Below are 42,292 nucleotides of genomic sequence, written 5' to 3' on the forward strand. Positions count from 1 at the left end.
CTCTCGGCGCCAGTCACAAGAAAGAGGTGCCCGTCGTCGACCAGATGCAGCGCCGCGTTGGGAATCACCGCGGCCAGGATCCTGGCATTGACTGGCGGCACGATAGGGTCGTCGGTCCCGTGCATCACCAGCGTGGGCTGCTTCAGCGCGCCCAGCCAGGGCAGGCTGCTCCAGCCCCAGGCCGCCAGCAGCTGGTAGAGGTAGCCGCGTCCGCGCGGCGGCTGCATGTGCCGGCCGTGCTGGTCGAGCCATGCGGGGTCATGACGCAAGGCACCGCCATACAGGTCGGCGCCAACGCGGCGCAGATACTGCGGATCGGTATAGCGGCGCAGGCCGATCATCTTGGTCAGCACTGACAGCCTGCCAGGCACCATGATGACGCCGGGCGAGGTGGCCGCCAGGACCAGGCGTCTGCAACGGTCGGCATGAAGCCGGGCAAATTCCTGCGCCAGCGCTCCGCCCCACGACACGCCAAGCGCATCGACCTGGCCATCGTAGCCAAGGCGCGACAGCAGCCGGTCGGCCAGCACGCAGAGACCGGAGAAGCGGTAAGGCATCAGCGGCGCGGGAGAGCCGCCGACCCCGGGAACGTCGAAGAGAATCACTTCGATGTCAGGCAGTGCGTCGACAAAGGGCTTGAGCAGTTCGAAGTTGGCGCCGATACCGTTGAAGACCAGCAGCGGCGGGCCGGCGTCGCGGCCCGGCCGGATGCCGGTCCTGAGTACCTGGCCGTCCAGATCCACGGTCCGGACCTCGAGCTTGTGGCCGGCTTGCGTGCCGGCATCGATGATTGTCATCAGTTTGTCCTGGAGACGTTGGCGCGCAGGCCTGGACGGCACGCCGGCCAGGCCCGCCGGCGTTTATGCCTTAGGGCGCAGGATGCCCTTGACCTCCTCAACGTTCTCCGCGATGCGCCGGCCGACCGTGGCGATGCTGTCCGCCTGGGCCTTGTAGAGCGTATCGCTCAGGCCGCGCAGGCCGGCCACGGCCTTGTGCAGCGAGCGCGGCAGCGCTTGCGCTACCCTGGCAGAAGGCTTGTCCTCGGCGGACTCGCCGCCGCGTGCCAGCGCCTGCAGGTCGGCGGCGGTGTCGCACAGGTACTCGGCCTGCAGGCGCACCACCGATTGCAGGCCGCTCAGCAGCGTGATGTTGATGCTGGCCAGCGCCTCGATATCCTTGCGGCGCGACTCGAGGATCGCGGCCGGGTCCAGGCGATTGTGCCGGACGAAGTCAAGCAGCTTGCGGTGCGGGGCCTGAGACGCCTGCCGGGCGGCGGCGTCCGCGGTGTTGGTCGATTCCATCTGGGTATCTCCTCACGGTTGGGTTGCAAAAATCGAAACTGCGGTTGGCCGCCGCGCATGGGCCGGCGCCCATGGATCTGGGCATCACGCTTCGGTCACATAGCGTCCGGGCGCCTCGCCACAGGGTGCGAATTGCGCGCTGCCTGGAACGTCTGGCGCGCGGCGCTTTGGGCCTGAGCGCGCCTGCAGCCACTGGCTCCAGTGTTCCCACCATGAGTCCTGCACGGCGGTCGCGCCGTCAAGCCAGGCCTGCGGATCGGCGGCCGGCGCGCCGCCGCGGAAAAACTTCGCCTTCGGGTTGCCGGGGGGATTGACCAGGCTCTGCACGTGACCGCTGGAACTCAGCACGAACTCGGTGCGCCCGCCAAAGGCGCGCATCGACCGGTAAACCGCCTTCCATGGCGTGATGTGGTCGGTCATGCCGGCCAGCACATACTTGTCGCAGGTCACGTCGGACAGCGTGATGGCGTGGCCGAGCACGTGCAGCGTGCGCGGCGTGGCGAGCTGGTTCATCGTAAGCATGTCGAGGAACTGGCCGTGCAAGCCGGCGGGCAGCCGCGTGGTGTCGTTGTTCCAGTAGAGGACATCGAAGGCCGGCGGCGCATTGCCGAGCAGGTAGTTGTTGACCCAGTAATTCCACACCAGGTCGTTCGGCCGCAGCCAGGCAAAAATCCGTCCCAGCGCCGCGCCGTCGAGCACGCCGAGCGCCTGGCTGCCCTGCCGCGCTGCCGTGACGGCCTCAGGCGTGCTGAACAGCCCGAGCTGCGACTCCGCATCGAGTCCGAACACCGATACCATCAGCGTCGCGGCATGCACCAGCTTTTCGCCGCTGGCGGCGCAATAACCCATCAGCGCCGCCATGGTCATCGCGCCGGAGCAGGCGCCATGCAGGTTGACGTCGGCACTGCCGGTGATAGCGCGGATCGCCCCGATCGCCTCGATCAGCGCGCTGACATAGGTGTCCAGGTTCCAGTCGCGCTGCGCCGCGGTGGGATTGCGCCAGCTGACGATGAATACCTGCAGCTCCTGCGCCAGCAGGTACTCCACCATGCTCTTGCCGCTGGCCAGGTCGAACACATAGAACTTGTTGACCTGCGGCGGCACGATCAGCTGCGGGCGCGCATGCACGCGGGCCGTGGACGGCGCGTACTGGATCAGTTCCAGCACTTCGTTGCGGAACACCACCGCGCCCGGCGTCGTCGCCAGGTTCTGGCCAACCCTGAAGGCTTCCTTGTCCACCTGGGCCGGCATGCCGCCGTTGCTCAGGGTATCGGCGACCAGGTTGGCCAGCCCGCTGACCAGGTTCATCCCGCACGACTCCACCGTCCTTCTCAGCGCGGCGGGGTTGCCCAGCAGGGTATTGGTCGGGGCCAGCGCATCGATCACCAGCTCGGTGAAGTACTGCGCGCGGTGCTTGCTGCGAGCGTCCATCACCGAGCGCCGCACAAAGCCGCCCAGTGCGTCGCGCCAGGCCTGGTAGCCCTGCAGCGACATGCGGTACAGCGGATTGTCACGCCAGGCGGCATCGCCAAAGCGCCGGTCCCGCGCCGACGGCAACGGCGCCGAGCCATCCAGGACGCTGACGAGATCGTGCGCCAGTTGCGCCTGCTGCTCGAGCACGAGCACCGGCTCCTGTACGCACTGCGCGCCGATCTGCTGCGCGGTGCTGACGAAGTCCTCCGGCCTCAGGCCGACGAATGGATTGGGACCGGCCAGCGTCGGGTTCGCGTCGATGGCTTCGATTGTTTCGATGGCCCCCGCCGCGGTGGCGGCCATCACCGTCGCGGCCTGCCTGTTCCTGCCGGCCTTGCTGGCCGGTCTGCGCGCCCTGGATGCGGTTGTCATGTTGCTGCTCCTGCCTCTGCCTTGCTGCTTTCTGCCTGTACCCGTGTCGTGTCCCGCTTCATGCCATGACAAGTGCGAGGGCTTCCGCCACCATGGCGGGCCTGGCTTCACCCTCGACTTCCATCGTGTTTTCCATGCGCAACAGCACGCGGCCGTCGCCCTTGTCATCGACGGACAACAGCCTGACGCGATTGCGCACGCGCCCGCCCGCCCTGACCGGCGCCAGGAAGCGGGTCTTCTCCAGGCCGTAGTTCACCGCGGCGCGCGCGTCGCCCGGCACCACGCCCATGCCGGTCAGCTTTCCCGCCAGCAGCGACAGCGTCAGGTAGCCATGGGCGATGGTGCCGCCGAACGGGCTTTCCTTGCGGGCGCGCTCGACATCGACATGGATCCACTGGCGGTCCCCGGTGCATTCCGCGAATGCGTCGATGCGCGCCTGGTCCACTTCCATCCACTCGGACACACCGAGTTCCTTGCCGACGAACGCGCAGAGCGTTGCCATGCTGTAGCCTTCGATTGCCATAGGTCTCCTCGCTTGATTCGGTGCCGCGCGTTGGCCCGCGCGGATCTGATGCCGGCATCGTAGTGGCGACGCGCACCAGGGCGGCTACCAAAACCGGCCCAATCGCTGACAAAACCTGCCGCTTTGCGCGCATGTGCCGCGGCAGCCGCGCAATGCGCACGCGAAGCCGCCCATGGTGGCGGAAACGGCCAGTCGCCGGCCGTCATTGCCGGGCACATTGCCGGGCTGCGATACGCGGCTACGGCGCGCGGCGGTAGGCGTTCGGCGTGCTGCCGGTCCAGTGGCGAAAGGCACGATGGAACGCGGTGGGATTGTCGAAGCCCACGTCGAAGGCAATGGCCGCGATCGGATCCTCCGAACGCGTCAGGCGCTGGATGGCGAGATCGCGCCGGACATCGTCCTTGATGGCCTGGAATGTGGTGCCTTCCGCGGCAAGGCGGCGGCACAGCGTGCGCACCGAACAATGCAGCGCCAGCGCCGCGGCCTCGATCCTGGGAGGATCCGGCAGGCGGTCGGCCACGTACTGCCGCACGCGATGACAGGTCATCTGCTCGGCGAACGAGACAAAGATCCAGTCCGCGGGCGCGCGCGCCAGGAACTTCTCCAGGTCTGGCTTGCGCTGGCGCACCGGCATGTCGAGGTAAGCCGCGTCAAAGATCATGCGGATCCGCTGGCAGCCGAAATGCACCGGACCGGGAAACAGGTAGAGATGGTCGCTGGCCAGCGGCGGCCGGCCGGATGGCAGTTCCACCGCCTGCAGCGGAATCTCCTTGCGAACCAGCCACGACGTGACGCCATGCACCAGCTTCAGCATCAGTTCGCGGCCCAGCATGCTTACGGCGGGCGATGCCGGATACTCCACCAGCTCCACATAGCCCGAAGCCCCATCGCGCCGCGACTCGATGCGGAAATCGTCGAGGATCAGGTGGAAGAACTGCCCGAACCGGTGCAGCGCCACTTCCAGCCTTGGCGCATCCAGCAAGCTCAGGCACAGGTATTTGAGCGTGCCATTGCGCAGAGGGCGGCTGAAGATGCCCGGCATTTCATCGTCGTGTTCGTGCGCGAGCAGCCGGTACAACGTGGCGAACTGCTCTTGCGTCACGCGCGCCGCCGGCTCCGCAAGCAGTTCGGCCGCAATGCCGGAGCACTCCGCCAGCCGCGCGATCGCCGTCGGGTCGGCTCCACAAAGAAAGCCGTTGACGAAGGAGATGGGGACGGTAGGAGACAGGGCGTTCACGCTAGCGCGCTGGCAGTGCATGCCGCAGGAAAGAGGTCGGCGCATTCTGCGTCTGGCTTCCGCCAACGCGCAAGCTGCAAGCGGCCCGTCGGACATCGTGTTTTCCCTGCCTGTCACGAAATGTCAATTGATCGTCCCGTATCGTCAAAATTTCCTGGCTCCACTGGACCAAACTCCGTGCTCACCGCAGACGGCAACCAAAGCCGCCGGACCGCGCCGCCGGATACCCGGCAGGCGCGCGCACCGATGCCATGATCAGGAGCCAACGCATGCAATGCCCCGACAATTCCCCACACCCCGACAACGGCTCCAGGCGCCAGTCGTTTGCCCTGGATCAACCGGCGACGCTTTCGGTCGAGGCCTATTTCGACCTGATCTGCCCCTGGTGCCTGATCGGCAAAAGGCACCTGGAAACCGCCATCGCCTGGCTTGGCCGCGAGCGCCCGGACGTTGCCGTGCAGGTGACGTGGCGTTCTTACCCGCTGATCCCCACGACCCCGCCTGCCGGCCTTCCGTACCGCGAGTTCTATCTGGCGCGGCTGGGCAGCCCGGAGGCCGTGGCGATGCGCCAGGCGCAGGTGCGTGCCGCGGCAAGGGATGCCGGCCTCACGCTGGCGCTGGAGCGCATCGAAACCTTCCCGAGCACGCTGCTGGCCCACCGGCTGGTGCGCCATGCGCGCCAGCAGGCCGGCGCCGGCGTGGCTGGCTTGCTGATCGAAGAACTGTTCCAGCGCTACTTCATTCGCGCCGAGAACATCGGTGACCCGCGCTTGCTGCGGCAGGCCGCGGCGTCGTGCGGCATCGCCTTGCCCGAGCATGCCGACAGCACCGGCGGGGATGACCTGGACTGGCTGCCATCGGTGCACGGCCCGCTCGACCCGCCGGCGCGCGCCGGTCTCGGCGTTCCCTGTTTTGTGTTCAACGGCACGCATAGGGTGTCGGGTGCGCGGCCGCCTGAGGTACTGCTCCAAACCATGCACCAGGCGCTGGCACGTGCCAAACGGCGCGCCACGTTGGCGGCTGGCTGAGGACTTGAGCGCTGGCCGCAAGGCCAGGGCCCGACACACCCTCCCGTCCCCAATACGCGAAGGCACCCAGAAAAAAAGCTGCCGCGCCGTGCGCTGCGCTCGCCATGCGGGCTAAGCGGTTCGGTTGCATGGGGGCTGTCCTGGGTGAAGGCGCGCTACCGCTTGCGTGGACTACAGGCACTACAGGCGCCGGATGCGTATCAGGGCTGTGCTGGACCAGGTGACGCTGCAGGTTGCGGCGCGTGCGCCGCCAACAAGGTACTGGCAATCCACGCCTTGGCACATATCATGGTTGTCGGGCCGGACGATCGGGCAATGGTGCCCGCGGCTCGCGGCACCGCCATGCGGCATTGCCGATCGCAACCGGGGGCTTTCATGCTGATCTCCAGACAATGCATGGCCGTGGCGCTGCTGGCGCTGGGCTGCACCGCCGCAAGCGCACAGCATGCCTCGGCGCCGGATGCCGCCGGCGCCATCGCCGAGGCGGTGCAGGGCGGCGCCAGCCCCTACCGTCCGCCGGCTGCCGCCAGCGAAGATCCGGACGACGCCAGGCGGGCCAAATGCGAATCGCTGAAGGCGCAGTACAACGCCACCTCGAAACAGCGCTCCTACCAGTCTTCCGGGCCGGCCACGCAGACCGCCCAGGGACGCACGATCCCCAAGATCGAGCGCGATAAGTCGCGCAAGTCGCTGCAGCAAGCCTACCGGGCCAACTGCACGTAGCTACGCCAGCGCTGGCGTGGCAAGGGAGGCCGGCTCAGCGCCCCATGCGCGCGTCATAGCTGCGCGAGATGCGCTGCATCAGGCCCGGGTCATCGGGGTCGCCGCCGTCAAACTGGACCCGCACCGTGCCGTCGGCCTGGCGCCGCACGCTTGCCGACACCGGCCGGTTGTTGCGGCTGCCGGCGATGGTGCCCGCCGTTGCGTCCTGCACCCGGATCGTGACCCCCTGGTCGCGCAGGGCGCCGGCCGCGGCGTCAAAGGCGCGGTCGTAGCGCGTGGGTTGCGAGCCGGGGTAGGTGGTCGGCACCATCGTCACCGGCTCGACGGGATAAGGGTATGCGCACGCCGACAGCCACAGCACCACGCCAGCCGCGGTCAAGCGCTTCACCAGAAAGGCCATATTCCCTCCTCGCAACCGGGTGCGGCGCTGTGCGGCATGGGCGTGCACACATGCCGTTTTCGAATGCGATGGGTGCGGGCTGCCGATGCGCGCTGATTTGACGCGCGCGTTCAGGCTGAATACGCGATATGAAGGTAGTACGACATTTATGGGATTTCAACCGATTTACGGCGCGCACCGCCATTACCGGAAATTTGTACACAAAATTGATTCGCGTTAGATTCCGTTGACGCCTGGCTGCCATTGCGAAATCGATCCGCCATTCCGCGCCGGATGACCACGCGCGCGGCGGCATGGCGGCAACAGAAAGTGGCATTGCAGGGCGGAGGAAAAAACATGGCCAAAGGCAAGGGCTTCGTACAGCCGCCGGTACAACCACTCTTCGCGCCCAACGCCATGTTCGCCGCCACCGATACCAACTACGCGCCGTGGCACGTGGCCGATTCCAATTACAAGCGGCCTGTCCGGCTGAACCCCATCACACACTTGCTGCGCAGATACCGTGCGAGCAGATCCCGCGCAAGGCGGTCAAGCTGCCTGCCAGGCAGAAAGCCGGCGGCTGGCGCGAGCCGGACTACCCATACCGCTACGTCGAGGAACGGTATTAATCACGCGCACCCGGGGCGGACGCGGGCCAGCGTTAGTCCGGCAGCTTGCGCGACTTCCAGCCGCCCTGCTCCTTGCAATACCACCCGGTCCACGATTCCGACTGCCCGGCGCGGCGGAACTCGCTGCGAACCTGGCGACAGGCATCGCCGCGATCCGTTCGCGTCTGCAACGGCGTGAACGATCCTTCCACCGCGCGGTGCCGCTTCTCGGCCGGCAAGCTGAACGCAACGCTTGCGCCATCGGCGGACTGGTCCATGGTCTTGCCAAAGACGCCCCACGCGGAATTCAATTGGGCCTGGCCCAGCGTGCCGACGATGGTGCCGGACAGGTAGTGGTCAAAGTAGCCCCAAGCCGGCCACGCCGACACGGCCGCGGCAAGCCCGGTGGCAGCGGCTACGCGCAGGCAGCGAATGGCCATGGCGCCTCCTTACTCGAAGCGCCCGGCCAGCGCCATGGCGTCGACCTTGCGCTGCATCCAGGAAATATGGTTGATACGCGGCACCAGTCCGCGCAACGTGCCCGCATCGACTTTGTTGAAAGGCAGCGTCACGGCCGGCCGCGAGCCATCGCCCTCCACGCGGTTGATGTCGTCGCATGCCGGCAATCGGTATCGCACCGGAAAGTCGCGGATTTCGCCATCGGTGGTCCCCGCGTCGGTATCCACCAGCATCATGGACCCCATGATCTTCTCCCTGGCGTTGCGCGACCGCTGACGCGCAGGCCTGCCCGACGATATGCCAGGACGGAGCGGCCGATGCACTTCGATGCGCGAAAGACCAGAGCCGTGCGTGCGCATCGTCATCAAAGTCCTGGCGCACTCTTCAATGAAGCATAGATTGAGCAGGCAAGCAAGCCACGGCCTCGCAGCATAAGCCCCTGCCAACCGGGGTTACCTGCGGGTGCCACAACGGGGCTGCCAACCGGCGGCACAAGTCCGCGCGGACGGCATGGGCAGGACAATGCAGGAATGATGATGGGCTTCCTGGGGCGGATGCGCAGCGCAAACACAGGCCCCTGAACGCGAATCGATCGAGATTGTCGATCTGACAGATGTGCGGAAACAAGCCCTCTTGGTTGCCGGCCCCTTCCCCCTTACAGGTACTTAAACAGATTCATCCCCTGAATCTGCATGAACGACTGCTGCGCCCCCTGCAACGCCACCTGCCGCTGGTAATACTCGGTAATCGCCTTGGCGTAATCCAGGTCCTGCAACCCCGACAGCGTCTGCGAATACGTCAGGTTCCGATTGGTGCCCACGTCGTCCAGCGCATCCAGCTCGTTCATGCGCGAGCCCACCGACGCGCGCACGGTCAGCACGTTGTCGAGCGAGTTGGAGAACTGGCGCACGGCGGTAGACAGCACGTTGCCCAGGTTGGCGCGGTCGTTCTCGGAGGCGGCCGGCTGGCGTAGCCTGTCGATCACGGTCTGCAGGTTGGCGAACATGTCGGTGCCGGCCTCGCTGGCCGGCTGCATGGTCAGGGTGTCGCCGGCCTTGGGGGCGCCGGAGACATTGAAGGTGAAGCCCGCGACGTCGATCTGTGCCGGCGAGTTGTAGATCACCGGGCCGGTGACCACCGGCGCGGGGGTGGCGCCGGTCGAGGTGTCGGTGATGGTGTATTCCATCTGGCCGGCGGCGTTGGCCGTGAACGACAGCTGCAGCGCGTGGCCGAACAGCGGATTGCTCGGATCGGTGGTGGACACCGTGCCAAAGGTGGCGGTGCCGGTATTGGCGGGGTTGCCCTTGACCACATAGCCGGCGCCGCCGGTCACGCTCATGAAGACTTCGCGGCCGGTGTTGCCGGCGGGCATCTGGCGCGCCACGTCGACCTGCAGCAGTTGCTGGCTGTTGTCGCCGATGTAGTTGCCTGCGCCGGCGCTCTGCGTGAACGGCGCGCTGCCCGAGCGGGTGCCGCCGAACAGGAACTGGCCGTTGCCGTCGTCGGAGTTGGCCAGGCTCAGCAGCTGGTTGTACAGCCCTTCCAGCGCGGTCGCCAGCGAGCCGCGGTCGGCATCGCTCATGGTGCCGTTGCCGGCCTGCACCAGCATGGTCTGTATGTTCTGCGTGATGGTGGTGACGGACTGCAGCGCGTTTTCTTCCGCCGCCAGCGCGATATTGGCCTGGTTGCGGGAGGTGGCGTACTGGCCGTTGACGGCCTGCGCCTGGCTGACGCCCAGCGCGCGCGTGGCGCCGACGGGATCGTCCGACGGGGTCAGGATGGAGCGGCCGGTGCCGAGCTGCTGCTGGATATGCATCAGCGCGCCCTGCTGGTAGTTCATCGACGCCAGGCCTTGCTGGTACAGGGTGGAGCTTGCAACGCGCATATTGGGTTACCTCTTCTGACGCGGGTTGGCTGCGGCGCTTAGCGGCCGATGCCGATGATGGTGTCGAACAGCGTGCCGGCAGTCTGGATCACGCGCGCATTGGCCTGGTACAGCTGCTGGAAGCGCAGCATCGACACGGTCTCCTCGTCCATGTTGACGCCGGACACCGATTGCTGCGCGGTCTTGATCTGCGTGGTGATGCTGTCCTGCGACGCCGACGCGATCTTGACCGACTTGGCGCGCGTGCCGACATCGTTGACCAGCTGCGCGTAGGCTTCGCTGAAGCTGGACACGCCGCCGATGGTCTTGGCGTTCTGCAGCTTGGCCAGCACCAGCATGTTGCCGTTGTCCTTGACCGCGCCGGCATTGCTGCCCAGCGTAAAGCTGTCGCCGGCGGCAGGCGTGCCGCCGAAGCTGAAGGTCAGGCCGTTGAGGGTGAAATCGGTATTGCTGCCGTTGGGCACGCCCACCGGCTGCGGCGCCATGGCCACGCCGCCGACCTTGAAGATGTAGTTGGTGCCGTCGAACTCGGCGGTGATCTTGCCGGCCGGCGGCGTGAATCCGGGCGCGACCTTGCTCAGCGACGCGGTGGCGTTGCCCTTGTTGCCCGCGGTCGCCTCGATGTAGGCAGGCGATGCCGCGGCAATCTTCGCCGGGTCATTGACCGCCATGTCGAAACCGGTGGCGGCGTTGCGGGTGGGCTGCACCGTGAACGAATCGTTGGTGCCCATCGCCGCATTGATCTCGACGGTAAAGCCGTCGGCGCTGAATTGCAGCGGGTAGGTGGCGCCGCCGGCCGGTACGGGCGTGACCACCTGCTGGTTGTCGGACAGGCGCGTCAGCGTGTAGTTGGTGCCGTCGAAATGGAGCTTGTAGTCGCTGGTGGTCAGCGCCGATGCATTGCTGATGGTGGCGGTGGCGACCGTGGTCTTGACGGCGTTGTTGGCGTTGGGGATGGTGGTGGCGCCGCCCAGCTTGAACATGTCGGTGCCGGCGGCGCCGTTCAGGTCGATGCCGAGCTGGTGCTGCGCATTGAAGCTCGCGCCGATCGCCAGCGACAGGCGCCCGATCGCGCTTTGCGCCGGATCCAGGGTTTCGGTGCGGAACTGCAGCAGGCCGCCCAGCGAGCCGCCGGTGAGCGCGCCCGGCTCGCTCTCGATCACGGCACCGGTGGGCAGCGTGTAGGCCACCACGGTGCGGTTCGGGTCGGCGGCCGAGGCCACGGCCTTCAGTTCATAGGCGTCATTGCCCATCACCAGCGGCTGGCCGTTGCCGACGAAGACGTTGTAGGTGCCGCTGTCCTGCACCACCACCTTGGCGCCGACCAGCTTGGTCAGCTCGGCCACGGCCTGGTCGCGCTGGTCGAGCAGGTCGTTGGGCGCCTGGCCGCCGGAGGCCGCCTTCAGGCGAGTGATTTCCTGGTTCAGGTTGGCGATCTGCTTGGTATACGCGTTGACCTGGGTGACGGCGGTGCCGACCTGTTCGTTGACGCCGGACTGCAGCTGCTTGAAGTAGTTGCTGGCCGAGCGCACCTGGCCCACCAGCGCCTGGCCCGCCGACAGCATGCCCTGGCGCGCGGCCGGATCGGCCGGGGTATCGGCCACCGCCTGCACCGCGGCGAAGAACTTCTGCATCAGCGGCGCCAGGCCGCCCTTCTGGTCGGCCAGCAGGTTGTCGATCTGGCTGATCTGGTCCGAGTACATCGCCAGCGACGCGCTGGCCGAGGTGGCGCCGCGCAGCTGGCCGGTCAGGAACTCGTCATAGACGCGGATCACCGTGGTGGTGTTCGAGCCGAAGCCGTAGAAGCCCTGGCTGGTGTACTGGCCGCCGGCGGACGCGACGATGGTGTTCTGGCGCGAATAGCCTTCGGTTGCCGAGTTGGCAAAGTTGTGGCCCGTCGTCGTCAGCGCGTTCTGCGCGGTGTTCAGGCCGGAGAGGCCAATACTGAAGAGAGACATGGTGCTCTGGTCCGGGATTGGTGGGACTGCCGCGGTTGGGGGCGGCGGGGTGGTATTGGGAAGTTATCGGCTCGGTGGGGGCGGGACTTTAGGCTGCGGCATGAATTGGAACGCACTGGCGCTTGCGGTGCGGCAGTTTGCTCTCCTCTCCCGCTTGCGGGAGAGGGGCGGGGGTGAGGGCCGGCGGTGGCAATAGCGATGGCCTTCACTTCGTTGATGCTCCCGCCCTCACCCCAACCCTCTCCCGCAAGCGGGAGAGGGAGTACGCAAGCGGGAGAGGGAGTACGCAAGCGGGAGAGGGAGTACACAAGGGGGAATTTGAAACGCCGAGGCAATGATGCGGCCGGCGGCTTCAAGCAAAGCTTTGACCCTAAGCCGCCACCTTCTTCATGATCTTCACCAGCTTGTGCCCGTACGCCGGATCCGTGGCATACCCCGCCCTCTGCAAGCCATGCGCCGCATCTTCGGCGTTCGCCGCGCTGACCACGCCCGCGTAGCGCGGATTGCTCGTCAGCAGGCGCGCGTAGTCGGCGCAAGCCTCGTCGTACGAGCCGTAGGCGCGGAACTTCGCACGCACCTTCTGCGGCTGGCCGTCGATGTATTCCGTGGTGGTGATTTCCGCGACGCGGCCCTTCCAGCTGGGGCCGGCCTTGATGCCGAAGACGTTGAAGGTGGTCGAGCCGTCGGCGTGCGTGATTTCGCGCTGGCCCCAGCCGGATTCCAGCGCGGCCTGGCCGACGATCAGCCGTGCCGGCACGCCGCTGGCGCGGGACGCGGCTTCGGCGGGGCCGGCCATGCGGGCGACGAAGGCGCTGACGTGGGCGGGCGCATCGTCGGGCAGCCGGCCCAGCCGGTCTTCGCCCTGGCCGCGGTCCGCGTAGGACTGCGGCTGGTACTGGCGCAGGCCCGCGGTGGGATTCCATTGCTGTCCGGCGACGATGGTGCCGATGGCGGGCAGGTCGGCCTGCTCGCCCGCGTCGGCGGGCATAGCTCCGGCACCGCGGCTGTCGAGCAGCCTGGCCATCTCGGCATCGGCGGCCTTGCCGGCCTCGGCCGGTGTCAGCGTGTTCATGCCGGCGGGCATCGCGGTGCCGGTGGCGCGCGCCAGCTGGCGCACCATCACGTCGGCCAGGCCGATGCCGCGCGACGACATCTGCTGCGCCAGCTGCTGGTCCATCATCGACAGGTAGAGCTTGCTCTGCTCGTTGTCGAACAGGCCGTCCTGCGGCGTGGCATCGCGCATGCTCTTGAGCACCATCTGCGTGAACACCGCCTCGAATTGCTTCGCCACGGCGTGCAGCGTACTGGCGTCGGCGCCGCCGCGCGCGCTGTGCTTGAGCGCTTCGAAGCCCTGCGTGTCCAGCGCGAAGCGCTGGGTCAGGTCGGCGCCCGCCGCGGGCAGCGCGCCACCGTTGATGCCGCTGTTCATGCTCAGATCACTTCCAGCTCGGCGCGCAGCGCACCCGCGGCGCGCATCGCTTCGAGGATGGTCTGCAGGTCGGCCGGGGTCGCGCCCAGCGCATTCAGCCCCTTGACCACGGCGGCCAGCGAGGCGCCCGCCTTGACGATCTGCAGCGAGCCGCCCTGCTGTCTCATGTCGATCTGCGACACCGGCGCCACCACGGTCTGCCCCTCGCTGAACGGCGCCGGCTGGCTGATCACCGGCTGGGTGTTGATGACCACCGACAGGTTGCCGTGCGCTACCGCGCAGTCTTCCACCGTCACCGCCTGGTTCATCACGATGGAGCCGGTGCGGGCGTTCAGGATCACCTTGGCCGCGGCCTTCGCCGGGGTCACGTCGAGATTCTCGATGCGGGCCAGGAAGCCCACGCGCGCCGCCGGCGACGCCGGCGCGCGCACCTGCACCACGCGCCCGTCCAGCGCCGCGGCCACGCCGCCGCCCATGTTGCGGTTGATGGCTTCGACCACGCGCTCGGCGGTGCCGAAATCCGTGTCCTTCAGTTCGAGGTTGAGCACGCCGCCATCGGGCTGGAACGGCGCCACCGCGCGCTCGACGATGGCGCCGTTGGCAATGCGCCCCACCGCCAGCTGGTTGATCTGCACCTTGCTGCCGTTGGCCGACGCGCCCGCGCCGCCCACCAGCATGTTGCCCTGCGCGATCGCGTAGACCTGGCCGTCGGCGCCCTTGAGCGGCGTCATCAGCAGCGTGCCGCCGCGCAGGCTCTTGGCATTGCCCATCGACGACACCACCACGTCGAGCTGGCTGCCGGGCTGCGCGAACGCGGGCAGCGTGGCCGTGACCATCACCGCCGCCACGTTCTTGAGCTGCATGTTCTTGCCGGCCGGCAGCGTGATCCCCAGCTGCGACAGCATGTTGGTCAGGCTCTGCGTGGTGAACGGCGTCTGCATGGTCTGGTCGCCGGTGTTGTCCAGCCCCACCACCAGGCCGTAGCCGACCAGCGGGTTGTCGCGCACGCCCTGGAAGGTGGCCAGGTTTTTCAGGCGCTCGGCCTTGGCACTGGAGGCGAAGGCGCCGAAGGCCACGCCCAGCGCCAGGCTGACCATGGTCAGCCGCAGCAGGCGGGACAGGAAACGAGCGAGCATCTGGGCAGACATGGCGCGGTCAGAACGGAGAAACATTGAGGAAAAAGCGCTGCAGCCAGCCCATGTTCTGCGCTTCGTCGATCACGCCCTTGGCGGTGTATTCGATGCGCGCATCGGCGACCTGCGTCGACAGCACGGCGTTGTCGCCGGTGATGGTGCGGGGGTTGACCACGCCCGAGAAACGGATGAACTCGGCGCCCTGGTTGATGGCCATCTGCTTTTCGCCGGAGACCACCAGGTTGCCGTTGGCCAGCACCTCCAGCACGGTCACGGTGATGGTGCCGTTGAAGGTATTGGCCGCGCTGGCGCCGCCGCTGGCCTTCATGGTGTTGGCGCCGTTGATGTTGGCGTTCTGGCTGGTGCCGAACAGGCCGCCCAGCGCGCGCGGCACGGCGTCGAACGCCAGCGCGGCGTTGCCGGTACGGCTGGTGTTGGTGCCGGAGTTCTTGCTGGCGTTGACGTTCTCGGTGATCAGGATGGTCAGGATGTCGCCCACGTTGCGCGGGCGGCGGTCCTCGAACAGCGGATTGCCGGCGTACGACGACTGGTAGATCGAGCCCGACGCCGGGCCGATCGGGCGCGGCTCGGCGCGTGCCGTGGTCGGCATCTGCACCAGCGGCTCGCGCGGCATCAGCGCGCAGCCGCTGGTGGCCAGCATTGCCACGCCGGCCAGGCAAACCAGCACGCGCGCGCCCAGGCGGGAAAGCAAGGTGGCCATGTTCACACCGATCAACCCAGTTGCGCCAGGCGCTGCAGCATCTGGTCGGAGGCCTGCACCGCCTTGCTGTTGATCTCGTACGCGCGCTGGGTCTGGATCATGCTGACCAGTTCCTCGACCACGTTCACGTTGGAGGCCTCGACATAGTTCTGCTGCACCACGCCCGCGCCGTTCAGGCCCGGCACGGTGGTATTGGGCGCGCCCGAGGCGTCGGTCTGCACGTACAGGTTCTCGCCCATGCTTTCCAGGCCGGCCGGGTTCATGAAGGTGGCCAGCTGTAGCTGCCCCACCTGCACGTTGGCGCTGGAGCCCGGCTGCGTCACCGACACCGTGCCGTCGCGGCCGATGGTCATCGACAGCGTGTTGGCCGGAATGGTGATGGCGGGCTGGATCACGAAGCCGCTGGACGTTACCAGCTGGCCGTTCTGGTCCACCTGGAACGAGCCGTCGCGGGTATAGGCGGTGGTGCCGTCGGGCAGCGCCACCTGGAAGAAGCCCTGGCCCAGGATGGCCACGTCCTTGGCATTGCCGGTCTGCTGCGGATTGCCCTGGGTGTGGATGCGCTCGGTCGCCACCGGGCGCACGCCGGTGCCCAGCTGCATGCCCGACGGCAGCGTGGTCTGGTCCGACGACAGCGCGCCGGGCTGGCGGATGGTCTGGTACATCAGTTCCTCGAACACCGCGCGGCCGCGCTTGAAGCCGTTGGTCGACACGTTGGCCAGGTTGTTCGAGATCACGTCCATCTGCGTCTGCTGCGCATCGAGGCCGGTCTTGGCAATCCAGAGAGAGCGGATCATGTGGGTCCTTGGTGGGTGCTGGGGGCCGGCACGACAACGCCGTGCCGGCCGGTCATTCGGTTCAGTTGGTCGAGAGCAGCTGGTTGGCGCGCTGCTCGTTGCCGTCGGCGCCCTGGATCATCTTCATCTGCATCTCGAAGCGGCGCGCATTGGCGATCATCTCGACCATGGCTTCGGTCGGGTTGACGTTGCTGCCTTCGAGCGCGCCCGAAATCACGCGCACGGTGGGATCGGCCTCGAGCGGCTGCGCGCCGGGGCGCAGGCGGAACAGGCCGTCATCGCCGCGGGCGATGGCGTCGTTGGGCGGGTTGACCACGCGCAGCCTTCCCACCTGCGCCAGGCCGGCTGAGGCTTCGCCTGGCCCGCGCGCGGTGATGGTGCCGTCGGTGCCGATGGTCACCTGCGAGCCCGGCGGCACCGCCAGCGGACCGCCATCGCCCATCACCGGCAGCCCGGAAATGGTCTGCACCTGGCCGTCCTGCGCCACCTGCAGCGCGCCGGCGCGGGTGTAGGCCTCGCTGCCGTCGGGCGCCTGCACCACCAGCCAGCCATTGCCCTGCAGCGCCACGTCGAGCGCGCGGCCGGTGTAGGTGAGCGGGCCGGCGCGCATGTCGGCACCGGGCGTGGAGGCCAGCGTGAAGGCGCGCGTGCCGGCCTCCGCCCCGACCACCGGCACCGCGCGGTACAGGTTGACCTGCGCGCGGAACGCCGGCGTCGAGACGTTGGCGAGGTTGTTCGATACCGCCGCTTGCTGGTCGAGTATCTGCTTGGCGCCCGACAGGGCGGTGTAGATCATGCGGTCCATGGCGGCGGCTCAGCTCAGCGTGGCGGTCACAGGTTGACCAGGGTCTGCATGACCGTGTCCTGCGCCTTGATGGTCTGCGCGTTGGCCTGGTAGTTGCGCTGGGCCACGATCAGGTTCACCAGCTGGCCGGACAGGTCCACGTTGGAGGCTTCCACCGCGTTCGAGCGCAGCGTGCCCAGGCTGCCGCCGGCCACGCCGAGCAGCGGCTGGCCGGATGCGCCGGTGGCGGACCAGACGTTGTCGCCCTCCGGCTTCAGGCCTTCGACGTTGCCGAACGCGGCCATCACGATCTGGCCCAGCGGCTTGGTCTGCTCGTTGGAATAGCTGCCGGTGATGGTGCCGTCGCCGTTGACCGAGAAGCCCAGCAGGCTGCCCGAGGTGTAGCCGTTCTGGCTGAGCTGCTTGACGTCGTTGTCGGCGCCGAACTGGGTGGTGCCGGTCAGGTCCAGGCGCATGGCCATGGCCTGGGCGCCGTTGGCCGCCGGCTGGGTCAGCGTGACCGCGCCCGCGCCGGGTGCCTGCAGCGCGCCGGCGTTGTCGAACGACAGCGTGACCGGCGCACCGCCGACGGCGTTGCCGTTGACGTCGGTCACGTACATCTGCCAGTCGGTGCCGCCCGGCACGGTCGGCGCCGCGCCCGACTTGGCGAAGTACGCCGTCAGCTGCTGCTTGTTGCCCAGCGAGTCATAGACGTTGATCGCCGTGCTGTAGTTGAACATGTTGGTGGTCGGCGGCACGCCGGGCGCGCTGGCAAACGCCTGCGTCGGCACGGTGGCGCGCGAATCGAGCTGGAACTTGGCGGTGATGCTGCTGGTGGCGCGCGGCTCCATCTGCGCGTTGCTGATCACCAGCGGCTGCGGCTGCACGCCCGCGCCGCCGGCCACGCCGGCCGGATAGCCGGTTACCTGCAGGCCCTGCATATTGGTGATGCGGCCGTCTTCCTGGCGCTGGAACTGGCCGTTGCGCGAGTAGTAGACCGCGCCTTCCGGGCTGGTCATGCGGAAGAAGCCGTTGCCGTTGGTGATGGCCACGTCCAGGGACCGGCCCGAGGCCTCGATATTGCCCTGGTTGAACGACTGCACCACCGAGTTCACGCGCACGCCCAGGCCGATCTTGGTGCCCGCGTAGACGTCGGCGAACTGCGCGGCCGATTGCTTGTAGCCAACCGTGTTGGCGTTGGCGATGTTGTTGCCGATCACGTCCAGGTTGGACGCGGCGGCGTTCAGGCCGCTTACCCCTTGACCGAAACCCATGATTGCTTCCTTTTGACTAGGCTATCGTTGAAGCCGGTTGGCGCCCCCGCGCTGCCGGCACCTGCGTATTAAAGAATGCGGCGCACGTCATCGACGTTGGCGGTCTGGCCGTCGCCCAGGTCCACCAGCACGCCACTGGCGTCGCCGCTGATGCTCTGGACCTTGCCGTACACCAGCGCCACCGGCTGCACCGAGGTGCCGTTGGCGGTGGCGTTCACCTTGAAGGTGTAGTCGCCGTCGGCCACGGCGACGCCGGCGTTGTTCTTGCCGTCCCACGCGATGTTGTGCACGCCCGCGGTCTGGCCCTTCATGTCGATGGTGCGCACCACGTTGCCGTCCTTGTCGAGCACGTCGACGGTGACCGCGTCCGCGGTCGACGGCAGGTCCACGCCGATCTTGCCCGGCACGCCGCCTTCCACCGATACCTGCTTGCCCGGCACCATCACGGTACGGCCGATCAGCGCGGCCGAATCCATCGCGCGGCTGGCGCTGACCTGCGACAGCAGCTGCGACAGCGTCGCGTTCATGGTCTGCATGCCGCTGACCGTGCTGATCTGCGCCAGCTGCGAGGTCAGCTGCGCGTTGTCCATCGGGTTGAGGGGATCCTGGTTGTTCATCTGCGTGACGAGCATGGTCAGGAAGTTGTTCTGCAGCTCGGACGCGCTGGCGCTGCCGCTCTTGAGCGCGTCGTTGATGCCTTGCGTGTTGCTGCCTTGCGTGTTGCTGCCTACCGGCGAGGTGGTGGTCATGTCAGTTGCTTGTGTGCGAGGTGCGGATGGAGCCGTTGCCGTGACGGGCCGGGTCGTTTTACTGGCCGATCGTCAGCGTCTTCAGCATCATGTTCTTGGCGGTGTTGAGCACTTCCACGTTGGCCTGGTAGGAACGCGAGGCCGAGATCATGTTGACCATCTCCTCCACCGGGTTGACGTTGGGCATCACCACATAGCCCTGGGCATTGGCCATCGGGTGCGTGGGGTTGTGCACCATGCGCGGGGGCGACGGGTCCTCGCTCACGCCTTGCACCTGCACGCCGCCAATATCGGTCTGGCCCGGCGTGGGCGCCATGCCGAACACCACCTGCTTGGCGCGGTAGGCCTGGCCGTCGGGGCTGACCACGCTGTCGGCGTTGGCCAGGTTGGACGCGGTCACGTTCATGCGCTGCGACTGCGCGGCCATGGCCGAGCCTGCGACGTCGAAGATGTTCATTGCCGGCATGGGTTCGCTCCCCGGTTACTGCTGGATCGCGGCCAGCATGGTCTTGATCTTGGAATTCATCACCGTCAGGCCGGACTCGAAGTGCACGGCGTTGTCGGCGAAGGCCACGCGTTCGGTGTCCATTTCGACGGTGTTGCCGTCGACGCTGGACTGCAGCGGAATGCGGTAGGCCAGGTCGAATTCCTCGCGCCCCGGCGCCTGCGCGGGCAGGTGGCGCACCGAGGTGGTCGACAGCGACATGCCCTCGTTGCGGTGGCCGCGCTCCACGGTCTGCGCCAGCGTGCTGGAGAAATCAAAGTCGCGCGCCTTGTAGCCGGGCGTGTCCGCGTGCGCGATGTTCGAGGCAATCACCGACTGCCGCTGGTTACGCAGGCTCAGCGCTTCCTGCTGGAAACGTAGCGCCGCATCAAGTCTGTCAATCATCTGGCCTCTCCGTGCTGGACAAGCGCTCCTGTCAACGGAGCGCACGTAGCTTCTTCAGGGTTGGCATCTTAGGCGGGGTACTGTCACGCCAATCGGATGAATAAGGACGGGAAATCCGCGCATTTCGGCCCGCCCGCGCGCGGGGCGCTGCCTACAATGGGCCCCGATGACAGATGTATACGGCGCGCGCAGCCAGTCACGGGGCCGCGCGCCGTCCTTGCCGGAAAGTCCAGATGACACAGCATTGCCGCAACGCGCGCCGCCTGGCGCAAGCCACGCTTGGCGCCTGCCTGCTTGGCGCTGCCGCCGCCGCGCTGGCACAGGTCACGCCGGTGGCCATGCAGGCACCGGCCGCGCACGGTGGCGGCAGCCACGCCCACGCCGCCGCCAGCCCCTTCACCGAAGACCCCGCGCGGGTGGCCATCGAGCGCTTCCTGCAGCAGCAGGCCGCCGGGCTGCCGGGCAAGGTCAGCGTGCAGGTGGCACCGCCGTCAGGCGGGCGCGCGCCCGAATGCATCGCGCCCGATCCCTTCCTGCCCGCCGGCGCTTCGCCATGGGGCCGCGTTTCGGTGGGCGTGCGCTGCGGCGGTGAGCGGCCCTGGGTGCGCTACATGCAGGCGCGTGTATCCGTGCTGACCGACTATTACGTGGCCGCGCGCGCGCTGGGCGCGGGCGAGCCGGTCGGCCAGGCCGATGTCGAAGTCCGCCAGGGCGACCTGGGCGCACTGCCGCGCGCGGTGATCACCGACCCGGCGCAGCTTGCCGGCGCCGTCACCGCCAACCGCATCGCCGCCGGCTCGCCGCTGCGCGCAGACCTGCTGCGCAAGGCCATCGCCGTGCGCCAGGGCCAGACCGTCACCGTGGCGGTCCAGGGCGAGGCCTTCCAGATCACCAGCGAAGGCAAGGTGCTGGCCGACGCCGCCACCGGCAACACCGTGCAGGTGCGGCTGCGCAACGGCCAGGTGGTCAATGGCCTGGTGCGCAGCGGCGACACCGTGGTGCTTCAATGACATTGCGCCGGGTGCTGTAACCGTGGCTGGAATGACTGGAATTCCGGGGCCGGCGGCATGCGAAAATGCCGCCGCAGCCGCCGCGCAGCGAATCCGGGCCAGGCGCCCTAAAGAATTCGCCGGCGCGTCCGTAATGCCATAGGAAACCAGCAAGGATCGCCCCGTGAAGATCAACCACTCCACCTCGTCCCGGCCCGCCGACGCCGCCGCCGGCGACGCCGCCCGGCCCCAGGCCGCCCCGGCCGCCGCCGCAGCGGCCGCGCCGTCGGCCGGCCTGAGCGTCAGCCCGCTGGCCGCCCAGGTGCGCGACATCAGCGCCCGCCTGGCCCAGCCCACTGACGACGATATCGATACCGCCAAGGTCGAAGAGATCCGCCAGGCCATCGCCGAAGGCCGGATCCGCATCGACCCGGGCAAGATTGCCGATGGCCTGCTCGCCACCCTGCGCGAGCTCGGCCAGGCCGACGCCAAATAGCCACCATGAGCCAGAGCCTGATCCAGTCCCTGCAGCGCGAAACCGAAGGCATCCACGCCTTCGGCCAACTCCTCGCCGAAGAGCGCGACGCCCTCAAGCGGGGCGACTTCCAGTCCCTGAGCGGACTGCTGACGCGCAAGGTAGAACTGGGCCAGGCTTTGTCCCGCCAGCTCAAGGCCCGCGAAGCCCAGATGGGCGCGCTGGGCCTGCGCGCCGGCCCTGAAGGCCAGCTGCTGGGTCGCCAAATCGAACCGGCGGTGGCCGATGCCTGGCGCGGGCTGATCTTCGCGGCCCGCACCGCGCGCGACGCCAATGCGCTCAACGGGGCGGTGGTAGACGCCCATCTCGACTTCACCCGTGAAGCCATCCAGGCGCTGCGCCAGCATAGCGGCTGGGATGCGGGGTTGTATGGGAAGGATGGGAAGGCGGCGGCGGGTGTGGGTGGGGTTAGTTTGGCGGCCGGGTAAGGGTTCGGTTGCCGTGCGCTTTCTGCCATGGCAATAGCGTGCGCGTTCACTTCGTTGATGCGCTCGCCCTCACCCCAACCCTCTCCCGCAAGCGGGAGAGGGAGTACACAAATCGTGCGCGGGACCACGCCACCGTCATGGTGGCAGATATGATTCGCAGCTCAAAGCGGTGGCTCAAACAGGTGGAAGTCCCAAATCCAACCCTCAACCGCCGGCTCTTCGCAGCGCACGCGCATAGTGTTGTGCTTGCTCCCGACCTTGGTTAGATAGCACTTGGTATTGATTGGCAACATCTGGAAGTTCTCGCTCTGCGCACTGGCATCCTCTTCGGTAGCGTAGAGCTTAACGGCAGTAATGGTCACGCTTGGCGTAAAACTGATGCGCAGACCAGTGACAAATACGTACGCTCCGGCCATAAGCGTAAGCAATCCCAAGGTAATGAATATCTTCCTCATGGTCTACCAGTTGGTGGACGCGCCATGCTTCCAACCTTTTGGATACAGCCTTCTTTCCACGACACGGTTGGACTTGCTAACCACGGATAATAGCTCGGCGGGCGTAACGGGCGTCTGTATGTTGCGTGGGTCATGTGCCAGGATGCCGATGTTCTCCAGTGCTTGAGCGGTGTTGGTCGAGCATGAATTCCTGAGAAGATCATATTTTTTGCCTGCATTCACACGGCTTTCTAGATCGGCCTGTAGCGCGTCAGCTTCCATCGGGGTCACCCAGAGACGGAGGCCGATGATATCTCGTTGCGCCGTCTCTCGGTAAATGTAGGCGGTTGGCGCTTGGCGACGATAACCGTCCGCCTGGCGATTGTACGTAATTCCGCGCACTTCAATGGCTGCATGACCCATTATCGACGATGGATTTGGCATGCTATCGAAGACCAGTACTTCGATAAATTCGCGCTCAATGTAGATAGGTTTTGGTGCATCCGCCGGCAGCGGCGTCGTTCGCCGCTGCGCAACCAGGGTAAGGATCTTACCGTTAGGATGTTTGACGGTTGCCATTAGCGCATGCCCTCAGCGTAGACGTCGATCCCCTCAGCTTGCGCAACCGTACTAAGCATGTGCGTATGGCCCTGGGCGTTCGTTCGGCCATACTCGAATTCACCGGATGCACGCAGGATTGCATAGTCCGTATTCGCAAGGGGGGCGCCTGTGGATAGATCGCGTAACACAAACAAATCCGTATGCAAGTCGCTCGTGGGTGCCACGGCGAATGCGGACGACTTTGTCATGTAGGCAGTTCCCGCTGAGCCAGGTAACGGGTGCTCTGCAACCGTGACACTTGACGAGGCTAGCAGTACCGCGCCGCAGGCAGTACGCATGCCATGCATGGCAACAGCAATTCCATCCACCGTGATTTGCGCATGACCCTCAATGATCGGGAACGTCCCCTTGCATCGAGGGCAAACAACCATGTGCCCCACGCCGGCCCAGGCTCTTCCATTTGATTCCGTATTCATGAAGCCTTGAATAACGGTGCCGCCGTGGTCCGTTCGATCGCCGCGGCAAATGATGCCTTTCATCATGATGACTAAGCGAAGTGGCCAAGATTTCCGCTTATATCGATGAAGCTTAATGCCGTATATAGGAAATATCTGATTTATCGTTTCCCGGAGCCATGTAGTGGTTTTGAGTCTGGCAGCTGTTTGACCGGATCGCCTGATGTTCCATTTTTTCGTCGATTGTTGATAAGTGACGAAAAAACGGAACATTCGTCGCTACCTGAACCCCACCACCACCTCATTGCTCCGCCCGTGCAACACCGGCACCAGGCTCCCCTGCCCGGGCACCCGGAACGCAAACACAAACCCCTTGGTGGCATCGTCGCCGAAGAAGGCCTCGGTCTTGCCCTCGGCCTGCGGCAACAGCACGCAGCGTTGCGCATTGCACAGGTAGGCCTGCAGTTCCGCCGGCGGCGTCTTGGCGAAGCTGTAGCGCCAGCGCACCGAAGTAATCACCCCTTCCGATTGCGGCAATACGCCGGTGGGCAGGATCGGTGGCGATACCGCGCGCTGGCCGCGGCCGTGCAGGGCCGGGCCGTTGACGGAGCCCATCCATGCATGGCGGGTGCCGGCGTCGAACGCGGCCCACGCGCACGCAGATACCGCCGCCAGCAGCCAGCATGCGCCACGCGCGGTGCGCGCCTTGCCGGGCATCACAGCAGGCCGCGCAACTGGCTGCGCAGCCGGTTGATGGCCTGGCCGCGGATCTGGCATACGCGCGACTCGGTCACGTCGAGCACCGCGCCGATTTCGCGCAGGTTCAGTTCCTGGTCGTAGCACAGCGACAGCACCAGCTTCTCGCGCTCGGGCAGGCGTTCGATGGCTCGGACCAGTGCCTCGCGCATGCCGCTTTCCATCAGCACGGTCAGCGGGTTGCCGTCGTCGCTGCCGCCGAGGTGGCGGTCGAGGAAGTCTTCTTCGCCGGAGCGCTCGAAGTCTTCATAGTGCAGCAGCTGGCAGCCATAGACCTCGTTGAGCAGCAGCTGATATTCGTCCAGCGGCATCTCCATGGCCTCGGCCACTTCGGAATCGATCGGCGTGCGGCCGAGCTTCTGTTCCAGGTTGCGCTGGGTGCGTTCGATGCGGCGGGTGAACTGGCGCAGGCTGCGCGATTGCCAGTCGTTGGCGCGCACCTCGTCGAGCATGGCGCCGCGGATGCGCTGGCTGGCGTAGGTCTCGAAGCGCGCGCCGTGGGTGTCTTCATAGCGCTTGGCGGCGTCGAGCAGGCCGATCATGCCGGCCTGGATCAGGTCGTCGATCTGCACGCTGGCGGGCAGCCGGGCGGCGAGCTGCAGCGCGATGCGGCGCACCAGCTGGGCGTGCGCCTTGACCACATCGGCCTGTTCGAGCTTTCCCTGGATCGTGTACATAGTGCAATTCTCGTGAATGCTGGATTGCTGGATTGCTGGACCGGCGCGCCTTGGCGTGCCGGCTGGCTCAGGGTGTGGTGGTTTCGGGTGGCATGGCTGGCAGGCTCAGGCCATCGCGGGAGCGGCGGCGGGCATCGCAGCATCCGCGCGCAGCGGCCAGGCGCCGATGCCGCCTGCGCTGCGGCGCAGTGCCGCGGTGGCCGGCGCGGCCGGGAAGGCATCGACCACGCAGCGGCCCAGCTGCGCGGCGCGCGCCACCAGCGGGTCCGCCGGCAGCCAGCCCGCGCACAGCACTTCGACGCCGAGGTATTGGCTGGCGGTGCGCGCCAGGTTGCGCAGGATGGCCTGCACCGTGGCTTCGCTGGCCGCCAGGTTGACGATCAGGTGGAACTGGCGCCACGCGTACAGGTGGTGCAGCCGCTTGATGCAGGCGTAAGCGGCGGTGATCGACGCCAGCTCCGGGCGCATCACCACCAGCACGTTGTGCGCATCGCCCGCAAGCGGCGACAGGGCGCCGTCGGCGTCGAGGCCGGCGTCGACCAGCACGCTACGGAAATCGTTCGTCGCCGCCGTCGGCAAGGCAGCGCCCGGCACCGGCCGGCCCGCCGGCAGTACCGACAGCACGCCTTGCGGGCTCACGCCCGCCGCGGCCTCCAGCGACAACCGGCCCGCGTAAACGTCGGCCAGCGTGCCCGCCGGCCTGGCGCCGGACCAGCGCGTGGCACGGGCGTTGGCGTCTTCGTCGACCAGCAGCACGCGCTCGCCCTGCATCGCCAGCGCATGCGACAAGCCCAGCGCCACGGTCGTAGCGCCGGCGCCGCGTTCGCTGGCGAGCACGGCGATGCGGCGCGTGGTGCGCGGCGCCAGCATCCTGCGCAGGCTCGCGGCCTGGTCCATGGCGAGGGTGCTCACTGCAGGGCCTCCGCGGCGGCAGCAGGCGCGGCGTTGCCGCGGCCCGGATAGTTTTCCAGCACGTCGAGCAGCGCCAGCATGCGGCCCATGCCTTCATTGAGCACGGTGCCCGGCACCGGCGCGCCGGGGCGCACCGTACGGCCGGCCAGGCGCGCCAGGAACGCGGGCGCGGCCGCGGTCGGCGCATGTTCCAGGCGCAGCACCGACAAGCCCAGCTGCAGCGCGGCCACCGCGCCGGCATCGTGCGCATCCCGCGCGTCCTGCGCGAAATGGTCGATGGCATGGCGCAGCGTGCGCAGGCCGGTCTCGGCCGCGTCGGTCCACAAGGCCCAGCGCGCCACCTGCACGGCATCCTGCGCCAGGGCCGGGTCGCACAGCAGGTAGCGCGTATCGAGCAGCTCGCCGGTGGCGCGATCGGCCAGGCGGGCCACCACCAGGCAGGCGTCGATGCCGCCTTCGGGCGTGCCCTTGCCGCGCACCGGGCTGTCCGGCACGCGCACCTCGGCGGTTGCCAGCCAGCGCACGGCATCGCGCTCGCGCACGGTGTCTTCGCCGACGGCATGGAAGGTCAGCGTATCCGCCAGTGCATCCAGCTTCCACGCGGTGCCGGCGCTGACCACGCGCGCGGTCTTGCGCGCGCTGGCCACCCAGCGCTCGCCGGCCTGCTGCCAGCGCGCCAGCGCGGAGGCGGACGGCAGCGCGTCGACCAGGTTGACGACCTTGCGCGCGGCGCTCATCGCGGCACGCAGGTTGGCGGCATCGGCTTCGGCTTCGCCCAGCGGCTGGCCGGCACGGCCAGTGGGCGTGACGGCGGCGGCCAGCGGCATGCCGTTGCGGTCGGCCAGCCACAGCGTGTGCTGGATCGGCTGGGGCGAGCGGCGCCCCGGCACGGCCACCTGCAGCGTGGCGGCGACCGCCAGCACGTACTGGTCGCACTGGCGCGTCACGTCACGGCACACCGCTTCGCGCACCTGCTGCGACATCGCGCGCAGGGCCGGCGCGCCGGCGCCGCGCTGCTGCCACAGCGAGCGGGCCAGGTCGAAGCCCAGGCCCGCGCCGTTGAGTTCGGCCACGCACTGGCCGAGCGCGTCGGCGCTATCGGTCAGCGAGCGCAGCACGTCGGTGGCGCCACCGCGCGCGGTGGTCTCTTCACCCGCACCGGCGGCGGCACGGCGCGCCGCTTCGGCATCGGCAAACACCGAGCCGCGTCGCGGCGTCAGGAAGGCGCGCTCGACCAGCGCTGCGCTGTTGGCCAGTTCCAGGTGCTCGGGCACGCGCTGCCCGGTGGAGGCATAGAACACCGGCAGCCGGTGGCGGATCACCACGTCCAGCACCGATCCCAGATGCGTGGCTTCATCCAGCTTGCTGATGATGCAGCCGTCGATGCCGCCGCCATCCGGCGCGGCGTCATGGCGGTAGGCGTGCACCACCTCATTGAGCGTATCGCCATGGCTGGCGCCGTTGAGCAGCAGCACGCGCTGCACCGGTGCGGGCACGCCGGCCAGCATCGCGATCTGTTCCGACAGGCTGCGGTCGCGCTGGCTCATGCCAACGGTGTCGATGATGACCAGGTGCTTGTCCTTCATCGCCGCCAGCGCGAAGCGCAGGTCTGCGGCGTCTTTCACGGCATGCACCGGCACGCCGAGGATGTCGCCATAGATGCGCAGCTGCTCATGCGCGCCGATCCGGAAGCTGTCGGTGGTCAGCAACGCCAGCTTGTCGGCGCCGTTGCGCAGCACGTAGCGCGCGGCCAGCTTGGCCGTGGTGGTGGTCTTGCCCACGCCGGTGGGGCCCACCAGCGCCAGCACGCCGCCCTGCGCGAACAGGTGGTCTTCGTCGCCCAGCACCGGCAGCTTGCTGGCCAGCTCGCCGCGAATCCAGCCCATGGCCGCGGGCCGGTCATAGCCCAGCGGCAGCCGCGCCAGCAGCGTGCGCGCCAGCTGCCCGGAGAAGCCGGCGCCCACCATCCATTCGAACAGCGATTCGCGCAGCGGGTCGCTCGCGGCCACGCCGTGCGCCGCCGCGCTCGGGGCCACGCCCGGCGCCGCGCCGATGCCGGCCAGCTGGCGTTCCAGCATGGCCCGCATCGATTGCAGCTCGCCGCGCAGGTCGCCGATGGCGGCGGGCTCGGGTGCCGGTACCTGCGCCGGTGCCGGCGGCACATACACCTGCGCGCTGGCCGACACGCTGCCCAGATCGGTATCGCGCATGGCGACGATCTCCACGCCGCCCTCAACGGTGCGGTTGGACAGCACCACGGCGTCAGGGCCCATGGCTTCGCGCACCTGGCGCATGGCTTCGCGGCCGTTGGCCGCGACAAACTTGGCTACGCTCATCGTTGACTCCTCACGCGCCGATCATGGCGGTGATGCGGATATTGCGGTTGTCCGGCACCTCGGCGTGCGACAGCACCCGCAGTTGCGGCATGGTCCGGCGCAGGAAGCGCGCCATCAGCGGACGCAGCTGCGACGGCACCAGCAGCACCGGGTCCATGCCCATCTGCTCCTGACGCGTAACCGCGCCCTGGGTCTGCTGCAGCAGCGCGTCGGCCAGGCCCGGCTCGATGCCGCCGCCGTTGGTCAGCGCCTGCGACAGCACGCGCTCCAGGCCGGCGTCGAGGCCGATCACCTGCAGGTCGGCATTGTTCGGGAACAGCTGCTGCGTGATGGCGCGGCCCAGCGCCACGCGGACCATCGCAGTCAGCTCGTTGGGGTCGCTGATCTTGGGCGCGTGCTCGGCCACCACATCGAGGATGGTGCGCATGTCGCGGATCGGCACGCCTTCGTCCAGCAGGTTCTGCAGGATCTTCTGCAGCGCGGTCAGCGAGATCGTCTTCGGCACCAGGTCTTCGGTCAGCTTGGGCGACTCCTTGGCGATGCGGTCCAGCAGCGCCTGCACTTCCTGGCGGCCCAGCAGTTCGGCCGCGTGCATGTGGATCAGGTGGTTCAGGTGCGTGGCCACCACGGTGCTGGCATCGACCACGGTGTAGCCGTACGCCTGCGCCTGCTCCTTGATGCCGGCATCGATCCACACCGCCGGCAGGCCGAAGGCGGGATCGCGCGTGGCCGCGCCCGGCAGCGTGCCGCTGACCTGGCCCGGGTTGATCGCCATCCACTGGCCCGGCATGGCCTCGCCACGGCCGATCTCCACGCCCTTGAGCGTGATGCGGTAGGCGTTGGGCTTCAGTTCCAGGTTGTCGCGGATATGCACCACCGGGACCAGGAAGCCGATCTCCTGCGCCACCTTCTTGCGGATGCTCTTGATGCGGCCCAGCAGCTCGCCGTCCTGCGCGCGGTCCACCAGCGTGATCAGGCGGTAGCCCACTTCCATGCCGAGCGGGTCCACCAGCGTGACGTCGTCCCAGCTGGCTTCGGTCGATTCCTGTGCCACCGCCGGGGTGCGCTCTTCGCGCTGTTTGCTCTGCGCCTGCGTCGCCGCGCGGCGCGCGATATAGCGGCCCATCCATACCAGCGCGCCCGCCAGCAGCAGGAAGGCAAAATGCGGCATGCCCGGGATGATGCCCATCAGGCCGATGATGCCCGCGGTCAGGTACAGCACGCGCGGGTTGGCGAAGAGCTGGCCGGTCAGCTGCTCGCCCACGTCCTGCTCGTTCGACACGCGCGACACGATCACGCCGGCCGCGGTGGAGATCACCAGCGCCGGAATCTGCGCCACCAGGCCATCGCCGATGGTCAGCAGCGTGTAGTTGTGCACGGCGGTACCGAAGTCCAGGTCATGCTGGACCATGCCCACCACCATGCCCGCGGCCACGTTGATAAACATGATCAGCAGGCCCGCCACCGCATCGCCGCGCACGAACTTGCTGGCACCGTCCATGGCGCCGTAGAAGTCCGATTCCTGCGCCACTTCCGCGCGGCGCTTCTTGGCGGCGGCTTCGTCGATCAGGCCGGCGTTCAGGTCAGCATCGATCGACATCTGCTTGCCCGGCATCGAATCCAGCATGAAGCGCGCGCCGACCTCCGCAATCCGCCCCGCGCCCTTGGTGATCACCATGAAGTTGATCACCACCAGGATGGCGAACACCACGATACCCACGGCAAAGTTGCCGCCCACCAGGAAGTGGCCGAAGGCCTCCACCACCTTGCCGGCCGCGTCCGGGCCGGTATGGCCTTCCAGCAGCACCACGCGCGTCGAGGCCACGTTCAGCGACAGCCGCAGCAGCGTGGTGAACAGCAGCACCGCCGGGAACGCCGCGAAATCCAGCGGCTTCTGCGTGTACATGCTGACCAGCAGCACCATGATCGCCAGCGCGATATTGAACGTAAACAGCAGGTCCAGCACAAAGGCCGGCAGCGGCAGGATCATCATCCCCAGGATCATGATGATCAGCAGCGGCCCGGTCATGGCCTTGAGCTGGCCGGCGGAGCGCAGGCCGGGCAGGTTGAAGAGGTTGCTCAGAGCATTCATTCGCGCATTTCCGGTACGGCGAGTTCATCGGGCACGTGCAGGTCCGCCGGCGCCTGCGGCTGCGGGCCCTGCGAGTAGTGCCAGTGCTTCAGTTGATAGACCCAGGCCAGCACTTCGGCCACGGCGGTATAGAGGCCGGCCGGGATTTCCTGGCCCAGCTCGACATGGCGATGCAGCGCGCGCGCCAGCGGCGGCGCCGACATCAGCGGCACACGGTGCTCGGCCGCCAGCGCGCGGATGCGCGCGGCGACCTCGCCGGTGCCCTTGGCCACCACACGCGGCGCGCCCATGCGCCCTTCCTCATAGCGCAGCGCCACCGCAAAGTGGGTGGGATTGGTCACCACCACATCGGCCTTGGGCACCTCCGTCATCATGCGGCGACGCGCCATGGCGCGCTGCTGCTGGCGGATGCGGTTCTTGATATGAGGGTCGCCCTCGCTCTCCTTGAATTCCTGCTTGACCTCTTCCTTGGTCATGCGCAGCTTCTTGAAGAACTCCCAGTACTGCCACGGCACGTCGATGGCCGCCACCACCAGCAGCGACAGCGACACCACCAGGCAGCAGAACATCACCAGGTCCACCATGTGCAGCAGCGCCTCCTGCACCGGCGCATTCATCAGCGCGATGGCCTCGGGCAAACGGCGCCACAACACCCAGGCGCCGACCGCGCCCACCAGCAGCGACTTGGCCACGGCCTTGAGCAGCTCCACCAGCGAATGCGCGGAGAACATCCGCCCCAGCCCCGCAATCGGCGACAGCCGCGACAACTGCGGCGCAAACGACTTGGCCGAGAACACCCAGCCGCCCAGCAGCAGCGGCGCGGCCAGCGCCGCCACGCCGAACAGCAGCAGCAACGGCAGGAAGGCCAGCAGGCTGTCCCACACCATCAGCGCAAAGCGCGACAGCATGCGCGACGGATCGAACGCCGTGGCCGGCTCAAAGCGCAACGCGCCCTGCATCACCTGGTTCAGGCTGCGGCCCAGGTGCCCGCCCAGCGTCCACAGGCCGGTCACGCCGGCAATCAGCATCACGAACGTGGCCAGCTCGCGCGAACGCACCACCTGCCCCTCCTCGCGCGCCTTTTCCAGGCGCCGGGGTGAGGCGGGTTCGGTTTTCTCGAGATCGCTTTCTTCGGACATCCACGCTCCGTGCGAAGCGGCAGGCCGCTATTCGTCAGCGGGGATTATCGAAGCGGGGTGGGATTCCCATTCGCGCGAAAAGGCGGGGGAATTGGGTGCTGTTTGGGAAATGAGGGACTGTTGGGGTTAACGGCGCAGGGGTCAGAAGTCTTTAGCGGGAAAGTGACGAAGCCGCCGACCCGCGGTGCGCGGAAGCGACCTTTGCCCGCTGACTGAAAGCGCGTTTCACATCGTGGGATTTCCGCGTTGCGCAGCGCCGCATCCGCTTTCGTTCTGCGAAAAAACGTTCCGTATCATGAAAATTAACACCTATCTCATTGAAATACAAGGAAAAACAAAGTCTTATGTCTTATATAAGACATAGCCGCAACGGAGCCGGATCCCCCTACAATGAGTTCACGCTGTTTGCTTCGACCCACGGTCGGCACGCCAAACGATTTTTCTCAAACGCGCCTTATCTTAGGAAACTGACATGGCCCAGTATCAAGACGACATCAAGGCAGTGGCTGCTTTGAAAGAAACCCAGGGCAGCGCCTGGAATGCCATCAACCCCGAGTACGCTGCCCGCATGCGCGCGCAGAACAAGTTCAAGACGGGCCTGGACATCGCCAAGTACACCGCCAAGATCATGCGCGCCGACATGGCCGCCTATGACGCGGACCCGTCGAAGTACACCCAGTCGCTGGGCTGCTGGCACGGCTTTATCGGCCAGCAGAAGATGATTTCCATCAAGAAGCACTTCAACAGCACCGAGCGCCGCTACCTGTACCTGTCCGGCTGGATGGTCGCCGCGCTGCGCTCCGAGTTCGGCCCGCTGCCGGACCAGTCGATGCACGAGAAGACTTCGGTCAGCGCGCTGATCCGCGAGCTGTACACCTTCCTGCGCCAGGCCGACGCCCGTGAACTGGGCGGCCTGTTCCGCCAGCTCGACGCCGCCACCGGCGCCGAAAAGGCCGCGATCCAGCAGAAGATCGACAACCACGTCACCCACGTGGTGCCTATCATCGCCGACATCGACGCCGGTTTCGGCAACGCCGAAGCGACCTACCTGCTGGCCAAGCAATTCATCGAAGCCGGCGCCTGCTGCATCCAGATCGAAAACCAGGTGTCCGATGAGAAGCAATGCGGCCACCAGGACGGCAAGGTCACCGTGCCGCACGAGGACTTCCTGGCCAAGATCCGCGCCATCCGCTACGCCTTCCTGGAACTGGGCGTGGACGACGGCATCATCGTCGCCCGCACCGACTCGCTGGGCGCCGGCCTGACCAAGCAGATCGCCGTGACCCGCCAGCCGGGCGACCTGGGCGACCAGTACAACTCGTTCCTGGATTGCGAAGAACTGTCGGCCGACCAGCTGGGCAATGGCGACGTCATCATCAAGCGCGACGGCAAGCTGCTGCGCCCGAAGCGCCTGCCCAGCAACCTGTTCCAGTTCCGCGCCGGCACGGGTGAAGCCCGCTGCGTGCTGGACTGCGTGACCGCGCTGCAGAACGGCGCCGACCTGCTGTGGATCGAAACCGAAAAGCCGCACATCGCCCAGATCGCCGGCATGGTCAACGAAATCCGCAAGGTCATCCCGAACGCCAAGCTGGTGTACAACAACAGCCCGTCGTTCAACTGGACGCTGAATTTCCGCCAGCAGGCGTATGACGCGATGAAGGAAGCGGGCAAGGATGTTTCGGCCTACGATCGCGCCCAATTGATGAGCGTGGAATATGACGACAGCGAACTGGCCAAGCTGGCGGACGAGAAGATTCGTACGTTCCAGGCTGATGCGTCGCGTGAAGCCGGCATCTTCCATCACCTGATTACGCTGCCGACGTATCACACGGCTGCGCTGTCGACTGACAATCTGGCTAAAGAGTACTTCGGTGACCAAGGCATGCTGGGTTATGTGGCTGGGGTGCAGCGGAAGGAAATCCGTCAGGGTATCGCTTGCGTCAAGCACCAGAACATGTCGGGCTCCGACATTGGTGATGACCACAAGGAGTATTTCAGCGGCGAAGCGGCGCTGAAGGCGGCGGGGAAGGACAATACTATGAATCAGTTTTGATTCTGGTGGGGCACTTTGAAGCAGAACGCCAACCCGTGAGGGTTGGCGTTTTTTTGTGGCTAGGCGCACTCAGAGCGACTAGTCCCGAGCCCGAAATTGTTGCTCATGCTTACTTCGCCTTTTCTTCATAAAAGATCGCATCCAACATAGCCGCACGGGCGCGCCAAGCTTCCCTCTCTAGACCATTTGAAGGCTCCGGGGATTGCCACCAGGGCGACTGCATAATGCGAACAACTACCTCCTCCCAGTACCGTTCATAGTCAAGCTGACTAGATTTCACAATGCCAACGTCCTCGGCTAGTTTTCGCTTGTTCTGAGCGTCGACGCACAGGAAGACATCGGGGCGTTTCATTGCGAGCAGCCGCGTCGCCGTTGCAAGACCATCACCGCCGTTCGTATATGCTTTCAAATACTCCTCAATATACTCTTCGTACTGCTTCTTGCTGACTTTCCCTTCCAGCGGAATCTTATCAAGGCCACGCGAGTAGGCTTCATCCCCGGAACTGATCCGCCCGGCAAAGGTACCTGCCCCTTTCATGCTGCCAAACCATGCAGAATGCTTGATTGCCTTCACCTTACTAGGTAGCCCAGCGATCCCTTTTCGCACTTCGAGACTCATGTCATTGAAATGTTTGTAAGTCTGAAAGTACGCCCGAATCTCTTTGATTAAGGCAAGCCTCTCCTCGAATCCGTGATACTTGTCCTTCTTGACTTCGGCGAGGTAATCCTTCCATTCCATTGACATCACTTTGGACTGGACTGCTGGCTTCTTCGCCCCCCTGTCTCCATAGATGTCAGCGACCTTCTTCAACTCACGTGCCTTTAGCTTCCATAGCTTGCGATAGCTTTCAGCCTCACTTTGGCGGATGGTCTGGGCTTCGCTCCAATGTTGCGAAATGGCATCAGCAATCTCCTGTTTCAATTTGGATTGACCATCTCGACTGGTGATAAGAATCGAAAGCTCGGAATTCTTTGTTAGTGCTCCGACAGTAAGGTTCGGACTGCCGATGACAACCTCCCAGGCCTCGCTACTCCAGAATAGGTAGACCTTGGGGTGAAACACCCCGTCAGGCTGAAGCATAAATTTCACTTTCCGCGATCCTACGAATTCATCGAGAACATCAGGATGCGTTTGGTAGAAGTGTGTGCCAATGACCGCTTGGACAATCTTCTGTTCGTGCCGTACCAGCGATTTAAAAACTTCTGTTTCAGCCGACGCCCACGCTGTTGCAATGGCGATAGAGGGATAACCCTCTACAAGCCGTTTCAGTTGCTTGCTTAGTTCCGCATTCGTGCTAATGAGCTTCATCTGTCCCTCAATTTTTCTACCTTGCGTAGCGAGCAACACATTCGCCACACATCCATTCACCGTCACCGTAGATGCCACCTGTCATATCGGTTCTCTGATAGCACCAGGCACACATCGAGTAGATGCCACTATCTTCATAACGGTCTATTTCCACTTCTCTATAGCCCTTCTGATTGGAGGGCAGCGTCTGGGGATCCGGTGGCGTGGCAAACCTTCCGCAGTTTGAACACCAGTGGCCTCCATGATGTTCAATCGTACTAGCCGCCTTGCAGTAAGGACAGACGACAACGCCAGGGATAACGGCGCGCGCGACAGCGGTGGGGACAATTTCAGCAATGCTCTCCACCCTACGGCAACTCATGCCGCTGCTGTTGAGATGGTTCAGGAGTGGATCAAAGCCCTTGTCACCACTGAGCACAAAGCATTCGGTATCTGGAGCTTTCTCAAAGGTCCTGCCAAGCTCAAAAGCAATGTGGAAGTCCAAGGCATTCTTCCCATTCCCGGAAATTTTCAGGAAATCCACGCGGCTGAACCTATGGGCTGTCGCCGGCTTCCTGGAGATCTTGGGTGGATTCTGACTCGCGCCGATGAAGATGATGGCCCTAAAGCTGTCATCTAAAGACGACAAGTCAACCTTGTGCTTGTTCTCCAAATCAACGAGCAGTAGCTTTTTATTCTTCATTTACGCTTGGCTTCTTTGACAATTTGATAGCGCTAGCCTTCTGGCAGGAGATCATACTTGCAGATGACTCCGGCTCACGCTTGAATCGAGAGCCTGCACTCAGTCACCGTCTTCATGTATGCCTTGACTGAATTCGTGAGGACCGCTAGGAACAACATCCCGCTTCAATACGCCCGCGAACATGACCATTTCCCAACGCGGTCTCGCAATGAACTGCAATGCGAATCTTTCGCATTTGCCTACGGGCTTCCGCAAACGTCGAATTTCATGCCTTGCCCGTTAATGCGACGCTATATCCACCTATCGCGCCAATCTCCTGACGTGCGGACGACCACACAAAGACATCACCCATTTGGGTGGCGCAGAAAGCTTGTTCGATGGTTACACTTATTTACAGGGCGTAAACTGGAAATTTTAATCAACCGATAGCCCTGTGGCTAGATCCTCACAGTGATGGTGCGTCTTTTTCCACTGATGTCGTCCCGTTAAATCAAGAGGCTTCGGAGAGGAATTATGAAACGTTTTTGGAAAGCTTTTGCTGCTGTCGCAGCGGGATTCGCTGCGCATACCGGCAATACAGCGCCGCTACCAGCCCCGGAGCGAACCCATTCCGTTGCTAGCTCGTCGACCACTTCGATCGACGCTAAGTCGCTAGAGGTCATCGCAGTACAGATTCGCCTCAGACGCCTTCAACTTTGTATTGAAGCGTGCAGCCGATGAGCAAGAGTCCCCGCATGGCGTACCACAAATCGCACTCTTCGCGTTCGTTGCATCGCGCTCACTCGTCGCACTACCCCAGCTGTTATTAAATTAAAAACCTTTTAAATCCGATTCCACAAGGAGTCCGCTTTCATTGAGGTCGCCGTGGCAGAAAAAACTGGTAAAAAGCGGATCGCACTGAATGTTTATCTTCTCAAGGTAAACCCTGATCCAGAATCTAAGGGGATTTGGTCGAAGAAAGAGCTCCTCGCTAGCCCGATCAATGGTTCCGGCAAAGCCATACAGATAGAAACTGACGACTATCCACTCGGATCGAGTGGCGAACTCGGTATTCTTTATGTAAGAAAGCCGATCAGGGAAATAGCGCCCGAGTGGCTCGAGTTCGTTGAAAAGGGACTCGAAGATACTGCCCCGCTCACCATATTGAAGAACCGAAGCGTCTCGGCCATCCTGGTTCTTGAGCAGAATGACCGGCAGTTCGCCCTCGCATTTGGACATGGCCGGTTTATGATCGAACCGCGGATAATCGAGGACCGTTTTGGAATTCGAGTGGTTCTGAACAGCATTTCCCCTGAGAAGGTCGCCTCTATTGACCGTCAGACCTTCGACGCATCACCAAAAATCAGCCGAGTTCAGACAGTCAAAGCCTCCTCAGTATCGGACTTTATGATAAGTCCCGAGCAGGACCTCTTGCGCGGGCTTGTGGGCTTCACCAAACCAGAGTACGAGGGGCACCTTGGCGGAGTGGTGGCCGGCATTGATTCATTCAAGACTTCGTTACCTATTGAACTTTCCGATCTGCCAGACCTCCTCAGAGTTGCACTGGAACGATCCGAGTCAAAGGACTATCTTGCACCAGACTCGCAGGGCAACATCAGCCAATTCGCGTGGGTCGAGAACCTATTACCCATAAAGGACAAAACGCTCATCGACAAGTTAGATATGAACGTCTGGGATCGACTGCGTTCACGAAAATTGGATAATATGTGGCTCGCGGTACCCGACATTGTTGACTGGAGTCAGGTAACCGGCTTTCGCTATACGACGTCGGAAGACGCGGCCATCGAGGAGCATCTCGATCTGGCAAAATTTGTGACGACTCTGCGCAAGGACGCCACACTTGAGACCGTGAAAAAGAGAGAGATCTTCATGCTCATGGCCAGCGGGGTTCCCGCCCAGCGATTTAGCGCATTCAAGTGCATCTATGCCGAGGTGAAAGACAATCTCGATCTCTTCATCCTCCATGTCGGTACTTGGTTCAGGGTTGAAGCCAGCTTCCAGCGCGCCGTCGAGAAGTACTTTACCTCCTTGCCCCGAAAAACGTTTGCGCCTCCGTTCATGCAATACGAGCACCCTGGCGAAGGTGCGTATAACGAAGCGGTCTGCGCTGCAAGCCCTCGCACCCATGGAATGCTCGACCGACGGCTCGTTCGATTCGGGGGAACATATGACAAGATTGAAGTGTGTGACATCCTCAAGGTCCCAACAGGTGGGGACTCTAAAGGCATCCAGTTCATTCACGTAAAGCGAGGGCGCAGCTCTGCAACTTTGAGTCATCTTTTCGCGCAAGGGCTAGTGGCAGCTACTCTGCTGGTAAGGGAAAGCAACTTTGTGGCAGAGGTGAATAAACAATTGACGGATCTCTCATTGGCACTTCTGCCAAACAAGTTCTCGGCGCATGGTAACGAAGTTGTCTACGCAATCATCGACGGTCCGGCTGGCAGCCCACTTGACATTCCTTTCTTTAGCAAGGTGACGTTGCAGAACTGCGGCAAATCAATCTCAGCTTTTGGGTATTCCGTCAGTCTCATGCATATCCCGGAATCTTCGGTCCATCTTGGGACGATGGCAGCGAGAGCCGCAAAGAAGAAGTCCGCAAACAAGGGTACTAAAAAGTCAGGTAGGCCACGTTCAACTCGGCCCCGTCCCAGTGCGATTTAGCCGTAGGCGTACGCTCATTCAGACAGGCCAACTTGGTAGCAATGGCGGGGCGCCACAAGTTTTTCGGTATTTCATGGGTACAGGATGGTGTGCACCGCTTGGCCTAGGGATCGTGTCGCATCGGTTGGAGGAGCACCGTTCCCCCAAATTCCCGATACCACGATCATGACGCTTTTTCGCATAGCGTCCGACGGAGCTTTAAATGCCGATGCGACCGGTTTCCTGCACGTCATAGAGGACAAGCCCTCGGGGCGTTGGCTAAGGAGAAGTCGACGGCAGCTATGGGTGCGCCAGCGGCCACTGGCAGAATTGCTACACTGAATCCGACGGCCAACGATAACTTGCTTCGAGTCGGGCATGACATCGCCGCATATTCCAACGCGGAATATGCGCGGCTGGTTCACCGATGGAGTACCTCTACGAATCCGTCTCGTCCGACGACGGTTCAACGTCTTCTGCGGTGCCCTCGAGGCGAGACGCTCTCCCACGCTTCGATGCTTTCCGGACAGCATCCTTCTTTGCGAGCTTGTAAGCAAACGCTAATTGCTTTGGCGTCAGCGAGCCCCCGTATTGCATACACGCCGCTCGCAATGACATCGCCAGCTTGTCCTTTGAAGACTTCCACCAGTTCGCAATAACCGGATGAGCCCTTTCGAAGTTGCGAAAACCAGCGCCTTTGTGAACACGCAAGGGCGGGGCGGTGATCAGCCGCGAGACTTTCAATGGAAGCGCTGTCTTTAGCGGAGCCAGTATATGCTGCATGGGACTTATCGGGTCACGTGCTGGCTCGCTTGGGGCGGGCTCACGATTGCGAGTAAGCTTCTGCATTCGTCCCCGGTTATACGCACGCCGCTCCTCAGCGGAAAGCTGATGCCACGCGCTCCCATTCTCATCCTCGGTCATTCATGTCCCCTTCAATTCCGCAGAAGCCGAATGGCCTATGGAAATCCTGAACCGCTGTTGTCGAAATTGCGATTGAGGGAACTTAGCAGCAGCAGAAATACCAGCCAATACCCCGGTGGAGGTCCTCTGCCGTGACCTTGCTCTAAGTCAAAGAGGTCCGTGCCGGCGATCTTTAGCGAAAGACCACAGGACCTCGTTACGGCCACGCGTGCCGGGGAATCCAACAGCTGCGGATGGTGCGGAGCGATCCGCATCAAGACCACTTCGTATGCCGCTCGACCAAGATCGCGTCGTCGCGCAGTCTTGCGAATGGCACCATGCTGCCCCGGATGACAGCTATGTCCGATTCCGCGAGCCACATATCGCTATCGCCTAGCAATTCCAGCATGGCGCGAAACGCGCAGTCGGCAACGATACTATTCAGCCCGACTCGCCCTTCTCGGATGTGTTCGTGTATGGCGTCGATCAAATCCGCGTGATCGGCGATTTCGCGGCGAAGTTGCAGTTTTGAACTGACATATCCGACGTATCCACGTCCGCCTTGCGCCACGATGGCGATGGCCCGATACAGGCCTTCCATCTCATGCCTGCGTATGAACGGCGCGGGCTCACCCCGCGCGTGGAAGAACACCTGCAAGACCTCCGCACTTTTGACAATGCTGGTGCACCACTTGCCGTCCCGCATCAGCGGCGGCTCGCGCAGATCACGCACAACAAAGAGTCTGTCGAGATGTTCGGCGAATACGCGTGCTTGTTTCGCACGCCATGGGCGCTTCCAACCGTTGCCGAATTCGCGTTCATAAACCCATTGCTTCACTGCGGGGACAAGCGAGCCCATCAACCATTCCAGCGCATACTCGCATGACCAGTCACCGCGCCGTGAGAATGTCTGGTGTGGCTCCAGGTCATCGGGTTGCCACAGCAACACCACCTCACTCCCTATGGAAAGTTCTTCGATCTCCGTCGCATACACAATGGCGTGATAGCCGGCATCAAAATTTTCGGTGTTGTGCTTATGATAGGGCTTCAATACATTGCGATTGGCGTCGAACATGTGCCACGGCGTGACACCTTTGTCGACGTCATGCGCTTCAACAAATCGTCCTATTTCCTGCCATACCCTTCTGTCGATCGCGGCGAGCGCTACTTTGTTACCCGCTCATTTGACAAACGGAAAATCCACCGCGGACCAAGCCTTTTCCAGTTCAACCAGCGCGTCGCGCATGACATTTGTAAGCAGGTCAGCGACATGAGAAATTTCCCGTGCGCCCTCCTCCTGAAAGAAAATGCGGCAGTTCGGCAAGTCAACAAGGTACTGCTGAGCGTTCTGAGGAAGCACACCTGCGATGAATCCCCGGTACGTAGGCGTCAGCGGCGCGTTGCTACCAAACAGGAATTTCCTCAACAGCCACGTGTGATCCACTGTAAGCGTGATCCCCGACAAGTCAGGCCGTGCAAATGAGATGGCAGCCGAAGCGCGTGCAAACCGGCGATCTGGCAGGACAGCACTCAGCGAAAACCACGGTCCCTTGAAATGCCAGCTGTTTCCATGTCGATTGACTTGCCGACAAACCCCATCGATCTCTAGCGATGAAGCGAGATACCCATCGTCGTCGGATTCGACCGAATCGCTCTGCGCTCCTGGCAAAGCCGCTCGATGCTCTGGGCTTGATGTGCCAATCTGAGCAAACAGATCACGGGCCCAGCGCGCCACACTCTCTCTCGGATCGAAGAACGCCTTGCTCACCACCTCGTAAAAGGAGACCCGTTCCATCCACCGATTGGCAAACAGCTCGATACTGTGCCAGGGAAAGAACTTGGACAATATGTCCGGATAGTTCTGAACGCGCTGTGTCAGCGTATGCGCTGTCCACAAATCGCCCTCGATACCGGCCTGCTTCAAGCGCTCCTTCTCCGTCTTCCAGCGAAGCGCCAACTGACCGCCACCCATATCCTGCTGCGCCACGATCATTGTGAATGTTCGTGTGGAAGCTGCCCACGGTCCTTGCAGGAAGGCATCGATGGCCTTGGTCAGGCGCGTTGGATCGAACGTTTTCCATGCCTTACACTCGAATACGCTGAGCCTGCTAATTCCTTGCGCGTCAAATGCAAACAAGTCGATGCCACCTTGTGCCTTCCCTTCTCCGCCAAGACGCTTGCAGCCTGCCAGCCTATAGTCCTTCCTGAGTAACCACCAGCAGAACTGCTCGAAGGTGGTGCCACTCATCGCGGAAAAATCGAGCAATGGCTCGCCCAAGGGAGGCGCCGCCTTGCTGGCCGAGACGGGAGCATCGGGGGCCAAGAATTCTGGCCATTCTTGGGGCAAGTCGGAGAGCGGATCTGTCATCGTTGTCGTTTCGCGGATACGGAGTGCCTAGGCGCTTCGGCCGAATCATGACATGAGCGAAAGCCGGCAAGGGTGACGGACACCCAGCATCCCACTACCGTGGGGTCTTCGACCCATCCCATGTGCCGACACCCCGATCAGACGTCACGAAACTTCGCGTAGCCGACCGCCAATTCTCAGGATGGGGACAGCCGGTTACACGACTGCCCCACCCAACATCACTCAACCTCCACCGCCTGCCCCTCCACCACCGCCAACTCACTCAAAACCTGCGTCTCATGCGCAAGCGTGGCCGCCAGCGAGAGCAAACTCTTCCAAACCCCCTGCTCCAAATCCACCGCCTCCAAACTGACAGCCCCATGCTCACTAGCCATGAGCAATAGCCCATGAAGCTGCGCCGCCCGTTGCACCGCAAGACTCAACGGATTCTCCCCGGGGCTATGAGCGGTGACGAGCATGTCGACACCATTGTGTTCGGCAGTAATACCGTGATGACTATGGCTATACATGGCACACCTCCACATACGCGCCCCGCGCAAGCTGCTGCATTGTGAAGGTACTGAAGATCGCCAATCGCCCAGAATGGGCAAGTAAGAAATGAAGCATGGGAATGCCCCCTTATCCATACAGGTTCAGTCCCGCTCCCCGGTTGCTGATAGGGGTGGGCGGGCGCAAGGCAGGGTTAGCAGACCGGGAAAGAGCCGAAAGCCGGCGAGCCCGAAGGCTCCCCTGCCAGGGCCCGCCCAAAGAAGGGGCGTGCGCAGGCACAGCGGACGTAAGGATACCGCCAGAAGGCAAACGTTCGGCTCTCTCTCCGGGCTGCTAAACCCGATCGCCACGACGCAGCGACGAACCCAGTATGAAGAGGGGCAACAAGGGCGAGTATGGGCAAACTCTTAAAAGAGCGATCATCGTCGGATGGCCGGGGATGGTGGGGTCCGCAGGTGTTGATGCGGTTGACTTCGTGGATGCGCCGGCCCTCTCCCCCGCCCCTCTCCCGCAGGCTGTATAGACCGGGGACATAGGTAACAGGTGTGCCAGGACATGGGTAACACTTTTCCCGCTTAGTCAGCGGGAGGATAACGTTGCCCTGGAGCCAAACCACCGTGAAGCAGCAAAGAGAAGAGTTCGTCCGCCTGGCACGCCAGGCGGACGCCAACATTGCGGAGCTTTGCCGCCGCTTCTGCATCAGTCGGAAGACCGGTTATAAGTGGTTGAATCGAGAGGATCTGGACGACCGAACTCGGCGTCCACATAGCTCTCCCGGTCGAACTCCAGCTGCCATCGAAGAGCGCGTGCTA

General features: G+C 64.4%; 41 protein-coding genes and 1 pseudogene (1 of these 42 cut by a window edge). 9 read left to right on the forward strand and 33 right to left on the reverse strand.

What is annotated here, in order from left to right:
• The 5 genes from phaZ to A3AG_RS0117030 all read right to left on the reverse strand — a co-directional run.
• A protein-coding gene (phaZ, locus tag A3AG_RS0117010; protein WP_018006589.1) for a poly(3-hydroxyalkanoate) depolymerase crosses the window boundary here: on the reverse strand, positions 1-797 show its 5' portion. It extends 37 nt beyond the left edge of the window; 797 of the gene's 834 nt are visible here — the first part of the coding sequence; its start codon is at positions 795-797; its stop codon lies beyond the left edge, outside the window.
• A gap of 63 nt (positions 798-860) precedes the next feature.
• Complete coding sequence (locus A3AG_RS0117015) at positions 861-1,301, reverse strand: hypothetical protein (protein ID WP_018006590.1); 441 nt, start codon at positions 1,299-1,301, stop codon at positions 861-863.
• A gap of 84 nt (positions 1,302-1,385) precedes the next feature.
• Positions 1,386-3,077, reverse strand: a complete 1,692-nt coding sequence (locus tag A3AG_RS0117020; RefSeq protein ID WP_018006591.1) for an alpha/beta fold hydrolase — start codon at positions 3,075-3,077, stop codon at positions 1,386-1,388.
• Positions 3,078-3,204: 127 nt separating this feature from the next.
• The gene (locus A3AG_RS0117025; RefSeq protein WP_018006592.1) at positions 3,205-3,669 is read right to left on the reverse strand and encodes a MaoC family dehydratase; all 465 of its coding nucleotides are present in this window, start codon (positions 3,667-3,669) and stop codon (positions 3,205-3,207) included.
• Between the two features lie 238 nt (positions 3,670-3,907).
• Positions 3,908-4,927 carry an AraC family transcriptional regulator gene (locus A3AG_RS0117030; RefSeq protein ID WP_018006593.1) on the reverse strand — a complete coding sequence of 340 codons (1,020 nt, stop codon included), beginning with the start codon at positions 4,925-4,927 and terminating at the stop codon, positions 3,908-3,910.
• Positions 4,928-5,175: 248 nt separating this feature from the next.
• On the opposite strand from A3AG_RS0117030, the gene A3AG_RS0117035 reads away from it, so the two are divergent.
• Both A3AG_RS0117035 and A3AG_RS0117040 read left to right on the forward strand, forming a co-directional pair.
• Positions 5,176-5,934: a DsbA family oxidoreductase gene (locus tag A3AG_RS0117035; protein ID WP_018006594.1), complete on the forward strand. Its 759-nt coding sequence runs from the start codon at positions 5,176-5,178 to the stop codon at positions 5,932-5,934.
• 375 nt (positions 5,935-6,309) lie between these two features.
• Positions 6,310-6,657, forward strand: a complete 348-nt coding sequence (locus A3AG_RS0117040; RefSeq protein ID WP_018006595.1) for a hypothetical protein — start codon at positions 6,310-6,312, stop codon at positions 6,655-6,657.
• Positions 6,658-6,691: 34 nt separating this feature from the next.
• Here A3AG_RS0117040 and A3AG_RS0117045 read toward each other — a convergent pair whose 3' ends face one another.
• Positions 6,692-7,057, reverse strand: a complete 366-nt coding sequence (locus A3AG_RS0117045; RefSeq protein ID WP_018006596.1) for a hypothetical protein — start codon at positions 7,055-7,057, stop codon at positions 6,692-6,694.
• 396 nt (positions 7,058-7,453) lie between these two features.
• Here A3AG_RS0117045 and A3AG_RS34565 point away from each other — a divergent pair.
• Positions 7,454-7,507, forward strand: a pseudogene (locus tag A3AG_RS34565) (hypothetical protein); the annotation flags it as partial.
• 190 nt (positions 7,508-7,697) lie between these two features.
• Here the strand turns inward: A3AG_RS34565 and A3AG_RS0117050 are convergent.
• From A3AG_RS0117050 to flgB, 13 genes are all read right to left on the reverse strand, one after another.
• Positions 7,698-8,084: a hypothetical protein gene (locus A3AG_RS0117050; RefSeq protein ID WP_018006597.1), complete on the reverse strand. Its 387-nt coding sequence runs from the start codon at positions 8,082-8,084 to the stop codon at positions 7,698-7,700.
• Between the two features lie 9 nt (positions 8,085-8,093).
• A complete protein-coding gene (locus A3AG_RS0117055) occupies positions 8,094-8,468 on the reverse strand; it encodes a hypothetical protein (protein WP_240619867.1) in 375 nt (124 codons plus the stop codon).
• A 290-nt stretch (positions 8,469-8,758) separates the two neighbouring features.
• Positions 8,759-9,988, reverse strand: a complete 1,230-nt coding sequence (gene flgL, locus A3AG_RS0117060) for a flagellar hook-associated protein FlgL (protein ID WP_018006599.1) — start codon at positions 9,986-9,988, stop codon at positions 8,759-8,761.
• 38 nt (positions 9,989-10,026) lie between these two features.
• Positions 10,027-11,946: a flagellar hook-associated protein FlgK gene (gene flgK / locus A3AG_RS0117065; protein ID WP_018006600.1), complete on the reverse strand. Its 1,920-nt coding sequence runs from the start codon at positions 11,944-11,946 to the stop codon at positions 10,027-10,029.
• Positions 11,947-12,316: 370 nt separating this feature from the next.
• Positions 12,317-13,375: a flagellar assembly peptidoglycan hydrolase FlgJ gene (gene flgJ, locus A3AG_RS0117070; protein ID WP_018006601.1), complete on the reverse strand. Its 1,059-nt coding sequence runs from the start codon at positions 13,373-13,375 to the stop codon at positions 12,317-12,319.
• A 2-nt stretch (positions 13,376-13,377) separates the two neighbouring features.
• On the reverse strand, positions 13,378-14,523 hold the full coding sequence (locus A3AG_RS0117075; protein ID WP_026164257.1) for a flagellar basal body P-ring protein FlgI: 1,146 nt from the start codon (positions 14,521-14,523) through the stop codon (positions 13,378-13,380).
• A gap of 7 nt (positions 14,524-14,530) precedes the next feature.
• Positions 14,531-15,229 carry a flagellar basal body L-ring protein FlgH gene (flgH, locus tag A3AG_RS0117080; RefSeq protein ID WP_026164258.1) on the reverse strand — a complete coding sequence of 233 codons (699 nt, stop codon included), beginning with the start codon at positions 15,227-15,229 and terminating at the stop codon, positions 14,531-14,533.
• An 11-nt stretch (positions 15,230-15,240) separates the two neighbouring features.
• Entirely contained in the window at positions 15,241-16,026 is a 786-nt protein-coding gene (gene flgG, locus A3AG_RS0117085; protein WP_012355134.1) for a flagellar basal-body rod protein FlgG, read from the reverse strand.
• 61 nt (positions 16,027-16,087) lie between these two features.
• Positions 16,088-16,831, reverse strand: a complete 744-nt coding sequence (gene flgF, locus A3AG_RS0117090) for a flagellar basal-body rod protein FlgF (protein ID WP_018006604.1) — start codon at positions 16,829-16,831, stop codon at positions 16,088-16,090.
• A 26-nt stretch (positions 16,832-16,857) separates the two neighbouring features.
• Positions 16,858-18,084, reverse strand: a complete 1,227-nt coding sequence (gene flgE / locus A3AG_RS0117095; RefSeq protein ID WP_018006605.1) for a flagellar hook protein FlgE — start codon at positions 18,082-18,084, stop codon at positions 16,858-16,860.
• 68 nt (positions 18,085-18,152) lie between these two features.
• Positions 18,153-18,833: a flagellar hook assembly protein FlgD gene (gene flgD / locus A3AG_RS0117100; RefSeq protein WP_018006606.1), complete on the reverse strand. Its 681-nt coding sequence runs from the start codon at positions 18,831-18,833 to the stop codon at positions 18,153-18,155.
• 58 nt (positions 18,834-18,891) lie between these two features.
• Positions 18,892-19,299: a flagellar basal body rod protein FlgC gene (gene flgC / locus A3AG_RS0117105; protein WP_018006607.1), complete on the reverse strand. Its 408-nt coding sequence runs from the start codon at positions 19,297-19,299 to the stop codon at positions 18,892-18,894.
• A gap of 15 nt (positions 19,300-19,314) precedes the next feature.
• Positions 19,315-19,722, reverse strand: a complete 408-nt coding sequence (gene flgB / locus A3AG_RS0117110) for a flagellar basal body rod protein FlgB (RefSeq protein WP_012355129.1) — start codon at positions 19,720-19,722, stop codon at positions 19,315-19,317.
• Positions 19,723-19,955: 233 nt separating this feature from the next.
• On the opposite strand from flgB, the gene flgA reads away from it, so the two are divergent.
• The 3 genes from flgA to A3AG_RS0117125 all read left to right on the forward strand — a co-directional run bounded on the left by flgA (position 19,956) and on the right by A3AG_RS0117125 (position 21,674).
• Entirely contained in the window at positions 19,956-20,732 is a 777-nt protein-coding gene (gene flgA, locus A3AG_RS0117115) for a flagellar basal body P-ring formation chaperone FlgA (protein ID WP_018006608.1), read from the forward strand.
• A 163-nt stretch (positions 20,733-20,895) separates the two neighbouring features.
• Entirely contained in the window at positions 20,896-21,207 is a 312-nt protein-coding gene (gene flgM, locus A3AG_RS0117120; protein WP_018006609.1) for a flagellar biosynthesis anti-sigma factor FlgM, read from the forward strand.
• 5 nt (positions 21,208-21,212) lie between these two features.
• Positions 21,213-21,674 carry a flagellar protein FlgN gene (locus A3AG_RS0117125; RefSeq protein WP_018006610.1) on the forward strand — a complete coding sequence of 154 codons (462 nt, stop codon included), beginning with the start codon at positions 21,213-21,215 and terminating at the stop codon, positions 21,672-21,674.
• Between the two features lie 161 nt (positions 21,675-21,835).
• On the opposite strand, the gene A3AG_RS0117130 is transcribed toward A3AG_RS0117125, so the two are convergent.
• The 9 genes from A3AG_RS0117130 to flhB form a co-directional block, all read right to left on the reverse strand.
• A complete protein-coding gene (locus tag A3AG_RS0117130; RefSeq protein ID WP_018006611.1) occupies positions 21,836-22,129 on the reverse strand; it encodes a hypothetical protein in 294 nt (97 codons plus the stop codon).
• Between the two features lie 3 nt (positions 22,130-22,132).
• Entirely contained in the window at positions 22,133-22,687 is a 555-nt protein-coding gene (locus A3AG_RS33465; RefSeq protein WP_081610743.1) for a DUF4105 domain-containing protein, read from the reverse strand.
• Complete coding sequence (locus A3AG_RS33470; RefSeq protein ID WP_204321160.1) at positions 22,687-23,397, reverse strand: PAAR domain-containing protein; 711 nt, start codon at positions 23,395-23,397, stop codon at positions 22,687-22,689. The genes A3AG_RS33465 and A3AG_RS33470 overlap by 1 nt, the downstream gene beginning before the upstream one ends.
• A gap of 6 nt (positions 23,398-23,403) precedes the next feature.
• Positions 23,404-23,841 carry a flagellar protein FlhE gene (locus A3AG_RS0117140; RefSeq protein ID WP_018006613.1) on the reverse strand — a complete coding sequence of 146 codons (438 nt, stop codon included), beginning with the start codon at positions 23,839-23,841 and terminating at the stop codon, positions 23,404-23,406.
• Entirely contained in the window at positions 23,841-24,557 is a 717-nt protein-coding gene (locus A3AG_RS0117145) for an RNA polymerase sigma factor FliA (protein WP_018006614.1), read from the reverse strand. Before A3AG_RS0117145 ends, A3AG_RS0117140 begins: the two co-directional genes overlap by 1 nt.
• Before the next feature lie 105 nt (positions 24,558-24,662).
• On the reverse strand, positions 24,663-25,454 hold the full coding sequence (locus A3AG_RS0117150) for a MinD/ParA family ATP-binding protein (protein WP_035849083.1): 792 nt from the start codon (positions 25,452-25,454) through the stop codon (positions 24,663-24,665).
• An 11-nt stretch (positions 25,455-25,465) separates the two neighbouring features.
• Positions 25,466-27,805 carry a flagellar biosynthesis GTPase FlhF gene (gene flhF, locus A3AG_RS0117155; RefSeq protein WP_018006616.1) on the reverse strand — a complete coding sequence of 780 codons (2,340 nt, stop codon included), beginning with the start codon at positions 27,803-27,805 and terminating at the stop codon, positions 25,466-25,468.
• Positions 27,806-27,815: 10 nt separating this feature from the next.
• The gene (flhA, locus tag A3AG_RS0117160; RefSeq protein ID WP_018006617.1) at positions 27,816-29,897 is read right to left on the reverse strand and encodes a flagellar biosynthesis protein FlhA; all 2,082 of its coding nucleotides are present in this window, start codon (positions 29,895-29,897) and stop codon (positions 27,816-27,818) included.
• Positions 29,894-31,036 (reverse strand): flagellar biosynthesis protein FlhB, encoded by a 1,143-nt coding sequence (flhB, locus tag A3AG_RS0117165; protein WP_018006618.1) that lies wholly within the window; start codon positions 31,034-31,036, stop codon positions 29,894-29,896. The genes flhA and flhB overlap by 4 nt, the downstream gene beginning before the upstream one ends.
• 472 nt (positions 31,037-31,508) lie before the next feature.
• On the opposite strand from flhB, the gene A3AG_RS0117170 reads away from it, so the two are divergent.
• Positions 31,509-33,089, forward strand: coding sequence for an isocitrate lyase (locus A3AG_RS0117170; protein ID WP_018006619.1), 1,581 nt, complete (start codon positions 31,509-31,511; stop codon positions 33,087-33,089).
• Between the two features lie 109 nt (positions 33,090-33,198).
• Here the strand turns inward: A3AG_RS0117170 and A3AG_RS0117175 are convergent, their stop codons facing one another.
• Positions 33,199-34,398, reverse strand: coding sequence for a phospholipase D family protein (locus A3AG_RS0117175; protein WP_115678585.1), 1,200 nt, complete (start codon positions 34,396-34,398; stop codon positions 33,199-33,201).
• 16 nt (positions 34,399-34,414) lie between these two features.
• On the reverse strand, positions 34,415-35,080 hold the full coding sequence (locus A3AG_RS34010) for a PIN domain-containing protein (RefSeq protein WP_081610744.1): 666 nt from the start codon (positions 35,078-35,080) through the stop codon (positions 34,415-34,417).
• 864 nt (positions 35,081-35,944) lie between these two features.
• Here A3AG_RS34010 and A3AG_RS0117190 point away from each other — a divergent pair.
• Complete coding sequence (locus A3AG_RS0117190) at positions 35,945-37,741, forward strand: TIGR04141 family sporadically distributed protein (protein ID WP_157625335.1); 1,797 nt, start codon at positions 35,945-35,947, stop codon at positions 37,739-37,741.
• A 1,156-nt stretch (positions 37,742-38,897) separates the two neighbouring features.
• Here A3AG_RS0117190 and A3AG_RS0117195 read toward each other — a convergent pair.
• From A3AG_RS0117195 to A3AG_RS0117205, 3 genes are all read right to left on the reverse strand, one after another.
• A complete protein-coding gene (locus A3AG_RS0117195; protein WP_018006625.1) occupies positions 38,898-39,698 on the reverse strand; it encodes a hypothetical protein in 801 nt (266 codons plus the stop codon).
• Between the two features lie 105 nt (positions 39,699-39,803).
• A complete protein-coding gene (locus A3AG_RS0117200) occupies positions 39,804-40,991 on the reverse strand; it encodes a hypothetical protein (RefSeq protein ID WP_018006626.1) in 1,188 nt (395 codons plus the stop codon).
• Positions 40,992-41,209: 218 nt separating this feature from the next.
• Entirely contained in the window at positions 41,210-41,500 is a 291-nt protein-coding gene (locus tag A3AG_RS0117205; RefSeq protein ID WP_018006627.1) for a hypothetical protein, read from the reverse strand.
• A 597-nt stretch (positions 41,501-42,097) separates the two neighbouring features.
• Between A3AG_RS0117205 and A3AG_RS33480 the strand changes: the two genes are divergently transcribed.
• Positions 42,098-42,292: helix-turn-helix domain-containing protein (locus tag A3AG_RS33480; protein WP_167332274.1), on the forward strand; the 195-nt coding region annotated here is incomplete at its 3' end.

Origin of the sequence: Cupriavidus neocaledonicus, assembly GCF_000372525.1 — a bacterium.
Taxonomy (GTDB): domain Bacteria; phylum Pseudomonadota; class Gammaproteobacteria; order Burkholderiales; family Burkholderiaceae; genus Cupriavidus; species Cupriavidus neocaledonicus.

What these genes read in the sequence shown, in the direction of transcription:
- A3AG_RS0117015 (WP_018006590.1), bottom strand. Translation starts at nt 1,301, where the DNA reads ATGGAATCGACCAACACCGCGGACGCCGCCGCCCGGCAGGCGTCTCAG.
- A3AG_RS0117020 (WP_018006591.1), bottom strand. Translation starts at nt 3,077, where the DNA reads ATGGCCGCCACCGCGGCGGGGGCCATCGAAACAATCGAAGCCATCGAC.
- A3AG_RS0117025 (WP_018006592.1), bottom strand. Translation starts at nt 3,669, where the DNA reads ATGGCAATCGAAGGCTACAGCATGGCAACGCTCTGCGCGTTCGTCGGC.
- A3AG_RS0117030 (WP_018006593.1), bottom strand. Translation starts at nt 4,927, where the DNA reads ATGCACTGCCAGCGCGCTAGCGTGAACGCCCTGTCTCCTACCGTCCCC.
- A3AG_RS0117035 (WP_018006594.1), top strand. Translation starts at nt 5,176, where the DNA reads ATGCAATGCCCCGACAATTCCCCACACCCCGACAACGGCTCCAGGCGC.
- A3AG_RS0117040 (WP_018006595.1), top strand. Translation starts at nt 6,310, where the DNA reads ATGCTGATCTCCAGACAATGCATGGCCGTGGCGCTGCTGGCGCTGGGC.
- A3AG_RS0117045 (WP_018006596.1), bottom strand. Translation starts at nt 7,057, where the DNA reads ATGGCCTTTCTGGTGAAGCGCTTGACCGCGGCTGGCGTGGTGCTGTGG.
- A3AG_RS0117050 (WP_018006597.1), bottom strand. Translation starts at nt 8,084, where the DNA reads ATGGCCATTCGCTGCCTGCGCGTAGCCGCTGCCACCGGGCTTGCCGCG.
- A3AG_RS0117055 (WP_240619867.1), bottom strand. Translation starts at nt 8,468, where the DNA reads ATGACGATGCGCACGCACGGCTCTGGTCTTTCGCGCATCGAAGTGCAT.
- flgL (WP_018006599.1), bottom strand. Translation starts at nt 9,988, where the DNA reads ATGCGCGTTGCAAGCTCCACCCTGTACCAGCAAGGCCTGGCGTCGATG.
- flgK (WP_018006600.1), bottom strand. Translation starts at nt 11,946, where the DNA reads ATGTCTCTCTTCAGTATTGGCCTCTCCGGCCTGAACACCGCGCAGAAC.
- flgJ (WP_018006601.1), bottom strand. Translation starts at nt 13,375, where the DNA reads ATGAACAGCGGCATCAACGGTGGCGCGCTGCCCGCGGCGGGCGCCGAC.
- A3AG_RS0117075 (WP_026164257.1), bottom strand. Translation starts at nt 14,523, where the DNA reads ATGTCTGCCCAGATGCTCGCTCGTTTCCTGTCCCGCCTGCTGCGGCTG.
- flgH (WP_026164258.1), bottom strand. Translation starts at nt 15,229, where the DNA reads ATGGCCACCTTGCTTTCCCGCCTGGGCGCGCGCGTGCTGGTTTGCCTG.
- flgG (WP_012355134.1), bottom strand. Translation starts at nt 16,026, where the DNA reads ATGATCCGCTCTCTCTGGATTGCCAAGACCGGCCTCGATGCGCAGCAG.
- flgF (WP_018006604.1), bottom strand. Translation starts at nt 16,831, where the DNA reads ATGGACCGCATGATCTACACCGCCCTGTCGGGCGCCAAGCAGATACTC.
- flgE (WP_018006605.1), bottom strand. Translation starts at nt 18,084, where the DNA reads ATGGGTTTCGGTCAAGGGGTAAGCGGCCTGAACGCCGCCGCGTCCAAC.
- flgD (WP_018006606.1), bottom strand. Translation starts at nt 18,833, where the DNA reads ATGACCACCACCTCGCCGGTAGGCAGCAACACGCAAGGCAGCAACACG.
- flgC (WP_018006607.1), bottom strand. Translation starts at nt 19,299, where the DNA reads ATGCCGGCAATGAACATCTTCGACGTCGCAGGCTCGGCCATGGCCGCG.
- flgB (WP_012355129.1), bottom strand. Translation starts at nt 19,722, where the DNA reads ATGATTGACAGACTTGATGCGGCGCTACGTTTCCAGCAGGAAGCGCTG.
- flgA (WP_018006608.1), top strand. Translation starts at nt 19,956, where the DNA reads ATGACACAGCATTGCCGCAACGCGCGCCGCCTGGCGCAAGCCACGCTT.
- A3AG_RS0117125 (WP_018006610.1), top strand. Translation starts at nt 21,213, where the DNA reads ATGAGCCAGAGCCTGATCCAGTCCCTGCAGCGCGAAACCGAAGGCATC.
- A3AG_RS0117130 (WP_018006611.1), bottom strand. Translation starts at nt 22,129, where the DNA reads ATGAGGAAGATATTCATTACCTTGGGATTGCTTACGCTTATGGCCGGA.
- A3AG_RS33465 (WP_081610743.1), bottom strand. Translation starts at nt 22,687, where the DNA reads ATGGCAACCGTCAAACATCCTAACGGTAAGATCCTTACCCTGGTTGCG.
- A3AG_RS33470 (WP_204321160.1), bottom strand. Translation starts at nt 23,397, where the DNA reads ATGTTCCGTTTTTTCGTCACTTATCAACAATCGACGAAAAAATGGAAC.
- A3AG_RS0117140 (WP_018006613.1), bottom strand. Translation starts at nt 23,841, where the DNA reads ATGCCCGGCAAGGCGCGCACCGCGCGTGGCGCATGCTGGCTGCTGGCG.
- A3AG_RS0117145 (WP_018006614.1), bottom strand. Translation starts at nt 24,557, where the DNA reads ATGTACACGATCCAGGGAAAGCTCGAACAGGCCGATGTGGTCAAGGCG.
- A3AG_RS0117150 (WP_035849083.1), bottom strand. Translation starts at nt 25,454, where the DNA reads ATGGACCAGGCCGCGAGCCTGCGCAGGATGCTGGCGCCGCGCACCACG.
- flhF (WP_018006616.1), bottom strand. Translation starts at nt 27,805, where the DNA reads ATGAGCGTAGCCAAGTTTGTCGCGGCCAACGGCCGCGAAGCCATGCGC.
- flhA (WP_018006617.1), bottom strand. Translation starts at nt 29,897, where the DNA reads ATGAATGCTCTGAGCAACCTCTTCAACCTGCCCGGCCTGCGCTCCGCC.
- flhB (WP_018006618.1), bottom strand. Translation starts at nt 31,036, where the DNA reads ATGTCCGAAGAAAGCGATCTCGAGAAAACCGAACCCGCCTCACCCCGG.
- A3AG_RS0117170 (WP_018006619.1), top strand. Translation starts at nt 31,509, where the DNA reads ATGGCCCAGTATCAAGACGACATCAAGGCAGTGGCTGCTTTGAAAGAA.
- A3AG_RS0117175 (WP_115678585.1), bottom strand. Translation starts at nt 34,398, where the DNA reads ATGAAGCTCATTAGCACGAATGCGGAACTAAGCAAGCAACTGAAACGG.
- A3AG_RS34010 (WP_081610744.1), bottom strand. Translation starts at nt 35,080, where the DNA reads ATGAAGAATAAAAAGCTACTGCTCGTTGATTTGGAGAACAAGCACAAG.
- A3AG_RS0117195 (WP_018006625.1), bottom strand. Translation starts at nt 39,698, where the DNA reads ATGTTCGACGCCAATCGCAATGTATTGAAGCCCTATCATAAGCACAAC.
- A3AG_RS0117200 (WP_018006626.1), bottom strand. Translation starts at nt 40,991, where the DNA reads ATGACAGATCCGCTCTCCGACTTGCCCCAAGAATGGCCAGAATTCTTG.
- A3AG_RS0117205 (WP_018006627.1), bottom strand. Translation starts at nt 41,500, where the DNA reads ATGTATAGCCATAGTCATCACGGTATTACTGCCGAACACAATGGTGTC.